We start from the raw sequence: 57671 nt of genomic DNA, 5'->3' as shown, positions 1-57671 counted from the left end.
CGGTCGGTAGCCGGGGTCCCGCTCCCGGCGCAGCCGGACGCTCCAGTGGAGTACCGCCTCGGGAGGTACGGGACGTGCGCGCCGGCCCACGAGGATCCACGCCGGGCCGTTGTGGTGCACGGGGGCGTCGGCGAAGGCCTCGGTCAGCGCGGTCGCCGTACCGTAGGCACCCGGCCGGAAGTCCAGGTCGTCCGAGACACCGTCGGTGATCCACTTGAGGGGGATGGTGGAGAGCAGGGGTGCGTCCGGGGCGTGGTCGAAGGTGCCGCCGACATCGGAGTGCACCCCGGCGAACCACACCTCCTCCGCCGTGCTCATGTCCGTGTCCGGGCCGGGGCTGCGCGGCTTGACGAGGAACTCCCGGTACGGGCGCCGCAGCTCGTCGAGGGACACGGCGTGCCGGATGCGGGCGGCGTTGGGCAGGGAGTGGGTGTACGGCCAGCGCAGATTGCCCAGGCGGAGGAGGCCGGCCGCCTTCACGGTGTCCCAGACGCCCAGGTAGGCCACCGGCAGGGCGTGGTGCGAGACCTGCCGGGGGTCGTTGCTCTTCACCTGCTCCCACAGCGGCTCGCCCTCGGTGCGCAGACAGAAGGCGTGCGAGAAGCGGGCGACCTCCTGCTCGCTCCTGTCGATCCCGACGGACTGATTGAATGCGTACTTCGCCACGGCGTACGGCACCAGGTTCTCCGCCCCGGGCCGCATCAGTCCCGGCTTGTTGAGCATCCCCACCAGCGCACGGGCCGTGTAGGCGCCACGGCTGAACCCGAAGACGTACACCGCGTCCCCCGGCTGCCAGTGCTGCATCAGGTACGTGTACGCCTCGGTGAGGTTGGCCTTCAGTCCCGTTCCGAAGGCGAGACCGCCGAGCCGGGAGAGCCGGCGGCCCACCGGTCCGCGCGCGGTGGCCGACGACATGGTGCCGACCCCTGGGTCGTAGTAGAGCAGCTGCCTCGACGGGTCGCCCGGTTCCAGCATCTCGTAGAACCTGACCACGTTCGTGGGGTTGCGGGCACCCACCTGGTTCCCCGAGCCGTCCAGGCAGACGACGATCCTGCGCGGCATGACCACGGCCCGCCTATCCCGCCCGGCGGGTGCTGCCGCGCGCGCCGCGGGAACGGGGCCGGGCGGCCGCGGTGCGCGCCCCGGGCGTGAGCTGCTGCTGGAACGCCTCGAGCGCCATCGGACTGTCGGCCGGGAGCACGGCCATGACGCGGCGCCGCTGCGCCTTGGCCAGGACGTCCCCGGCGGGTGTGCCGTGCCGGGCGTGGACGATGCGCACACGTCCGTCTCCGGAACCGCGGGGGGCCACGGGGGCGACGCCGGCGTGGGTGCCGTCGGGCAGGGTCACCCACAGGTTGAAGTCGTCGTACCGGATGTAGTCGGCGCCCTTGATCGGCCAGGGGTAGTGGTGCTCCCCGGCAGCCTTGGGCAGGACCCCCTGGTGGTTCCCGCGGGTCAGCGGCACGCACGCGTTGAACAGCGAGTCGGTCCAGGCCGCGACACCCTCGGGATCCGTGATCGGAGTCTGAAGCAGCTTGCGGGCCCGCTTGTAGCCGAGGGCCTCCAGCGCGGGAAGGGTCTCGGGGAACGCGGCGACGAGGTCGGCGGCCTCCTGCCGCAGCCGGTCGACCTTCGCGGGGTCGGCGCAGAACTGCATGCTCCACTCGATGCCGACCCGGGCCCGAAACATCCGCCAGCCGGCGTCCGTCTTCACCCAGAGACTGCCGCCGTGATGCATCTCGTACGGCCCCGGCCCGTACGGCCGCTCGGTCTTCCCCAACTCCTGAAGGATCTTGTTCACTGCCGTCTTCGCGGCGCGGAACTCCGCGGACTCGACGCGCACCTGGTGCTTGACGAGCTGTATCTCCCAGGGATGGTCCTCCCGTTCCGTCTTGCCGAAGGTGAGGGAGGGAGCGGACTTCGTCGCCGTCGCGGATCGGTCGTCGACCATGGCGGCCTCCTTCTGTCGACCTGTCGACACTCCTTTTCTCATCGTCCTCCCAGGGCTCATTTCTCGCTCTGCGTAACACCTGGGCCGTTCAACGATGTGACAGCTGACTGTTCGACGGAGCGCAGGACAGCCGCCCCGTGCTGACCGGAACGCTCGGCTCCCGACGTCCGCGGCGCACACTGGAGCCATGCGCCTACGCACACCCCCGGGCGCCGTCCGGTGGCACCGCGCCGCACGGACGCTCGCCCGCCGCCACCGCCCGGCCCCCGCCCGCCCCTCGCACCGGGTCCAGTTGCTCGCCCTGGTCGCCGTCCTGGACGAGGCGGTGGCCGCCCAGACACCGGCCGACGCGGCGGTGGCCGCCTGCGGCGAACCGGGTCCCGTCTCCCGCCGGACGGCCCGCATGTGCAGCCGCCAGAGCAGCACCCTGCACCGCCTGCGCACCCGGCTGCAGGACCTCGAACTCACCGAGCCGGACCTGCAGCGGGCGCAGGCCCACGCGGCACGGCTGCTCGCCTACGACCTCTGGATGCTGCGCGAGTCCCTCGACCTGGCCTTCACGCTCCGCCCCGGCCCCCGCACCGAGGCCGCCCGGCTGGGCCTCAACGGCCTGGGCCGCCACGCCGACGACCTGCGCCGCCTGCGCGACGGGCTGCGCGCGGAAGCGGGCCGATAACCGCCCTACCCGAGGACGGACGCGGTGGCCGAGGGGGGATCGGTCGGCCGCGGCGAGGTCGCCTCGCCGGAGTCGGCCTGGAGCACGAGAACGACCGCTATGACCGCCATGGTCACGGCCGTCAGCGTGACCAGCCACCACATCCTGATCGGTTTCGCATGCCCGGCCATGGCGCCCTCCTTGGGCGCGAGCGTACGCGCAATGGCACCACCGAGGCCCCCTCTTCACGGCACATCGACGGGTACGACACCGCGCCAACGCCCTGCCCCCTCCCGAGAAGGGATGGCCCCAAGAGATCGTGCGGCGCGCCCAGGACGCCCCCGCCGTCGCTGCGGCGCGCAAGACGTAACACCGCAGGGTGTGCGCCGCCGCGCAGGGGGATCAGTCGGTCAGCCGGTTGATGGCAGCGGCGGCGATGCCGGCCATGTAGCCGGCGTCGTCGCTGGGCTGACCGGTGAGTTCGACGATGCCGACCCGGAGACCGCTGCGGATCACCGCGACACCGCCGGCGACCTTGCCGTCACCACTGTGGGCCGGGTACCAACTGCCCTCGCCGGCCCTGACGGTGATCCCATGCGCCTTGCCGTAGTACCAGTGCCCCGCCGGCTCGTGCTGGCAGTTGCGCACCACCTTGTTGAGCTGCTCCTCGTACGAGGCCGCCGACGGGCCGGTGGAACCGGCGGCGACGGACTCGGTCAGCAAGGTGCCCTTGGTGTCGAAGGACCAGGCCACGTCGGCATAGGCGACACCCTTCCCCTTGGTCAGCGTTCGCATCGTCTCCTCGCCGGAGCACGCGGAGAGAGCCTGCTTCCCGCTCAGGCCCACCGTCGCGCCGACCGGGGACAGGCCCTGCTGGAAGAAGTCCTCGCTCTGCATCAGGGCGGCGGAGCCGAGGGCGGGCTCGGCGGAAGTGGCGGCAGGCGCGGCCGGCGACTGGTTCGGAGTGCTGGCGCCAACGCCCGCGGCAGCGGGATGCGTGCCGATGACGATCGCGATCAGAGCGGCGCCGGCGGAAGCGGCTGCTGCTGCCGTACGACCGCGACGCGAGGACCTCTTGCCGGCTGCGCGGTGGTCGAACATCTGGTTGAACATCTCATCTCCTGTCCGGTGGCGACGCGGTGGGCGTCGTACACCAGGGAGATGCCGCAGGTCCGCGAGATGTTGGATGGCAATCCGCGACGATTCCTGTGATCCAGGTCACCACTCAAACGCTCTCAGAGCCGTGTCACGGCCGCACGGACGATCCGCGTCATCGCAGCCGTGTCCAGGCAGGTGTCGACCTCCAGGACCCCGTAGTGAGAGCCGTTTCGGAGTACGGCGATGCCGCCACACGGCTCCTTGCCCCGTGGGGCGGTCCCCGCGGTGTTCAGGTCACCGTCGTAAGAGCCCATCCAGTTCGCGGCGATCCCCGGAGCGACACCGACCGTGTGCGTCGGCCCGTAGATCCAGTGGCCGGCCGGTTCCGTCTGGCACGGCACTTCCTCCAACAGCAGGCGCTCGGCGTAGTTCTGCGCCAACGTCGGGTTCCCGGCGTCGGCAGCGACCTCGCGTGCCACCTGATCCTTGATGTCAACCGCCAGCGTCGGGTCCTCCGCGTCCGTGTCCTCGGTCGTCACGAACCCACGGAAGTGCGCGCCGGGCCCTCCCAGGGTCTGGCCGAGGGTCTTCTCTCCGGCACAGGCCGCGTTGGCGTACCTGCCGTCCCCGACCCGATCCCGTACATGGACGGGCTTGGGGACCCCGGCCTTCCTGAACGCGTCCGCCGCCAGCAGGCTCCCCTCCGTCACGGGTCCGTCGGCGGGCTTCGCCGCCGGCGAGGGGTGGTCCGGAGCAGAGTGGCCGGGCAGGACGAACCGGCCCGTGAGCAGGCCGAGTCCGACGGCTGCCGTCAGGATGACGGCGATCGAACGGGTTCGCACGGCAGCACCTCCCGGCTCCGGGTCGGCTGAGACGGCTCGACGGTGCGGAGCCGGGACGCCTCAGCAGCCACTGCCGAGACGGTCCCGCATGAAGCGACGAGCCTGGTGGATACGGTCCTTGACGGTACCCAGGGGGGCGTCGGTGATCTCCGCGACCTGCACATAGGTCAGGTCTCCCAGATCGCGGAGCACGAACGATTCCACCAGGGCCGGATGCCGCTCCTCGAGTGCCGCCAGCGAGTCCATCAGGTCCAGGCGGGTCCCCGCGATGACGCTCGTCGTGCGGGGGTCGGCACCTTCGGGAAGGAACTCATGGCTGTCCTCCGCGCGTCGGCGCATCGAGCGGTACGTGGACCTGGCGGCGTTCGAGGCGATCACCGTCACCCACCCGAGGAACGAGCCTCGCCCGCTGTACTCGCGCAGATGGGTGCTGATGGACAGCAGAGCGTCCTGCGTGGCCTCTTCGGCGTCGGCGTGGTGCGGAAGGAACCTGGAGCAGCGGCGCATGACCGTGGGGCGAAGTCTGGCGAGCAGGCGTTCCAGGGACGCCCGGTCACCTGCCTGGGCGGACGCCACGAGCCGTGTCAGCTCATCTTCGTCGATCATCCTGCTCTCCCCCGTTCACGCGCGGCCTCGGAATCCACTGACCTGGACTCCACCTGGCCCCCTCGCAGTTCCCGGCTCCGGCGCCTCCGGCAGAATGTGGCCGCATGCGGAAGCTAGGTCGTTACCTCCTCGAGGACAGACTGGGAGCCGGCTCGTTCGCGACCGTCTGGAGAGCATACGATCCCGAACTCGACACGGATGTCGCGGTCAAGGTGCTGGCCGACAACTGGGCCGCGAACGCCGATGTCCGACAGCGGTTCCTGGCGGAGGCGAGGCTGCTCCGCAGGATCTCCAGCCCACGTGTCGTACGCGTTCACGACGTGGGTGTCCAGGACGATCGCCCCTTCTTCGTCATGGACTACGTCCGAGGCGGCACGCTGGCCGAAAAGGTCGGGCACTGCCGGCCCGCGGAGGCTCTCCATCTGGCTGCCGAGGCCGGGTACGCCGTCCAGGTGCTCCACGACGCGGGCGTCGTCCACCGTGACATCAAGCCGTCCAACCTCCTGCTCGACGTCAGCCGTACGCCCACTGCCGTACTCGTCGCGGATCTCGGCAGCGCGAAGCAACTGGCTGACGCGTCGGGGCTGACCGTGACCACGGGCACTCCCGCGTACATGGCACCCGAACAGGCCCTCCAGACCGGCGGGTTCGACGGCAGAGCCGACGTGTACGCCCTCGGTGTCGTCGCCTACGAACTGCTGACCGGGCGTAAGCCGTTCGGCCCGGGCGGTCGCGCGACCCTTGCCGCGGCGCAGACACCGCCGTCACCGTCGCCGACGCTTCCCGCAGAGCTGGGTACCCCGAAAGCCATCGACACCCTTCTACGCGCCGCCCTGTCCGTGGAACCCGAGAACCGGCCGCGAACCGCTCAGGCGTTCGCGGACGCGTTGTCGTCCCACGGGGAGGAGGAGCAGGTGCCGGCCACGCGCTCAAGGCCGACACCCCTGGTGGTCTGGCTCGCGGCGCTTGTCGTGTTCCTGGTGACAACGGCGCTGACCTGGTCGGTCCGCTGAACCTGGAGGGCAGCCGAGGGCGTCCTACCGGACCTGGCAGGTCAGAGGGGCAGCCGCCGACGCAACGGAGGTCAAATGCGATTCCTCGTGGTTGTCGCTCCTGCTCGGCAGACGCGTTCGCACGTGCCGACCTGCGACAACGGCGCCCGGACTCCACCCAGCCGGGGCCAGAACCGAGATTTTCAGGAGTCTTCCGCGCCACGTGGCCTGCCTTCCGTCAACCGACGCGGTTGATCGGCGGGCAGTGCCATCGCGCGTCGATGACCTCGGGCCGCGGGAGGTACATGCGCAGCGCGACATACCAGATGCCCTGCTGTGGCGTGGGCAGCCAGTTGGACTCCCGCTCGGGCCCGGGCGAGTCCGGCCGCAGGTACAGGGTCAAGCCTCCGTCGTCGTCCCTGACCAGCCCCCGGGTGCGGTCTCCGACGGAGTACCGGTTGATCGGATTCGCGATCAGGTTCCGGTCCTCGTCGTAGGCGGTCAGGGACCAGAACGCGTCGACCGGGGGCTGCGTCCCCGCCTCGAAGCGCAGTTCGTAGCGGCCGGTGGTCAACGTCTCACCGGCGCCGTCGGTGAAAGCCGCCAGGTAGACCGCTTCCTCGGGATCGTTGATGGCGATGCCCACCAGGGACTGCTCCCCAGCCCGCCTGAGGAAGTCGTCCCCGAAGTGCCCGATCTGCGGGGGAGGGTATCGCCAGCCGTTGATCAGCTCACCCCACTGGCCGCTGAGCACCTGCTGTTCGAGCATGGGCAAGGCGGTGGCGGCGGCCCGGATCAGGCCCTCCTTCACCGGCTCCGGTTGTGCCTCGACATCCAGCCCCGGGCCGATGCCGATCTCCGCGAACTGCCGGAGCAGGACATCGTGGTGCTTCGGCAGAGGGTTCTCGGCCAGCATCGCGTTGAGTGTCTTCCACGGAGCGAGCGGGTCCTCGGCGGGGTCGGCCGGTACCGGTACGTCGCGACGCTCCGGAAGCGTGGCGCCCTCTTCGCCGAACAGGTGAAGCGGCGTCAGCCGGTACTGCTGCTGCAGCGCGTGGACGGCCGGGAGGTCGTCCTCGCCCTCGACGAGGGTCCGCCCGACCACCAGAACCCACGGGGTGGGGGCATTCGCCGTGCGGCGCACCCCCTCCGGGAGGTCCCCGCTCCAGTCCGGGCCGATGAGGGCGAAGTCACCGGCCTCCGATCCGGTCGCCCGCATGCCCACGTAGTCGTAGTTGTCGGAGGTGAAGGCGACCAGTTCGAAGGTGAAGTAGCGGTCGCCCATGTCCGGGTGCGAGAGAATGAGGGGCTCCTCGCTCAGGTCCACCCACGCCCAGGAGTACAGCGTGTCGTTGTTGGGGGACACGCCCTCCTGATCCGAGGCGTCCCAGAGCCTGCTCGCATGCCAGAAGTGGTTGACGGCCATGTGCGGCGTCGTTTCCGACTCGGGCTTCTGGGTCACCCAACGGTGGCGGAGCTCGGCGTTGTAGACGTGGGGGAAGCCGTAGATGAAGGCCTGCTCTCCCAGCGTGTACGCGTACTCACGGCGCCAGTCGTCCAACCGCCCGGTCAGCGTCGGCTTCACCGAGTGCCATGCAAGGGGCAGGGCCCGCGTGACCTTCCTGGCGCGGTGGATGGTGTCCCCCGGGTGACGTACGGCCGCCGCGGTGGCCTTTCCGGTGGAAGCCGCCGCGTGGCCGATGCCGACTGCCGCCATGGCGAGATCGTGGCGCAGACCTCGTCTGGAATGGTTGCTGTTGCCTGAGGATGCCATCACACCGCGTTCCTCTCCTGAGGCCCAACAGCACGGCTCGCAGCCACCACGTGAACTCGAGTACGCGAACTGGGGAAACCGCGAGCGTCGGCGACGCACCCCGGCTCCTCCCGGTGCGCCACGCGGGGCGCTCTGCGCCATGCTTCGTGGGGTTACCGGGCCGGGTGCTCCAACACGCACCTACTCTCCGAGTAGATCACCGCGTCCGTGTCCCGGCAACCGGGCTCGCAGGTCACGACGGTCCCCATCCGTCACCCAGCGCGTTCACGGCGTCGGTCACCGTCGGGTGGAGGCGATCCGGGCTGGGGGTCGCGTGCAGGGGGTGCCTGGCCAGCGAGCGCGTGGGGCCGGCCCGGAGCCGGGCCAGATGCAGCTCGACTCCTTGATGGTCGAGGTCCGCAGCGAGGTCCGCCAGGGTGTCCAGGACGGGCAGGCCGAGCCGGTAGCTCGCCGTCAGGTCCACCACGACGGCGCGGGGCGGGCTGTCGGATGCCGCTGCCAGCTCCTTCACGGCCGTGCGGACGCGATTGACGTTGCCGAAGAAGAGCGCCCCGTCCGGGCGGGCCACGAGGACTCCCGGTGCGGCCACGGCTCGTGAGTGCTCCTGCAGGTCGCCCCACACGCCGGTGCCGGGCAGCAGCCCCAGGACCGCCACCCGCAGGGTGCTGGAATAGGCGATGAGCAGCAGCAGTGACATCAGTACCGCGAGCAGCAGCCCGGGTAGCAGATCGAAAGCCAGAACACCGATCAGTGCGGTCAGGGCGATCCAGAGGCTGGGCCGGTCGTGCGTGGCGTAGCGGCGCAGTTCCCCGACGCGCAGGAAACCCTTCACGGCCACGATCACGATCGCCCCGAGCACCGCCTCGGGCAGCGGGGTGAACAACGAGGTCAGGAAGGCTCCGGTGAACAGCACCAGCGCTGCCGCGACCAGGGAGACCATCGGGCTGCGGCCGCCCGCACCCTCGGCGGCGGCGCTGCGCGACGCGCTTCCGGAGACCGCAAAGCCGCGGAAGAAGCCAACCGCGAGGTTGACCGCGCCCACCGCGACCATCTCGCGGTCGGCCTTCACCTCGTCGCCGTGGAGGCGCGCGAAGCGGTCGGCGATGCTGTAGGACTCGGCGAAGGCGACCAGCGCCACCCCGAGGGAGCCGACGGCGAGTTCGGCCCAGTCGGCTGATGTGACACCGGGCAGGTGGGGGACCGGCACGGCCGCCGGGATCCTGCCCACTGTCTCCACGCCGTGGGCGTGCAGGTTCAGGGCCCGGGAGAGGATCAGGCCGGCGGCCAGCACGATCAGCGAGGCCGGCAGCCGCGGGCAGGAGGCGCTCCAGCAGCAGCAGCGAGACCACGGCGGCCACGCCGACGGTGATCGTGGTCCACGACCAGTCGCCCGCCTGGCTCAGCAGCTTCGCCAGGCGCTGGAAGAAGTCACCCTCCCCGCTGGAGACACCGAGGATCTTCCCCGTCTGGCGCACCGTGATCGTCAACGCCATGCCGAAGAGGAAGCCGACCAGGGCGGGCTCCGCCAGAAAGTTGGTCAGAAACCCCCGCCGGGCCGCTCCGGCTGCCACCAGCACCGCGCCCACGATCACCGCCAGCGCCGCCGACAGCCCGACGACGGCGCCCGGATCACTGCCGACACCGCTGACGGTGGACGCCGACAGCACGGCCGCGGCCGACGTCGCCCCCACGATCAGAAACCGCGAACCCCCCAGCAGCGCGTAGCCCGCGAGAGCGATCGGAGCAGCGTAGAACGCGTTCTGCGGAGGGACTCCGGCGATCTCCGCATACGCCACGGACTCCGGCACGATCAAGGCCCACACCGTCAGGCCGGCCAGTACGTCACCGCGCAGCAACTTCCGCCGGTAGCTGCGTACCCAGTCGGCCACCGGCAGGGCGGAGAACGGGCGTCGGTTGGTCAGCGGACGCGGCTGATCGGCGGGCACTGCCAGCGCGCGTCAATGACTTCGGAGTGTGGGAGGTACATGCGCAGCGCGACGAACCAGATGCCCTCCTGCGGTGTGGGCAACCAGTTGTTCTCCCGGTCGGAGCCCGGTGAGTCGGGCTGCAGATGGAGGGTCAGGCCGCCGTCCGGCTCGGTGAGCAGTCCGCGGGTGCGGTCTCCGATCGAGTAGCGGTCGATCGGGTTGGAGATCAGGTTCCTGTCCTCGTCGTAGGCGGTCAGGGACCAGAAGGCGTCGACAGGGGGCAGCGCCCCGGCGTCGAAGCGGATCTCGTAGCGGCCCGTCGACAGCTTCTCGCCCTCCGCGTCGTCGAAGGCGACGAGGTACACCGTCTCCTCCAGATCGTTCGCGGCGACACCGAACAGGGCCTGCTCAGCGGCCCGCTTGACGAAGTCGTCGCCGAAATGCCCCATCTCCCGCGGCGGGTAGCGCCAGCCGTTGATCAGTTTGGCCCAGTCCCCGCTGAGCAGTTGCTCCTGCAACATGGGCAGACCGGCAGCGGCTGCGGCGATCAGGCCCTGCCGGACGGATTCGGGCTGCTCCTGCACATCGAGGCCGGCGCCCACGCCGATCTCCGCGAACTGCCTGAGCAGGATCTCGTGACGCTCCGGAGGAGGGTTCTCGGCCAGCATCGCGTTCAGCGTCTTCCACGGCGCGAGCGGATCCCGCTCCGGATCGACGGGCACCAGCACGTCGCGGCGCTCCGGCACGGTGGCGCTCTGCTCTCCGTGCAGGTGGAGCAGCGTCAGCCGGAACCGGTCCTGCAGCGCGTGGACGGCGGGCAGGTCGTGGTCGCCGTCGACCAGGGTGCGGCCGAGCACCAGGATCCACGGGCTGGGGGCGGTCGCCGTACGACGCACTCCCGCGGGGAGTTCACCCTCCCATCCCGGGCCCACGAGAGCGAAGTCGCCGGCGTGCGGCCCCGTGGCGCGTCGGCCGACATAGCCGTAGTTGTCCGAGGTGATGCCGACGAGTTCGAAGGTGAAGTAGCGGTCCCCCATCTCCGGGTGCGAGAGGATGACGGGCTCTGTGCTCAGGTCGACCCAGGCGCACGAGTAGAGGGTGTCGTTGTTGGGCGCCAGACCTTCCTGGTCGGAGGCGTCGAAGAGCGTCCGGGCGTGCCAGAAGTGGTCGACAGCTGAGTGCATCCTCATCTTCGGGTCGGCCGGCTCGGTCACCCACCCGTGGCGCAGCTCGGCGTTGTAGATGTACGGGAAGCCGTAGACGAAGGCCTGCTCCCCCAGTGTGTAGGCGTATTCGCGATGCCAGTCGCTGACCGATTGCGGCGCGGGGCCCGTACCTGCGGAAGCCATCACCGCGCTCCTCTCCTGTGTCACGGCCCACGCGATACGGCCACCCTCGGGGCCGGGCCGCCGACGAGGCACCTCTGGCTCTGCGTGGGGACGGCCACTCTCACCCGCGTACCGCATCGGATACGAAGCAGGCCGTTCACGCGAGTTGGACCTGTTTCGAGTAGATCACCGCAGCCATGGCCCGGCAACAGCAGGTCATTGCGGTCGGATCTGTCCGGAAGCTTCGCGGCAGTCGGCTCGGCGGACCGGGCAGCGCGAGCAGGAGCCTTCGGTGATCCGGACCTCCTCGGCCCCGCTCGAACTCCTCTTGCTGCTCCGACAGTTCCGCGACGCGTCCCCGGTCGGCTTCGGCATGCGCGGCGATCTCACCCTCGCGCTCTTCCGGGTGCGCCGGCACCGCGCCCGGAGTCGGCTCGCCGCCGCTCGTTCGCCGCGTCGGGCAGGAGTGGAGGTGGCCCGTCAGCACCTGGGCCATCCCGGCGCTCATGGTCCCGTACACCCTCGCCTCCGCCGAGGCCGGCGGGCCTGCGCTCCTGGTCGCGTACGGCTGATCCTCCTGGCCCGAACAGGTGTCGAGCTGTGTGCGTCGGACCAGGGAGGACAGGCCGGAAGCGGTGGCCCGGTTACGGTCGGCGAGCGGTCGCCACCGGCCGCAGTACGGGAGGTGCTGCTGTGCCGACTGCGGAGCCGCGATCCGTTGTCGCGATCCTTCCGATCATCTCGGGACTCGCCCTCGCTTTCACGATCACGGCCATCGACCCGCTGGTCCTCAGCCTGAACATGCCGCAGGTCAGCCGGGCGCTCCACGTGCCGCCCGACGTCATCGGGTTCCTGGGAGGCGCGGCGACGCTGGTCATGGCCGCCGCCGTGCTCGCCGTGGGCAGTCTCGGGGACGCCTTCGGGCTCAAGCGGCTGTTGATGCTGGGGCTGGTCGGCGACATCGTCGTCAACCTGCTCTCCGCGATCTCCCCTCGCTACACGTTCCTGCTGGTGACGCGCCTTCTCGACGGCCTGGCGCTGGCCGCGGTCCTGGGCGTGTCGATGGCCCTGCTCAAGGTGTCGGTGCCGCCGGAGAGCCGGCCGGCGGCCATCGGCATCTTCATGGCCATCGACATGGTGCTGTGCGGGGTGACGCCCACGATCGGGGGCTGGGTGGTGGAGGCCGTCGGCTGGCGATGGCTGTTCCTGCTCGCCCCCCTGCTGTCACTGATCGCGCTCGGGCTGACGGCCCGGTACGTCGCCGAGGCCCCCGTCCTGAAGCGCCGCGGAGTCGACGGCGTCGGCGTCAGCCTTTTCGGCGTCGCTCTGCTGACCCTCGTCCACGGCGTCGCCGAGGCGGAGAACGGCATCTCCCAGCTCCAGGCCTGGCTGCCGCTGGTGATCAGTGCGGTCGCCGGCGTGCTGTTCGTGCTCCGTGAACGCCGCACACCGGAACCGGTCCTGGACCTGTCGCTGTTCCGCAGCGGACCGTTCGCCGTGGCCGCGCTGGCCAGCCTGACGCTCAACTTCCTCGTCGCGGGGTTCAGTTTCACCCTCGGGCAGTTCGGCAGTGTGATCCTCGCGCTGCCCCCTCGCACGATCGGTCTGCTGTTCCTGCCCGGCACACTCGTGATCGCGGTCGCCGTCATCCTCGCCGGACGCCTGATCGGGAAGTACACCCCCCGGCCGGTTCTCATCGCAGGCCTGCTGGTGATGGTCGCGGGCGGGCTGCTGATGGCGGCCACCGCCACACCCACGATGGCTTTGTGGATCGTCGTTCTGGCCACCTGGCTCACCAACCTCGGGTCGCTGGTGACCTCCTCTGCGGTGGCCGAGACCATCCTTTCGCACGCCCCGCCCGGAAAGTCCGGTGCCGTCGCCTCCGTCCAGCCTGCGTTCGGAATGACCGGCTACGCGCTCGGCCCCGCCGTCTATCTCCTGCTCTTCAACCTCTTCTTCCAACGGCAGTGGCTCAACGACGCCGACGCACGCGGCATTTCGGTGTCCCAGGCCGATCAGGCCGTGGACGCGACGCGAAGCGCGATGGCGCACAGTCCGGGCACCGCCGGATACGACCCGAACCTGCTCCGGCAGTCCGGACTGGACCTCGGGCTGGACTTCACCAACGGCCTGCGGCTCACCATGCTGGTCGTGAGCCTCCTGCCGCTCACCCTGGCTGTGGCGGCCTACCTGCTCATGCCCCGCCGGACCCGGACCGCACCGTAGGAGCCGTCCAGGTCGCCAGGCGCCGGATCCGGCCGCGGACGGGGACGGGAACGGGAACGCACCGTGCACCAGGGCATGCAGGGCTGCCGCCGTCTGCAACCTCCCCTGACAGCACAACCAGCCCGTCGCACGCAGAGATGCACGGTCGGACGCGGCGGGTCAGCATGGAAGGAGGGGATGTTCCCGAGTGGAGGCTCCCATGACTGACAACGAGACTTTCGTGCGCGATCTCTTCCGGGCGTGGAACGACCGGGACTACGACTCCATCGCCGGGTCCGTCGCTCCGGACTGCACCCTCATCGAGGAGGGCAGCGGGAGGACACTGCAGGGTCCGGAGGGCTTCACCCAACTCGCGAAGGCGATGTTCGACGCGATGCCGGACAGCGAGTTCACGCTCGACCACGTCACGTCCCAGGGGGACACGGTGGTCGTCGAGTACACGGGCAACGGGACCCAGACCGGGGACCTGGTCCTGCACGCGGGCACCGTGCCCGCCACGGGGCGTCACGTCACCGTGCACGCGTGCGACATTTACGAGGTCAAGGACAACAAGATCAAGGAGGGGCGCGTTTATCTGGACACCGGCGCCATCATGAGCCAACTGGGTCTGACCGAACAGCTGCAAGGCTGACGGGAAGAAGCCCGACGGCGGGCCACGGCCGAGGGCGACCGGGGGCAACCCGGCGGCGCACTCGGAGACCGTGGCCGCCGAACTCAACAGCCGCCCACGCAACGCTCGGCTGGGAAACCTCAGCCGAGCGTCTCGCTGAGCCACTGGACCTGGCCGACCGACCGGCATGAATTCGCCGGTGGCGGGGGCTTCGACCTTCTTCGAACCGGACTCACCCGACGTCTCTCGACCGGCGGGCCAGCAGCTTGCCCAGTTCCCATACGAGCAGCAGCGCGACGGCGGCCAGCAGCGCCCAGCCGTACTCTCGCGCGTTGATCTCGGTAGTCCCCAGTAGGCGGCGGAAGCCGTCCATCTGGGTGGTCAGCACCGAGAGCACCAGCTGGGTCAGGGCCACGCGGTTCATCTGCCTGCTGTCGAAGGAGGAGGCGGTCAGCACGGATTCCGTCTCGCTCCGGCACTCGAAAGCCGCCACGATCAGGCAGAGGGCGAAAGCGGTGAAGGCGATCGACTGACCGGTCGCGGTGCTGCCGAAGTGGGCCTGGCCGAGCTTGATCAGCCCGAGCAGGAGGACGGTGATCGCCAGCCCACCGGCACCGACCGTGACCAGCACGGGTCGGGTGAGCACCGACTCGCCGCGCGGACGCGGCCTGCGGCTCATCAGACCGGGGCTCTCCTGGTCGAAACCGAGTGCGAAGCCGAAGGAGGCGTTCACCACGAAGTGGACCCACAGCACCTGCGGAGGCGTGAACGGTTCACCCGCCGCGATGTTCAGGACCGTGGCCCCGAGGAATGTCAGGACGAAGGTGACCAGCAGGAGCAGCACGAACCGGATGTACTTGGTGAGGTTGTCGTAGATCGTCCGGCCCTGCTCCACGGCGTAGACGATGGTGGCGAAGTTGTCGTCGGAGAGGATCATGCGGCCGGCGTTCTTCGCCACGTCCGTGCCGCTGCCCATCGCGATGCCGATGTCGGCGGCCTTGATGGCGGGCGAGTCGTTGACGCCGTCCCCGGTCATCGCCACGACGTCGCCCTTCTTCTTGAGCGTGTCGGCGAGCAGCACCTTGTGCTCCGGCGCGACCCGTCCCACCACGCCGATGTCGTCGATGCGGGCCAGCCGTTCCGCCTCGCTGAGCGCCGCGAAGTCCGCGCCGAGGACGGCCTCGCCGGGGATGCCGATCTGCCGGGCGATCGCCGCTCCGGTCGTGATGTCGTCGCCCGTCACCAGGCGGACCCGGATGTGCGCCGCCCGGGCGTCCGCCACGGCGGCCTTCGACTCCTCGCGGGGCGGATCGACCATGGCGACGAGACTGGTCATCCGCAGTTCGGTGACGTACGCGAGCAGATCGCCGTCGGGATCGAAGCCGGCCGGGTCGAGATCCCGGGTGGCCGCGGCCATCACCCGGTGCCCCTCGCCGCCCATCCGCTCGATCTGCGCCTCGGCGCGGTGTCGCAGATCGGCGTCCCAGGGGACGGTCTCTTCGGCCGCGAGCGCGGTGGCGGCCCGCGCCATCACCGCCGGGGCCGCGCCCTTGGCGAAGCACCGGACGACCGGACGACCGGCAGCGTCGAGGGCCGAGTTGAAGGTGGCCATCAGTTTGTATTCCGGGTCGAACGGCAGAGTCGCAAGACGAGGGAGACGTTCCCTGGTGGCATCCGTGTCAAGCCCCGCCTTGTGGGCCAGCACCAGCAGCGCACCCTCCGTCGGGTCGCCCACCACCTCGCCGTCGACCAGCTTGGCGTCGCTGGCCACGACGTACGGCAGGATCGCGTCCTCGACGCCCGCGGAGGAGCCCGCGGCGTGGTGGACGCTCCCCTCCAGTCCGTAGCCCGTGCCCGAGACGGTGTACCTGTCGGTGGGACTGAGCACTTCGACGGCGGTCATCTGGTTCATCGTCAGGGTGCCGGTCTTGTCCGAATTGATTGCCGAGGTGAAGGCGAGGGTCTCGACGGACGGCAGTTCCTTGACGATGGCGCTCCGTTTCGCCAGCCTGAGGCTCCCGACGGAGAGGATCGCCTGGGTCACGGTCGGCAGGGCCTCGGGTATGGCGGCGATGGCCAGGGAGACCGAGCTGACGAACAGCGCGTCCCACGCCAGGCCCCGGCTGCGCCCCAGGGCGAACATCACGATCATGGTGAGTCCCGCCGCGCCCGTGATCCACAGGGTCAGTGTGTCGAGCTCCTTGGTGAGGGGCGGTACCTCCCTCTCGGTGGCCGACAGCATTCCGGAGATCTTGCCGAGTTCGGTGTCCGCGCCGATGGCGGTCACCACGACCGTGCCGCTGCCATGAGTGACCGGGGTGTTCATGAACGCCATGTTGGTCTGGTCCCCGGGCGGCAGCAGCCGCCCGCCCGCCAGCGCGCCGGTGTCCTTCGTGGCGGGGACGCTCTCGCCGGTGAGCGCCGACTCGTCGATCTGCAGCGCGCTGGCCTCGATGATGCGTCCGTCCGCCGGCACCTGGTCCCCGGCCGCGACGAGCACCGTGTCGCCTACGACGAGTTCCTCCGCCGGGATCTCCGCCTCGGTACCGTCCCTCCGCACCCGCGCCGTGGCCTTCATCATCGACTTCAGCGCGTTCATCGCGCTCTCGGCCTTGCCTTCCTGGCGCAGGCCCACGACCGCGTTCAGCAGGGTCAGCACGAGGAGCAGGATCCCGGTCGTCCACTCCTTGATGAGCAGCGAGACCGCAGCCGCGGCCACCAGGACGATCTGCATGTAGCTGCGGTACTGCGCCAGGAACCGGCGCCAGGCCGGGACACGGCCCTCCTCCGGCAGGGCGTTGGGGCCGTGCGCGGCCCGCAGCTGGGCGGCCCGTGCCGCACTGAGCCCGACCGCGGGATCGACACCGAGGGCCGTCACCACCTCCGCGGGGGAATGCGCGTACCAGCCGTCCGGCGAGACCTGCGGCTGTCTGCCCACGAAATCCGGCTCTACCGTCATCGGCTGCCTCCGATCCTGCCCGGTCGCCTCCCCTTGTTGCCGGACCAGGGCCGGTTGCGAAAGTCCCGCCGCGGATGGTGGCCCCACTCGCACGCACCGGACGCCGTGGGGCCCAGCCCTCCGGGCGGACGACGGGACTTTCGCAACCGGCCCTAGCCGCGCTTCTTCTTCCCGGCGCGCCGCCCGGACGTCCGAGCCTCTTGCCCCGTAGGGTGCCGGGCCGCGTACGGATCGGCCGGCATACCGGTGGGTGCCTCCCGCTCCAGGCCCCGCTTGGCGACGAGCAACTCCTTCCGGGCCGCCTCCGGCATCTGCGGGTACTGGGGGTCGATGTCCATCAGCGTGTGCGCGAGGATCGCCGCCGTACAAAGCCGCGCGAACCACTTCCGGTCCGCCGGGACCACGTACCAGGGCGCCCACTCCGTACTCGTGGCCGACAGCATCTTGGAGAACGCACGCTGGTATTCGGCCCAGTGCCGACGCTCCCGGACGTCGGCCGCGGAGAACTTCCAGTTCTTCTCCGGCAGGTCGATCCGCTTCAGGAAGCGGGTGCGCTGCTCCTCCTTCGACAGGTTCAGGAAGATCTTCACCACCTTGAACCCGTTGTCCACGAGATAACGCTCCCAGTCGTTGATCTCCCGGTACCGCCGCTTCCACACGCCCGACCCGCGCGCGCTGTCGGGCAGCTTCTGCCGGACGAGGTTCTCGGTGTGCACGCGTACGACGAGAACCTCTTCGTAGTGCGAGCGGTTGAAGATGGCGATCTCGCCGCGCGCGGGCAGCCGCCCCGCGTAACGCCACAGGTAGTCGTGGTCCAGCTCCTCGCTGGAGGGCACCTTGAAGCTGCTCACCCGCACGCCCTGTGGATTGACGCCGCTCATCACATGGCGGATCGTTCCGTCCTTGCCTCCGGCGTCGAGTGCCTGCAGGCACAGCAGCACGCCGTACGTGTCCTGGGCGGCCAGCCGCGACTGGTACTCCGCCAGCAGCTCCACCCCGGTCCGCAGCAGATCCGCCGCCTTGCGCTTCTTCAAACCGGCCTTGTCGCGAGGATCGAAGTCACGTTCCAGACGGACCGTCGAGCCCGGTGCCACCCGCAACGGCTCGATGAACTCTGCGATGCGTTCGGCTCTGTCGTCCGACATCACTCATCAGTTCCTCTCCGTCGCCGTCCGCCCGGCCACCGCGCCGAGTGCTCTGCGGGCCCGGCGTTCGGCCAGGATCGGAAGGCAGGTTCTGACTCTCGCGCGGCGGAACGAGCCGCGTCGCCATGTCGCGGATGGCCCCGGCCTCGAGGGGGAGGCAACGCTCCGACCGGGGGAAACTGTTCGTCCACCGTCATGGCCGTTCACGGAACATCGCACGGTATCTGCACGGCGACCTCCAGGCCCCCCGTTGCCCCGTGTTGCGTGCACCGTGACGTGACGCCCCGTGGCGGGCACGGTGCCCGCATACAGGACCAGGGCGACCACCGTGTCCCCCTGGGACGTGAGGTGTCGAGGGCGATGGATTCGTGGTCCCGGTCGTTCCACGCCCGGAAGAGATCGCGGACGAAAGTCTCGTTGCCAGCCAAGCGAACCTCCACCGGGGAACTCCCCTTCCTCCCATGCTGAACCGCTGCCTCCGAGCGTGCATCCCGACGGGCCCCTGGTCCGGCAGACCCTCGCGTCCGGCCCGCACTTCGGGCATGCGCAGCCGAGTGTCGACGACGAAGCGGTAACCACCGCGGCTGCGGCCGGAGATGGCAGCGGTGCCGCCGTACGGCGCGGCCCTGATTCCGGTCCGGTGATCCCGTCGGACGGGCCGGCCTCCGGGGTTACGGACCGGAAGCCCGTCATGACGTGGCGTAGTTCCGGTCCGTGTTCGTCGCGCGTACGGCCGCGGCGACGCTGCCGCGGTCCACTACGCCTCGGAATCGGGGAGTCCGTGTCCGAGAGCGCGTGGACCGGTGAGGTCGGCGGGGAAAAGGGGCTCCGCAGGCGGGCACCACTGCGCCGGCGGTTCAACGAGCGGTACTGGCCGCCGGACCGCGGCTGGTACGCGCCGCAACCAGCCGAAGGACGCGCTCGCCGGCAACCCGGGCCATTGTCTGGGCGGGTATCGTCGACGACGCACACGCCGAACAGCTCATCGTCCACCTCGGCAGCCACGCCATGGACAGCGGGGTCCGGCCTCACGACACGGCCCTGGTCCTACCCTGCCGGCTGCTCACCCCAGGCATGGGCGAGCGGAGCACCCCTGCTGCGCTCCGCGCCTTCCTCGGCCGCGGGTTCGGGGGCCGTGAATCTCGACGGCCTGCGGCTCGGCCCGGCGCACCTGCCGCTGTCCTGAGCGCCGCCGCAACCGTCCTGACGGACCATCTGATCGACTACGTACCGGCTCCCGGGGCACCGGCTCCCGGGGCATCGGAAGCGCAGCTCCTTGAACAAGCGATCCGGCTGGATCCCGGCGTACGGCACGTACCGGATCCAGCAGAGCACCTGTCGGGTCCTGAATCCGCACCCCAGCTGAGACGTTTCCGCAGGTCACAGGGGTGCACGGTGGGGCGGGTGGGACTCGAACCCACGGCCGACGGATTATGAGTCCTTTGAGGATCTTGGCGACCCTTGTCGATCAATGCCCATCTTGGACGTTTTCCCAGGTCAGACGAGGTTTGGCGCCTCAGTCCTTCTCGGCCCTTGTCAGTCTTTTCCGGTCCTTGTGTCCAACCTGCGTCCAGAACGCGCGAGGCCCGCCGGAACCTGCGGGAGCCGTGCGAGGCGACTGCCCTCACCGAGGGAACGGTCCCCTTCGCGCTCGCCGATCCGTTGCGGGTGATCCCGGCCTCCATGGCGGGCGGCGCCGTCACCGGTGCCCTGGTCATGACGTTCGGCGCCACCATCAGCTACCCCTTCGGCGGAATCTTCGCCGCCGACCTGATCGGCAAGCCGCTGCTGTTCGCCGTCGCCGTCGGGGCCGGTGTGCTCACCACCATGCTGATCACCCCGGGGCTCGAGAGCCTGCGCCGCGCCGAGCCGGCCACCGAGACCAAGCGGGCCGTCGGCACCCGCCGGAAGGCCGTGGCGCCTGCCGAGCCTGACCGTGGCACCCGCTCGGTACGCGAACCCGCCCCACGGCCCGTCGGAAACGGGAAGACACCGGCCCCCGGGAAGGCCCAGTTGCCGGTTCACGGCTGGGTCCGCTCTGCTCGCTCGCTCATCCCGAGGCGTACGGGTCAGGATCCGGCTCCGGCTCCGGCTCCGGCTCCGGCTCCGGCTCCGGCTCCGGCCCGATCATCGGCCGCCCTCGGCGGACAGCTGGTTCTCCGCCCACCAGGCCGCGATCTGGGCGCGACAGCCGAAGCCGAGCTTGGAGAGGATGTTCGCGACATGGGTGTCCGCGGTGCGCGGCGAGAGGCCGAGTAACCCGGCCGGCGGCCGGTTCGTCATCCCCTTGGCGACCAGAGCGGCGACTTCCCGCTCTCGACGGCTCAGCGGATCCGCGGCGGGCGGCCCGGTGGCCTCGACGTCACTCGCAGTGCTCTCGGCTGTGGTGCCCAGGGCGAAGGCGATGGCACGCGCGGGACTGTCGAAGTCGCCACCTCGCGCGAGGGCCTTCTCGTACTTCGAGGTTCCCAGGGCGCCCGCGACGGTTTCCTCGCACTGCTTGTGGCGCGGACCGAGGGTACTGGTGCACATGCCGGTCGCTCGATACAGCGCCCGTACCGCACCCAGCAGCACCGCCGCGCGCTCGTGCTCACCGCGGATCACCTCGCTCTGGATGGGCACCCCCAGCGCCATGACGGTTCCGGTGTCGTCGTTGAAACCCTGAAGGATCTCCAACACGCTCCGCGTACGCGCGCCAGGGCCCCCTCCTCGTCGCCGTGGGCCCAGAGCGCGAAGCCCAGCGCGGACAGGGCGTATGAACGGTAGAGCTGTTCCCCGTGCCGCTCCGCGATCTCCACCGCTCGCGCGCTGGTCACCAAGGCATCGGGATGGCCCAGCCGGACCTGGACGATGGCCTTCTGGAACAGCCAGAAGAGCTGTTCCGGTCCGTCTCCCGTCAACCGGTGCATGGCCGGGGCCGCGTCAAACAGATGCAGAGCCCCCGCCTCCCGCCGGAAAGAAGCGCGTTCGGTGCGCCGAAGCTGTCGGCCTCGCGCAGTGACCACAGACTGCCGTGCCATCGGCGCGTCCGGGCCGATGGTGCGCAGGAACACCTCGCGGAACGCTGACGGCCGCCGGCCGTGCCGCAGTCAGTCGGCCGACGCGGCGCCGACATCCGCGGGCAGCGGCATCCGGCCGACCCGTCCGCCCTTGCCCCGGCCCACCACCTCGCCGCCGCGCCGGTCCAGGTCCTCCGCGCACAGCCGCGGCACGTCGACCGCCCGCAGACCCGACCGTGCCATCAGCAGCAGAACCGCGAGCTGGTCGGCCGTCCCGGGGTAGTGGCGGGCCCCATCAAGATGGTGAGGTCGCGGTGATGTCGTTGATGCTGGTCGAGGTGATCACCTCGTGCTCGTTTCGGGTGGGGGCACGGCGGACGGCCTCGCGGCCGCTTTCGTCCAAGACGCCGACCAGGCGAACCAGATGGGGGCGTCCACAGCGGTGGACGGCGGAGACGAACGGTTGCGGCCGGCCTGTCCCCAAGGGGACGGACCGGCCGCGAAGGGGTCTACGGGGTCACGGTCACCCCGGGCGCCATTTCGGCGGTCCCGTTGGTGAGCTTCCCGGAGCCGATGGCGCCTTCGGAGCTGACGAAGCGCAGCTCGTGGTTGGTGCCCCCCGCATTGCAGACGGCGAGGAGGAGCGTGGACTGACCTGCCGTGTAGGCGTTCTGGACGAAGGAGGTGATGTCGACGGTGATGTCGCGGCCGTCGACGGGGTTGGTCTGGTGGTTCCCGCCGCCCTCCGCGACGACGGTCGAACCGAGGTTGAAGGTGGCCGACTTCGCGACGGACGAGGTCGTGGCGGTGAAGCTCGGCCGGTTCTGCCAGGTCATCGTGTTGACCGGGCAGGACGTGCCGCCGCCGGTGCAGGTGGTGTCGGTGACGGGTTGTACGAGGAGTTGGTCGGTGTCAGTCGACGGGACCGTCGAATAGCGGTGGCCGACGTAGGTGAGATGGAGTGTCGCCTGGCTCGGTGCCCTGGTGAGGCTGCTGAGGGGGAACTGGATGTAGGAGATCTTCCCGTCTCCGGATCCCGTGGTGTACTGCTCGCCCATCAGGCCGACGCCGGTGTTGCGGGTGATGAGGGTCAGGTCCGCGGAGTTGTTCTTGGTCTGGTCACCGGTCCACGCACCCACCCAGGTGTCGCCGTTGGTGAGGGCGCCGGCCTTGACGTTCTGGGTCTGGCCGTTCGCGTCCGTGTAGGTGGTGGTCAGGGTGCCGATCCCGCTCGGCGCCAGCGGGAACTGGCTGGTGTATTCGACGGGTTGGTTCGCGACGCTGAGGTTGTTCAGCGTCACGTTCGTGGTGCCGTTCAACGTGCTGCTGTTCGTCTTCTGCTGCGAGAACCACACGTTGTCGAGTTGGAAGGTGCTGATCGGGGTCTTGGTGTACGTGTAGGTGGTGCCCGAACCGTCGGGGTTGGGGGCGAGACCGTAGTTCGCCTGGTCGTCGGCGGTGATGGTCTGGGTGGATCCGTTGCCGCCGTTGAGCCTGATCGGTCCCGACGTGTACCGGGAGGTGTCGAACGAGCTGTTCTTGATCACGAAGCTCGAGATGCGCGGGTACGGCTTGGGGCTGTTCTGCGTGAAGATGCCGCCGGCCGGCGCCGATATGGAGTTGAAGTTGTCGAACGTGTAGTTGTTGAGCTTGTATCCCCACGAACTCCATCCGATGCGGATCGAGTTGCCGGCACCGACGGACCAGTTCAGCGTGTTGCTGACCGAGATGTTCTTCGAGTCCGCCTTGTCCCAGTGGTAGGAGTCGAACCCGAGCATGTCGGCCACGGTGTCGTGGGCGCCCACCGCGTTGACGTAACCCTGGATGTCGGGGGTGGAGGTGCCGAGCGCGAAGTTGCCCCACACACCGGTGGCCAGCGGGGTGAATCCGTCGCTGGGGTTGTAGTGGCCGGAGGCGAACGCGTCGTCGTTGCCGAGGGTGAAGACGCCGTTGGCGGTGATGTCCTGGCCGCTGGCGAAGTCCGTCCCGTCGATCCATGGCTGGTTGTACGGGGTGAGTGCCTTGATGTTGTTGAACGTCACGTTGCTGGCAGTGTGGGTCTCGAAGTTCCACTGCTTCGCGTTGCGCACGTAGGTGTCGTTGAACGTGATGGCCGACGAGTGCATGACCATGACGCCGCCCTGGTGCACGCTGCGGTAGGCGTCGTGCGAGTCGGCGCGGTAGTTCGCCACGCCCTGACCGTCGATCATGCCGCGGCCGTCGATCTCGATGTTGCTCGAGTTGATGATCCCGACCGCCGGCTCGAACGCCTCCATGTACGCCTGGATGCGGTTCTTCAGCAGGGCCCCTTCATCGGTGTAGATCTTCAGCTTGCCGCCCTTGAGCTTGCTGCCGTCCACACCGTTGACCAGGAGACCGGACCACGTGTACGTGCCGTTCGGGAAGTAGAGCGTGTTGAGCGCCGTGGGGTTGGCCTCGATGGTGTCGATGGCGGCCTTCAGGGCGAACGTGAGGTCGTCGGCGGCCATCACCCGCACACTCGGGTACCGCACATTGGTGCTGCTCGCGCTCACCAGGGTCCCGGCCGAGGTTTTCTGACCGGCGGGGATGGCGGTGCCGTCGACGGTCTTGCCGGCCATGGAACTCGTCGTCGCCGCGGGAGCCGTCTGAGCCGTGCTGTTCGGGTGCGCCGCCAGGTACTTCGCGGCGAACTGCTGGAAGTTGAGGACACCGGTCTGCAGGTTGACGCCGGAACCGTCCGCCGCGCTCGTGGTGTCCGGGCGCTGCGCCGGGTTTTCCAGAGGGTCGTTGACGACCGCCAGGTAGGGCTGTCCCGCGACGTTGGTCGAGTCGCCGTTGACCATCACGATCGCTTGGTTCAACCCGGCGGCGGCCGACATCTGGAACGTCAGGGTGTGCTGGTCCGCGCTCACCGAGATGCTGCTGGACGGGTAGTAGCGTTCCGGGTAGACGTGCACCGTGTTGATCGTGGTGCTGGGCAGCGTGACCGTGATCGTCGGGGTCCGGGAGTCGGACGCGAAGCGGGCGATGTCGAAGTTGTGACCGTTCGCGGTGTACTGGACAGCCTGGACGGGCGTACCGGCGACTTGCACCTGGTACTTGGTGGCTGCCACGTCCGGGGACGTCGTCGTACCGCCTCCCACGCCCGTCGGTGCGTACGTGTGGACGGTGGTGGCGGCTTGAGCGGGGACGGCGCCGGCGAGCATGAGGCTCGCCGTCGCGATGGTGGCGCTCGCAGCGGCCGCGATGAGGCGTTTCACGAGCGAACCGCGGCGCGCCGGGGCGGGGTTCGGGTCGGCGTCGCCGCCGGCTGGTCTGGTCATGTCTGTCTCTCCTAGGACGAGACCTCTCCAGGTCTGTTCAGGCGCTGGCCGCCTGCTGAAGGGGGCGCGGAGCATGCGCGATGCCGCGGCCGGAGCGCGGCCGTGGCCGTCGCGACCGAGAGGACCACCCCGACGCATCGAGCGCGGGAGCGCGAGGTGACATCGAGTGTTGTTGCGCGGTGGGCCAGGGGGACCCCACTTCGTGGACCGATCCACGGAAGTGGCGTGGCGGGGACGTTACTGCCGCATTTCCGAAACCGTCAATGCTCCGTACACGCCAAGTCCCGGAAACCGTCCCTACCCACTGATCATGGCCTCGCCATGCTCTGTAACGGCTGGATCACGGCCACTACGCAAGGCCTTGCCCTGCCGGGACAGTCGCCCTACAGTGACGCCACTTTCGTGGATCGATAAAAGTTTTGGGAGTCGACGTGGTGACGATGGCGGATGTGGCCGCGAGGGCGGGAGTCACCAAGCAGACCGTCTCCAACGTGGTGTCCGGCAAGAAGGTACGGCCGGAGACCCTGGCGAGGGTGAACGCGGCGATAGCGGAGCTCGGGTACAAGCCGAACCTGGTGGCGCGCTCACTGAGGACCGGCAGCACCTCGACCGTGGGCCTGTTCGTGCCGCGGGTGGCCAACGCGTTCTATTCGGAAGTGGTCGAGGAGGTGGAGAACGTGCTGGTCGGCCATGGGTACAACCTGCTGCTCGCCACGACCCGCGACGACCCCGACTACACCCGGGCCCACCTGGAGAACCTCGCCGCGCGTTCGGTGGACGCACTGCTGGTCGCCGGGGACAACGCCGTCGAACAGCAGTTGCCGATGCTCCTCGAGGCCGCCTTCCCGGTCGCGCTGTGCGCCTGGGAGGGAGACGCGCCCACCACGCTGCCCGTGGTGTCCATCGACTACGAGCACGCCGGGTTACTGGCCGGACGCTACCTGCGGGATCTCGGCCACCGGAACGTCGCGGTGATCGCCGATCTCCCCGCGCACTCGCCGCGCGTACGCGGGTTGCGCCGGGCGTTCGCCGACGACGGGCTGACCATCGACGACCGCCAGGTGTTCGCCTGCACCAGAGACGACGCGGCAGGCGGATTCGCCGCGAGCTCCGCGGCGCTCGAGGCGGACCCGGACGTCACGGCGATCTTCGCCACGCACGACATCCTGGCCGTCGGCGCCATAGAGGCCGTCGTCCGGTCAGGACGGCGGGTCCCCGACGACGTCAGCATCGTCGGCTTCGACGACATCGCCCAGGTCGGACAGATCAAGCCGGCGCTGACCACGGTCACCTTCCCGAAGCGGGAGATGGCGCAGCAGGCCGTCGAACTGCTGCTGCGCGCCGTCGACTCCGGCCGGCCGCCCACCAACGTACTGACGCTGCTCCGCCCGACCCTGACCGTCCGGGACAGCAGCGCCCCACCACCGGCGCGCGGGTAGCAAGCGGCCCCGCCGGACCTGCACACCAGCCCCTGTGAGGCGACGGCCGATCCTGCCTCGCCCCCCGGCCGTCCCCGTTACGAGTTCCGAGAGAAAGCACCTCCACTGATGAAAGACCTCGACCCCGACGCCTACGTCGAAGACCGGTCGCCGGGCACCGGACGGCTGCGGCCGCGCGCCGCATTCGCCACCGACCTGCCCACGATCGCGCTCGACGGCGACTGGAGATTCCGACTGGCGTCAGGGCTCGACGACCTCACCGGGGACTTCGCCGCGCCGGACTTCGACGACACCGCCTGGGACCTGCTCGCCGTACCGTCCTGCTGGCAGATGACCGGCCTGCCCGGCGAGCCGCGTTACGGTGCCCCGGCCTACACCAACATCCTGTACCCGTTCCCGGTCGACCCGCCGCGGGTGCCCCGGGAGAACCCGACCGGCGAGTACCGCCGCGCGTTCGACGTACCGGACGGGTTCCCGGCATCGGCCGCGGTGCTCCGGTTCGAGGGCGTCGACTCCGCGTTCGCGGTGTGGCTCAACGGGATCCGGCTCGGCGACGGCAAGGGCAGCCGGCTGACCACCGAGTTCGACGTCTGTGCCGCTCTGCGGCCCGGCCGGAACGTCCTCGCGGTGCGCGTGCACCAGTGGTCGTCCGGCAGCTACCTGGAGGACCAGGACATGTGGTGGCTGTCCGGGATCTTCCGGTCGGTGTCCGTGGCCGCCCGCGGCGTCGAGGACTTCTTCGTCCACACCTCCTACGACCACACGACCGGGCAGGGCACCCTGGCCGTCGACGTCACCGCCCCCACCCGGGTGTCCCTGTCGGTGCCCGAGCTCGGCATATCCGCCGCCGATCCGGCCGGCCCGCACATGATCGACGGCGTCGAGCCCTGGTCGGACGAGCAGCCGCGCCTCTATGCGGGGGAACTCATCTCCGAAGCCGGGGAGCGGATACCGCTGCGCATCGGCTTCCGCACCGTGGCCGTCGTGGACGGCGTCCTGACCGCGAACGGCCGGCCGATCTCCCTGCGGGGCGTCAACCGCCACGAATGGCATCCGCTGACCGGGCGGACCCTGACCGAGGACACCATGCTGACCGACGTGCTGCTCATGAAGCAGCACAACATCAACGCGGTGCGCACCGCCCACTACCCGCCCGACCACCGCTTCCTGGACCTGTGCGACGAGCACGGCCTGTGGGTGTTCTGCGAGGGCGACCTGGAGACGCACGGCTTCGAACCCGGCGGCTGGCGGCGCAACCCCAGCGACGACCCCGCCTGGCGCGAGGCCTACCTGGACCGGGCCGCGCGGCTGGTGGAACGCGACAAGAACCACCCCTGCGTCATCGTCTGGTCACTGGGCAACGAGTCCGGCACCGGAACCAACCTGGCCGCCGCGGCCGCATGGATCCGACAGCGCGACGACAGCCGCCTGATCCACTACGAGGGCGACTGGGCGAGCTGCGCGTACGTCGACCTGTACTCCCGCATGTACATCGGCGTGGACGAGCTGTCCGCCGTGGGACGCGGCCAGGAGGCACCGACGGCTGATCCGGCCGACGACGCACACCGCCGCGCCCTGCCGGCCGTGCTGTGCGAGTACGGACACGCCATGGGCACCGGCCCCGGCGGGCTGTCCGAGTACCAGCAGGTCGTCGAGGCGCATCCGCGCCTGGCCGGTGGCTTCATCTGGGAGTGGATCGACCACGGGATCGCCCGGCTCACCGGGCAGGAGGACCCCCGCTCGTTCTACGCCTACGGCGGCGACTTCGGCGAAGAGGTCCACGACGGCAATTTCGTCGCCGACGGGCTGCTCCTCCCCGACCGCACGCCGTCCCCGGGCCTGGTCGAGTACAAGAAGGTCGTCGAACCGGTCCGGATCCGCATCCACCCGGCGACTCGGCAGATCGACGTGCACAACCTGCACCACGTCCGCGACAGCGGCTACCTGGACTTCCGTTGGACCGTCGAGGACGGCGGCGAGCCGACGGGTTCCGGCGGCCTCACCGTGCCCGCGACCGCTCCGGGTACGACGACCACCGTCGCCTGGCCCGCCGACGTCACCGCCGCGCTCGACGCGGCACGCAAGAACGACTCCGGCCACGAGGTGTGGCTGACCGTGACCGCGGTGCTCGCCGCCGACGAGACCTGGGCCGGGGCCGGCCACGAGATCGCCTGGGCCCAGGGGCTGGTCGTGGCTCCGGCCGCCGCGCCCGTCCCGTTCACGCCGGCACCGGCGGTCGCCCGCGACGGGTACATCGCACTGGGTCCCGCGCGGTTCGACGCCCGCACCGGGGTGCTGACACGGCTCGGCGACCTGGAGCTCGACGGACCGAGGCTGGACATCTGGCGGGCCCCGGTCGACAACGACCTGCTCAGCGCCTTCGGCGAGCCGCAGGCCGATGCCTGGTTCGCCGCCGGACTGCACCGGATGCGCCACGACGTCCTGAGTGTCGAGCCCGACGTGTCGGGACTCACGGTCATCGCCCGCCTCGCCGCCGCGGGGTCCTCGGCCGGCCTCGGCGTGGTCTACCACTGGGCAGCCTGCGACACACCGCATGCGGGCCAGGCCCGGCTCCGGCTGGAAACCGTCGTCACCCCCGACGGCCCGTGGCCGGTGCCGCTGCCCCGGCTGGGTGTCGCGATGTCGCTGCCCGGCACCGACGCCGACGTCGAGTGGTTCGGCCCCGGTCCCGGTGAGGCGTACCGCGACTCCCGCGCCGCGGCCCGCGTCGGCCGCCACCGGTCGACCGTCTCGGCGATGCAGATCCCTCAGGTCCGCCCGCAGGAGAACGGCAACCGCCACCAAGTCCGCCGCGCCAGGATCACCACCCCGGACGGCACCCTGCTCATCGCCGGCGACCCGGTCATCGACCTGACCGTTCGCCCCTGGAGCACCGAAGCCCTGGCTGCCGCGGCCCACCAGCACGACCTGGTCCGCGACGGTCGACTCCATCTGCACCTCGACCACGCGCACCACGGTCTGGGCAGCGCGGCCTGCGGTCCGGGCCCGTCCGCACCGGACGTCCTGGCCGCGGTCACCACCGCGTTCGGCGTGGAGTTCGGCACCTGCCGGTAGGCGGGCCTTGCCCGCCCGCCCACCGGCCATCCAGCAAGTCCGCCCCTGTCACAGAAGGTTCCTCACATGAACAGCACCACCATACGCACCCGCAGACTCCTGACGATCACCACCGCGGCGCTCCTCGTGGCCGGCCTCGGCGCGTGCAGCAGCACCAAGGGCACCTCCGACAACTCCGAGAAGAGCCAGGCCGGGCCGGTGAAGATGGAGTTCTGGGGCTGGGCCGGCTACGAGAAGATCGTCGACCAGTGGAACGCCTCCCACCCGAACGCCAAGGTCACCTTCAAGAAGATCCCGTCGGGCGGCACGGGCGGCTACACCCAGATCAGCAACGCGATCACCGCCGGCCAGGGCCCGTGCCTGGCCCAGATCGAGTACCAGGCCATCCCGTCCATGCTCGTGAAGAACACGGTCATGGACATCACGAAGTACGCGAGCGCCGACATGGCCAAGTACGCCCCGTCGGCGGTCTCCGCCTCCAGCGTCGGCGGCAAGATCTACGGAATCCCGGTGGACGTCGGCCCGATGGTCCTCTACTACCGCAAGGACCTGTTCGCCAAGTACGGCATCACCAAGCCGCCGGCCACCTGGGCCGAGTACAAGGCCGACGCCGAGAAGGTCGCCGCCGCCGATCCGAGCGTGAAGTTCGGCAACGCGCCCAGCGAGGGCAACGACCTGGCGGCCTACACCCTGCAGACCGGCCAGTCCTGGTACTCGGTCAAGGGCGACAGCTGGACCGTCAGCATCGACAACCCCGGCACCCGCAAGGTCGCCGAATTCTGGGAGGGCCTGAAGGACAAGGGTCTGGTGCAGAAGTCCGGCAACGCCTGGGACCCGAAGTTCGACAAGGCCGCCACCGCCGGCAAGGTGCTGACGTTCGTCAACGCGTCCTGGGCCGCCGGCGGCCTGAAGTCGGACCTGAAGGCGTTGTCCGGCAAGTGGCGGGTCGCCCCGATGCCGACCTGGGAGGCGGGCGACGGCAAGAGCTCCAGCAACGGCGGCTCGGCCACCTCGGTGATGAGCGGGTGCAAGACGCCCCGCGAAGCCGCGCAGTTCGCCGACTTCCTGTCCAGTGACCCGCAGGCCGTGAAGACGGGCATCGAAAGCGGGCTGTACCCGGCGTCGAAGGCCGGGCAGGAAGACCCGTCGCTCACGGGCGGTGACCCGTACTTCGGCGGTCAGAAGGTCGGTGACGTGTACAAGGCCTCCGCCGCGCAGGTGCCCAGCACCTGGACCAACGGCCCGACCTATCAGCAGGTCCAGACGGACCTCACCGGCGCCATGGGCAAGGGCACCCTGCCGGACGCGGTCACCAAGGTCCAGGCCTCGACGGTCGCCGCGATCAAGAAGCTCGGTCTGTCGGTGACCAACGGCTGAGTCAGCGGGACTCCCACCGCCCCGAGGGATCCCCGCGGCGCCCGTACCGGCGCCGCGGGGACCCGCTCCCTGACGACGAACCGCCCAGCGAGGTTTTCCATGAGCAGTCCCAGCAGCACCCGGGCCGCGTCACCGCCGCGACCGGTGCCCGCGGGCAACCCCCGGGTCTCCGCCCCCCGCCGGCCCCGGCGCGCCGGCCGCCGTACCGCGTTGACCGCGTCGGCCTTCCTGGCGCCGTTCGCGGTGCTCTTCCTGACCATGATGGTCGCGCCGATCTGTTACGCGGTCTACCAGAGCTTCTTCACCGTCCACCGCAGCGGGCTGTTCGGCGGTGCGCAGTCCACGCAGTTCGCGGGACTGTCCAACTACACCGCCGCCTTCAGCGACCACGACTTCACCGCGTCGATCGTCCGGGTCGTGCTGCTGGGCTGCGTCCAGGTCCCGGTCATGCTCGGCCTGGCCCTCCTGCTCGCGCTCCTGCTCGACTCCCGCTCGGCCCGGCTGCGGAAGACCTACCGGCTCACGTTCTTCCTGCCCTACGCGCTGCCGGGTGCAATCGCCGCGTTGATGTGGTCCTTCCTCCTGGCGAAAGACCTCTCGCCGTTCACCGGACCGCTGTCCCACCTCGGGATCGACGTCGACTTCCTGTCGCCGTCGTGGGTCCCGTTCTCGATCGGGAACATGATCACGTGGGGCTGGACCGGCTACAACATGCTGATCATCTACTCCGCGCTGCAGACGATCCCGGCGGAGGTGATGGAGGCCGCCGCACTCGACGGCTGCACCGGGTGGCGCCTGGCGTGGGCGGTGAAGATCCCGCTGGTGCGTCCCGCGCTGGTGCTGACCACGATCTTCTCCATCATCGGGACGGCGCAGCTGTACACCGAGCCGGCGGTGCTGGTCAGCGCGCGCATCCCGGGCGTCGACCCGAAGTTCTCCCCGATCATGAACGCGACCCTGGGCATGGACGTGGGCGGCCAGAACCTGGCCGCCGCCGAGTCCGTCGTGCTCGCGCTGATCACCCTCGTGCTCTCGTTCAGCTTTCTCAAGTACAACCAGCGCAAGGGAGCGATGGCATGAGCGTGATCTCGGCCGACCGCCCGACCCGACCGGCCCGCCGCGGCACCGACATGGCGAGCAAGGTCGTCGTCAACGGCATGCTGGGCCTGATGGCCCTGTACACGCTGATCCCGCTGTGGTGGCTGTTCGTCTCCGCGACCAAAGCCTCGGGCTACCTCTATACCGGTACGCCGCTGTGGTTCTCCCACTTCGGCCTGGTCACCAACATCAAGGACGTGTTCAGCTTCGAGGGCGGCATCTTCTCCACCTGGCTCGCCAACAGCGCGCTCTACAGTTTCGTCGGCGCCACCGTCGGCACCCTGCTGTCCGCGATGGCCGGCTACGCGCTCTCCAAGTTCAGCTTTCGCGGCCGGGAAAGCGTGTTCAACGTCGTCCTGGCCTCGGTTCTCATCCCGGCGCCGATGTTCGCCCTGCCGTTGTTCCTGCTCATGGCCAAGCTCGACATCACCAACTCCTACTGGTCGGTGCTGCTGCCCAGCTGTGTCAGCCCGTTCGGCGTCTACCTGTGCCGGATCTTCGCCGCGGCCTCCGTCCCGGACGAACTCCTTGAGGCCGCACGGCTCGACGGAGCAGGCGAACAGCGCACCTTCTTCCGGATCGCCCTGCCGCTGATGTCCCCGGCACTGGTGACCGTCTTCCTGTTCCAGTTCGTCGGCATCTGGAACAACTACCTCCTGCCCTCGCTCATGCTCAACACCCCCTCACTGCAGCCCGTCACGGTGGGCCTGGTGCAGTGGCGCGCGGAGTTCGCCAGCGGAGTGCCGGCGTTGCTGCCGATCACCGGTGCGTTCCTGTCGCTGATCCCCCTGCTCGTCGCCTTCGTCAGTCTCCAGCGGTTCTGGCGCAAGGGCCTGACCGCGGGCGCCGTCAAATAGTCCGCTTCCCACCCCCGTCCCGCACTGCAAAGGACTACCGCATTGCCCCGCGCCCACATCGAACTCGACAGGCGGGCCGTCATCGCCCCCGTCCGTCGCCGCACCTTCGGCTCCTTCGTCGAACACCTCGGCCGCTGCGTGTACACCGGGCTCTACGAGCCGGAACACCCGAGCGCGAACGACGAGGGGTTCCGTATGGACGTCGTCGCGCTCGTCAGGGAGCTCGGAAGCACGACCATCCGCTACCCGGGCGGCAACTTCGTCTCCGGGTTCCGCTGGGAGGACTCGGTCGGCCCGCGTGACAAGCGTCCGGTGCGCCGCGACCTCGCCTGGCACTCGCTGGAGTCGAACCAGGTCGGCCTGGACGAGTTCGCCCGCTGGCTCAAGCTCACCGACTCCGAACTGATGCTCGCGGTGAACCTCGGCACGCGGGGCATCCAGCCCGCCCTGGACCTGCTCGAGTACGCCAACCATCCCTCGGGTACAGCCCTGTCGGACCTGCGTGTCGCCAACGGCACGCCCAAGCCGCACAACGTGCGCATGTGGTGCCTCGGCAACGAGATGGACGGGCCGTGGCAGACCGGCTTCATGACGGCCGACGACTACGGCAAGATCGCCGCCCGTACCGCCGCCGCGATGAAGATGGCCGACAAGGACCTCGAACTCGTCGCCTGCGGCTCGTCCGGGTCCGGCATGCCGACCTTCGGCGACTGGGAACGCACGGTGCTGGAGCACACCTACGACTACGTCGACTACGTGTCCTGCCACGCCTACTACCAGGAGCACGACAGCGACCTCGGCTCCTTCCTCGCCTCGGCGACCGACATGGACTACTTCATCGACACCGTCGTCGCGTCCGCCGACCACGTGGGGTACAAGAAACGCTCCAAGAAGAAGATCAGCATCTCGTTCGACGAGTGGAACGTCTGGTACCAGAAGGAGCACCAGGAGTCCGACGAGGTCAACGACGAGTGGCGGCACACCCCCCGGCAGTTGGAGGACGTCTACTCGGTGGCGGACGCCGTCGTCGTCGGGAACCTGCTGATGACGCTCCTCAAGCACAGCGACCGCGTCACCTCCGCATCGCTCGCGCAACTCGTCAACGTGATCGCGCCGATCATGACCGAGCCCGGCGGCCCCGCCTGGCGGCAGACCACCTTCCACCCGTTCTCGATCACGAGCCGGCTCGCCTCGGGCGAGGTGATCCGGCCCCTGATCCAGGCACCGGTGTACGACACCGCAGGCCACGGTGAGGCATCCGTCATCGACGCCGTCGCGACCGCCGACGAGGACCGGGCCGCGGTCTTCCTCGTCAACCGTGATCTGCACGAGCCCGCGCAGGTCACGATCGATGTCCGGAGCCTCGGCTCGACGCACGTCACGGAGGCGGTCACGCTCGCCGACGCCGACGTGTACGCCAAGAACACGCTCACGGAGCAGAACCGCGTGACCCCGGCCCCGAACACGACCCCGAAGCTCGCCGACGGCGTGCTCACCGTCGAACTGCCACCGGTGTCGTGGACCGCCATCGCGCTTGGCTGAGTACCGCCACCGTTGACGGCGTCCACGGACTGTCCCCTGACGGCTCTGGGGCATGCGTGGGTGGCGCGCCCTGCCCCGGGCCGGCCTCAGGGACGACGGGATCACGGATCCAGTGCTGCACCAACGCTCCCGTGTGGCCGACCGGTTGGGCGCGTTCACCGAGTTCGTCGTGCACACCCCTCAAGGGTCAGGTGATCCGGTGCCGGCCGAGGTGTTGCTGGAGCCGGCGGTTGCCTGCCGTCTCCGCAACCGGCTGCAGTTGAGGTACCGCGACACGGCGGGGCGCCGCAGCAGCCGTGCGGCCGATCCCCACCGGCTCGTCCGCACCCGTAACCGCTGGTATCCGGTCGCGCTCGACGTCGAGCGCGGGCAGTGGCGTACCTTCCGGTGGACCGGGTGGTGGAAGCTCGGCCCACGGGGCAGCCGGTGCGGATCGAGAATCCACCGGACGCCGCGCCCATGGTGGCCGACATGCTGACCAGTGTGACCGGCCAGTGCGGGGTCGGCCGCCACGTCGGCTGTCGCGCGGAAGAACTTCGGCGAGCACCCTCGGCGCGGTGGCGGCCCGCTCGGCAACTCCATGGTGCGATCTGGGACCGTTTTCAGTACGGGCCATTTCTCCCCCAAGCCGACCAACTACGTCGGTAACGGCACGATCCGGACGAGCCCAGTTGCCACCACACGGCGCCCACTCCGGCCACGCCCCCCGACAGAGGGGATGGCTCTGCACCGGAGTACTCCCTTCCGGTTTCCTCGCGTCCAGCCAACGTCCAGAATTTTCAGCCCAGCCAGCCGCAGGAGCCATGTTCCGCAACTTCAACCGCTGCGAACTGGAACATCTGCGCAGGTCAGGGGCGCCCGCACGCCCGACACCGGCAACGAGGCCGAACTCGCGCGCAGCGGATTCAGTCCGTTCAGGCGAAGTTGACGCTCCAACAGGACAAAATGAACGTTTCATCAGGTCAGAGACCTGCACAAGTGGCCCGAAATCGAGGACCTCCCCGAGGCCGTACGCCAGGACCCCGTCTGGGAACGCTCCGGCCACACCAACCCCGGCCGCGACGGCTGCCGCGTTCCCATCCCCTGGTCCGGGCAGAGCACACCCTTCGGCTTCAGTCCCGAGAACGCCTCCGCTGCACCCTGGCTACCGCAGCCATCGAAATGGGGCGAGCGGAGCGTGGAGGCACAGACCGGCGACGAGACATCCATGCTGGAGCTGTACCGCACCGCCCTACAGCTCCGACGCGAGCACCCCGCCCTCGGCGCCGCACCATGACCTGGCTCGACACCCCGTCAGGAGTCCTCGCCTTCCACCGCGACCCCGGTCTCGTGTGTGTCGTCAACCTCTCGACCAAGACATTCCAGCTACCCGACCACACCACGATCCTGCTGGCCAGCGGTCCCTTCCAGGACAGCCGACTGGAACCCGACCACGCGGTCTGGACCAAGAAATAGCAGCCTCCATCGGGAGCACCCCTCAATCCGCCAGGGCCTGTCCGGTGTCCACTCCCCGCCGATCGGCCAGGCCCTGGCCCACACGAACGGTTGCGATCCCGCGCCTTTCACGACGATGCCGCCAGGCAGGGGAGGCGATCTCACCCTCAGGCTCGCCACACAGCTCCGCGACCGCCAACAAATGGAATATACAAAAGATCTTGTATCTTGATATACTCTGCTCGATACACTCAAGCGGAGGAGGCCACCATGAGCCGTACGGTCATCGATCTCGACGACGAGGCGCTGGAAGAGGCAGCCAGAGAGCTCGGCACCTCCACCAAGCGCGACACCATCAACACGGCGCTGCGGGAAGTCACGGCCCGCTACCGGCGCCTGCGGGCACTCGACGAAGCTCGCGAACTGGTGGCCGAGGGCGCTCTGGACGTCAACCTCCTGATGGACAAGCGCGCATACCGCCCCACGAGCGCAGACGCGGCACGCGATGACCGCGACGCCGGAGCGGACGCATGACCGTCGCCGACTACCTCATCGACACCTCCGCCCTCGCCCGCGTCCTCCTCCGCCAGAACACGGCCGAATGGGACGACAGGATCGGCGCCGGCCTCGTCGCGATCTGCGACCTCACCGAACTGGAAGTCCTCTACTCGGCCCGTTCCGCCACGGACCGCACCCGCTTGAAAGCAGCCCTCGACGCCCACTACGCCTGGTGCCCCATGCCCGACGGCGTCTACCGCCGCTCCCGCGTCATCCAGGAACAGCTGACCGCCAAGGGGGAACACCGCAGCGCGGGCCCCGTGGACCTCCTGGTGGCCGCAGCAGCGGAAGAAGCGGGACTCACCCTGCTCCACTACGACCGCGACTTCGAAACCATCGCTCGCACGACAGGTCAGCCGGTCCGCACGATCGACCTCAGGCAGTAGAACTCGCGCGACACCGACGGGCACGGAGCTTCTCCCGACCGGCCGACCGGCGGTCATATCGCGGCGGACTGGGCCGCTTCCGTGCGGGCCGTCCGCCGGCACCCAAGGACACTGGGCAGCACCTGCGGATCCTCGTGTCCAGCCAGCGTCCAGAATTCGACGTCCAGACGCCCGCACAGCCCACCCAAGACGCCGCCCTCCAGCCGTAGGCCCTTACGTCTACGCAGGCCAGAGCGATCCCAACGCACGCTGACGGCAACGGGGTTGAACGCACGAGCAGCGGATTCAGCTCCGTGGAGCAACTTCCTGAATCCGCACACCAGGCGAGACGTTTCCTCAGGTCACAGACCTGCATGGTGGGGCGGGTGGGACTCGAACCCACGGCCGACGGATTATGAGTCCGCTGCTCTAACCGGCTGAGCTACCGCCCCACGGCGGCGTGTCGCGCACATTTGTGCGCGCCGTCTGCCGCAGCATAGCCGCTCATACGATCTCCTGCTTCGGATGGTCGGCTACGCACGCCCATGGAGACTGCACCGCCGCCTGCGCGGTTCCCGCCCACATGAAAAAGGACCCCAAGGGGGTCCTCTTCTGTGCTCCCCCGACTGGACTCGAACCAGTAACCTGCCGGTTAACAGCCGGCTGCTCTGCCAATTGAGCTACGGAGGACCGAGCTCCCCCGACTGGACTCGAACCAGTAACCTGCCGGTTAACAGCCGGCTGCTCTGCCAATTGAGCTACGGAGGAATGCCTCGTTGCATCGAACGTACCTGCCTGGGTATTCGCCAGGGGGCGGGCGCTCGCTGCGACACATACATTAGCGCAAGCAGGGGGGTGCTCCGCCAATCGGTACTCCCCAGGGACGGAAGGGTGGCTCCGCCATGCGCTACAAGCTCACGTTCGTCGTCGGACTGGCTCTGGGTTACGTCCTCGGCACACGTGCCGGTCGCGAGCGCTACGAGCAGCTGAAGAAGTCAGCACGTCAGGTCGCGCAGAACCCGGCCGTCCGCAACACCGCGGAGTCGGCCGCGCAGCAGGGCCGCGAGTTCGCCGGCAAGGCGTACCACGCGGTGAGCGACAAGGTCGGCGACCGCGTCCCCGACTCGGTGGCCCAGCGCGTCCGCTCACTGCGGGAGCGCAACACCAACGGCGCAGCAGAGGACGACTGGGGCACCGGCAACACGTAGAAGCTCACCTGCCACGACGCGCCCGCCCCGGGCGAAGCGCACACACCCCTGTGGCGCAGGACCCATAGAATTTTCGCCATGGGGATAGTCGCCGGGTTGGACAGTGCACCCGATTTCACTCGCATCGTCGTCTGCGACACGGACACGGGCACCGTGCTCAGGCAGGGCTATGCCCCGCATCCGGTGGACGGCGACCGCCCCGCCGACGTCGACCCGCAGGCCTGGCTGCTGTCCCTCGGTGAAGCGGCCGGCGGCGGGCTTCTCGAAGGCGTGCAGGCCATCGGCGTGTCGGCGCAGCAGAACGCGCTCGTGCCGCTGGATGCGCAGGGCGGCACGGTGCGCCCGGCACTGGTCGGCGGCGACAAGCGTGCGCAGGTCGCGGCGGCCGATCTCATCGACGCGCTCGGCGGCCGGGAGGCCTGGGCGCAGGCGGTGGGCTGTGTGCCGCAGGCCGCACAGCCGGTGACCAAGCTGCGCTGGCTCGCCAAGAACGAACCCGATGCAGCCCTGCGCACCGCGATGTTGATGCAGGCCCACGACTGGCTGGTGTGGCAGCTGCTGGGCAGACCGGTCAGGAGGACCACCGACCGGGGCGGCGCCTCCGGGACCGGCTACTGGTCGGCGGCGACCGGCAGCTACCGTTCCGATCTCGTCGAGCTGGCGCTCGGCCACCAGGCGATGCTCCCGGAGGTGATCGGCCCTGCGGACGCCGCCGGTACGACCCCCGAGGGGCTGCTGATCTCCGCCGGGACCGGGGAGACCATGTCCGCCGCCTTCGGCCTTGGCATCGGGCTCGGTGATGCGGTGGTCTCGCTCGGCGCCTCCGGTTCCGTCATGGCCGTACACCCCGAGGCCCTGGTCGACAGCACCGGCATGATCACGTCCCTCGCCGACGCGACCGGCATGCATCTGCCGGTCGTCACCACTCTGAACGCCGTGCGGACCCTGCGCGGGACCGCCGAGCTGCTCGGGCTGCCCGATCTGGAGAGCCTGTCCGAGCTGGCGATGAAGTCGACCCCGGGCGCCCACGGGCTGGTGCTCCTGCCCTATCTGGAGGGTGAGCGGACGCCGAATCTGCCGCACACGGCGGGGTCGATCGCCGGGCTGCGGCGGGAGTCGATGAAGGGCGAGCATCTGGCGCGGGCGGCGTTCGAGGGCATGCTGTGCGGGCTCGCGGACGCGCTGGACGTGCTGCGCGGCCGGGGTGTCGAGGTGCGGCGGATCTTCCTGCTGGGGGCGGCCGCCGAACTGCCCGCCGTGCAGGCGGCGGCGCCCATGCTCTTCGGGGCGCAGGTCGTCGTGCCGCAGCCCGCGGACTATGCGGCGATCGGTGCGGCCCGGCAGGCCGCCTGGGCGCTCGGGGTCTCGCAGGGCACGCTCGATCCGCGCAACCCGCCCGTCTGGCAGGGCGCGAGCGGACAGGTGCTGGAGCCCGGCGACGAGCTGGCGGTGGGGCAGGCGGTACGGCAGCAGTTCGTTTCGGTCAGGGAACAGACACACCCCGGCGCTTTCCGCCCATAAGGCGGTACGGAGCACTGCTGTCGGCTTAATCGGTTGAGGTAACACGGGTGGAGTGTCCGACGATAGGAGCCTGGGGCATCAAGCCCGCCCCGCCTCCGACTCCGAGAGACGTAGCGTGCTCATACGACTTCTGCGGACCTACCTCAGGCCCTACAAGAAACCCATAGCCCTGTTGGTGCTGCTGCAGTTCCTGCAGACCTGCGCCACCCTCTACCTGCCCACGCTGAACGCTCACATCATCGACAACGGTGTCGTCAAGGGTGACACCGGCTACATCCTCTCCTTCGGCGCCCTGATGATCGGCATCTCGCTGGCGCAGGTCGTCTGCAACATCGGCGCCGTGTACCACGGCGCCAAGACCGCCTCCGCGGTCGGCCGGGACCTCCGGGCGGCGGTGTTCGACCGAGTGCAGTCCTTCTCGGCGCGGGAGGTCGGGCAGTTCGGGGCGCCCTCCCTGATCACCCGTACGACCAACGACGTACAGCAGGTCCAGATGCTGGCCCTGATGACGTTCACGCTGATGGCGTCGGCGCCCATCATGTGCGTGGGCGGGATCGTGCTGGCGCTCGGCCTGGACGTGCCGCTGTCCGGGGTGCTGGTCGCCGTGGTGCCCACGCTGGGCATCTGCGTGACGCTGATCGTACGGCGGCTGCGGCCGCTGTTCCGGGCCATGCAGGTGCGGCTCGACACGGTGAACCGGGTGCTGCGGGAGCAGATCACCGGCAACCGCGTGATCCGGGCGTTCGTGCGGGACGATTACGAGAAGGATCGTTTCCGTAAGGCGAACACCGACCTCACCGAGATGCAGCTGGCCACCGGCAACATGCTCGCGCTGATGTTCCCGATCGTGATGACGGTGGTGAACCTGTCCTCGATCGCGGTGGTGTGGTTCGGCGCGCACCGCATCGACAGCGGTGGGATGGCGATCGGTGATCTGACCGCGTTCCTCGCCTATCTGATGCAGATCGTCATGTCCGTGATGATGGCCACCTTCATGTTCATGATGGTGCCGCGCGCGGAGGTGTGCGCCGAGCGGATCGAGGAGGTCCTCGGGACCTCGTCGAGCGTGGTGCCGCCCGTCGCGCCGGTCACGGAGCTGCGCCGGCACGGGCACCTGGAGATCCGGGGCGCCGGGTTCCGCTATCCGGGCGCCGAGGAGCCCGTGCTCAAGGGCATCGACATGGTGGCGCGGCCCGGCGAGGTGACCGCCGTCATCGGTTCGACCGGCAGCGGCAAGTCCACGCTGCTCGGGCTGGTCCCGCGGCTGTTCGACGCGACCGACGGCGAGGTGCTCGTCGACGGCACGAACGTGGCGACGCTCGACCCGAAGCTGCTCGCCAGGACGGTCAGCCTGGTGCCGCAGAAGCCGTACCTGTTCGCCGGGACGGTCGCGACCAATCTGCGCTACGGCAATCCGGACGCCACCGACGAGGAGCTGTGGCACGCGCTGGAGGTGGCGCAGGCCAAGGACTTCGTCGAGCGGCTGGAGAACGGCCTCGACTCCCCCATCGCACAGGGCGGCACGAACGTCTCCGGCGGTCAGCGGCAACGGCTCTCCATCGCCCGGACGCTGGTGCAGCGCCCGGAGATCTACCTCTTCGACGACTCCTTCTCCGCTCTCGACTACGCGACCGACGCGGCGCTGCGGGCGGCGCTCGCGCAGGAGACCGCGGAGGCGACCGTCGTGATCGTCGCCCAACGGGTGGCGACCATCCGGGACGCGGACCGGATCGTCGTACTCGACGAAGGACGTGTCGTCGGGACCGGCCGGCATCACGAGCTGATGGCGGGCAACGAGACCTATCGGGAGATCGTGCTCTCCCAGCTGACGGAAGCGGAGGCTGCCTGATGGCCGGGCCGATGGCACGGATGATGGGTCAGGGCGGGGGCCCCGACAGCCGTTCTATGGACTTCAAGGTGTCGGGCAAACGCCTGATCTCCCAGTTCAAGCCGGAGCGGCTGACCATCTACGTACTGCTGCTCTGTGTGGTCGTGAGCGTGGGTCTGAACGTGGTCGGGCCGAAGATCCTGGGCAAGGCCACCGACCTGGTCTTCGCCGGCATCATCGGGCGGCAGATGCCGTCCGGGGCCACGAAGGACGAGGTCCTCGCGTCCATGCGGCAGCGGGGGCAGGGCCAGATCGCCGACATGCTCCGCAGCACCGACTTCACCCCGGGCAAGGGCATCGACTTCGGCGCGGTGGGCGACGTACTGCTGATCGCGCTGGGCACGTTCTTCGTCGCCGGTCTGCTGATGGCGGTGGCGACACGGCTGGTGAACCGGGCCGTGAACCGGACCATGTACCGGCTGCGCGAGGACGTGCAGGCGAAGCTGTCGCGGCTGCCGCTGTCGTACTTCGACAAGCGGCAGCGCGGCGAGGTGCTGTCCCGGGCGACCAACGACATCGACAACATCGGGCAGACGCTGCAGCAGTCGATGGGCCAGCTCATCAACTCGCTGCTGACGATCATCGGTGTGCTGGCGATGATGTTCTGGGTGTCGTGGCTGCTCGCGCTGGTGGCGCTGGTCACCGTGCCGCTGTCGTTCGTGGTCGCCACGCGGGTCGGCAAGCGGTCGCAGCCGCACTTCGTGCAGCAGTGGCGCTCCACCGGCAAGCTCAACGCCCACATCGAGGAGATGTACACCGGCCACACGCTGGTGAAGGTGTTCGGGCGGCAGGAGGAGTCGGCGAAGCAGTTCGCCGAGCAGAACGACGCGCTGTACGAGGCCGGGTTCAAGGCGCAGTTCAACAGCGGGGTCATGCAGCCGCTGATGATGTTCGTGTCGAACCTCAACTATGTGCTGGTGGCGGTCGTCGGCGGGCTGCGGGTCGCCTCGGGCGCGCTGTCGATCGGTGACGTCCAGGCCTTCATCCAGTACTCGCGGCAGTTCTCGATGCCGCTGACGCAGGTCGCGTCGATGGCGAACCTGGTGCAGTCGGGTGTCGCCTCGGCCGAGCGGATCTTCGAACTCCTGGACGCGGAGGAGCAGGAGGCGGATCCGGCGCGCGGGGAGCGGCCCGAGGAGCTGCGCGGGCGGGTGGAGCTGGAGAACATCTCCTTCCGCTACGACCCCGAGAAGCCGCTGATCGAGGACCTGTCGCTGAAGGCGGAGCCCGGGCACACGGTCGCGATCGTAGGCCCGACGGGAGCGGGCAAGACCACCCTGGTCAACCTGCTCATGCGGTTCTACGAGGTCTCCGGCGGGCGGATCACCCTCGACGGCGTCGACATCGCGACGATGTCCCGGGACGAACTGCGGGCCGGGATCGGCATGGTGCTGCAGGACACCTGGCTGTTCGGCGGCACGATCGCGGAGAACATCGCGTACGGCGCCTCGCGGGACGTCACGCGCGGCGAGATCGAGGAGGCGGCGCGGGCGGCCCACGCGGACCGGTTCATCCGGACGCTTCCCGACGGCTACGACACCGTGATCGACGACGAGGGCACGGGGGTCAGCGCCGGTGAGAAGCAGCTCATCACCATCGCGCGGGCGTTCCTGTCGGACCCGACGATCCTGGTGCTGGACGAGGCGACCTCGTCGGTCGACACCCGGACCGAGGTGCTGATCCAGAAGGCGATGGCAAAGCTGGCGCACGGGCGTACGTCGTTCGTGATCGCGCACCGGCTGTCGACGATCCGGGACGCGGACACGATCCTGGTGATGGAGAACGGGGCGATCGTGGAGCAGGGCGCGCATGCGGAGCTGCTTGCCGCGGACGGTGCCTATGCCCGGTTGTACAAGGCGCAGTTCGCGCAGGCGGTGGCCGAGGTGGACTGAGCGGGTCGCCCGACGTCGGGGTGCCGCTCTCTTTGGGACGGGTGCCGCCCCAGCGGCACCCTGCGCTCAGCTGCGCGCCCGAAGGGGCGCGGGGAACTGCGCGACCAGCCCCCACCGGCCCGCGGACGGCGTCAGTCCAGATAGCCCCTCAGCTGGTCCGCGAATGCGTGATCCCGCAGCTTGTTCAGGGTCTTCGACTCGATCTGCCTTATCCGTTCCCTCGTGACACCGAAGATGCGGCCGATTTCCTCCAACGTGCGGGGGCGGCCGTCCGCGAGGCCGTAGCGCAGCTGGACGACCTTTCGTTCGCGCTCGCCGAGCGTGGACAGCACCGCCTCCAGATGCTCGCGCAGGAGCAGGAACGCCGCCGACTCCACCGGCGAGGTGGCGTCGCCGTCCTCGATGAGGTCGCCGAGGGCCACGTCGTCCTCCTCGCCCACCGGGGCGTGCAGGGAGACCGGCTCCTGGGCGAGGCGGAGGACCTCGCTGACCCGCTCGGGGGGCAGGTCGAGCTGGTCGGCGACCTCTTCCGGCGTCGGCTCGTAGCCGCGTTCCTGCAGCATGCGGCGCTGAACGCGGACGACCCGGTTGATCAGCTCGACCACGTGGACCGGGACCCGTATGGTGCGGGCCTGGTCGGCGAGAGCCCGGGACATGGCCTGGCGGATCCACCAGGTCGCGTACGTCGAGAACTTGTACCCGCGGGCGTAGTCGAACTTCTCAACGGCCCTGATCAGGCCCAGGTTTCCCTCCTGGACCAGGTCGAGCATGGTCAGCCCGCGGCCGACGTACCGCTTGGCCACGGACACGACGAGCCGCAGATTCGCCTCGATGAGGCGGCGCTTGGCCATCCGGCCCATGACGACCAGGCGGTCCAGATCCAGGGCGAGCTGGCTGTCCAGGTCGGGTGCGGTGCTGAGCCTCTCCTCGGCGAACAGGCCGGCCTCGACACGGCGGGCGAGCTCGACCTCCTCGGCCGCGGTCAGCAGGGGGATACGGCCGATCTCACGCAGATACTGGCGGAACAGGTCCGAGGACGGGCCGCCGGTGTCGGCGGAGCGGGCACGCGGCGGCGCCACCGGCTCGGGGTCCTCCGCGGCCTCCAGCGCCGCTGCGAGCGGTTCGGCCGGCTCGGGCGGGCTCTCGGGCTCCGCCTCGGGGTGGTGCGCGACACGGGTCTGCGGGGGGACGGCGACGAGAACGTCGGTCGCGGCGTCCGGCTCCGTGCCGTCCGTACTTGTGTCGGTCTGGGTGAGGGTCTGGGTCTGCACGGGGGCGACCTCCAGGATGATCGCTGCTGAGGTGTGCGGCAGCGCTGCTTCGGGAGCGGAGTCGACGGCCTCGCCGCTGTCCGTCCCGTACGCGATGAGCGGAACCGCGGGGTTGTGCGACCCGTGGGGGACGGGTCCGCCGCGCTCCGAGGACTCAGGCACCGGACCCAGTGTGGAGTACGACACATCGCCGCCACGAGGGGCGTGCGGTGACTTTTTGCAATCGGGCCGTGACCGGGCGGTTACCGCGGCGTACGCGAAGAGGTCAGAGGGCCGCGGCTCCGTGCTCGCGCAGCGCCTGGTCGTACTGCTGGAGCACCCACAACTCGTTCTGTACGGCGGCCAGTTGCGCCGGGTCCCCGTGGGTGCCGAGGCGGGTGAGGGTGCTCTGGATGTCGCGGATGCGGCGCTCCACGGCCCGGCGGCGGACGGTCACGAGCTGTTCGCCCGCATAGTTCTCGTCGACCGTGCGGCGCATGATCGCCTCCACGGCCAGCTCCGTGACCATGGCGCGGACCGTGTCGTCGGGTGCGGCTTCGCGGACGCGGACGAGGTAGTCCTGTGCGTCCTGGACGCCGTACTCCGCGCCGCCCGCCTCCATGATCGCCTGGCGTACGGCGGCGTAGGGCGCGGCGGTGAACTCGTCGATGCCGTAGGCGTCGAAGGCCGGGGAGACCAATTCGGGGCGCTGGAGGGTCAGTTTGAGGAGTTCGCGTTCCGTGGCGTAGACCGGGTTGCGGAGGTTGAGTGCCGGGCCGGACGGGCCCGAGGAGCGGGGCGCGGCCTCGTACGACTGTGGGCCGCGCGCCGGGGCCGGGCCCTTGCCGCCGCGGTCACGGGCCCAACGGGCCAGCTGGGCCACCCGCTTGACCACGAACTGGGTGTCGAGGATGCCGAGCATGCCGGCGAGCTGGACGGCGACCTCGTGCTGGGCGCCGCTGTTCTTGATGCGGGCGACGATGGGGGCCGCCTCGTCCAGGGCGGCGGCCCGGCCGGCGGGGGTGTCGAGGTCGTAGCGGACGACGATCTGGCGCAGGGCGAACTCGAAGAGCGGCGTGCGGGGTTCGACGAGGTCGGCGACCGCCTCGTCGCCCTTCGCCAGGCGCAGTTCGCAGGGGTCCATGCCGTCCGGGGCGACGGCGATGTAGGTCTCGGCGGCGAACTTCTGGTCGTCCTCGAAGGCGCGCAGGGCCGCCTTCTGGCCGGCCGCGTCGCCGTCGAAGGTGAAGATGACACGTGCGCTGCCGTTGTCCATCAGCAGGCGGCGCAGGATCTTGATGTGGTCGCCGCCGAAGGCCGTGCCGCAGGTCGCGATCGCGGTGGTGACGCCGGCCAGGTGGCAGGCCATCACGTCGGTGTAGCCCTCGACCACCACCGCGCGGCTGGCCTTGGCGATGTCCTTCTTGGCCAGGTCGATGCCGTACAGGACCTGGGACTTCTTGTAGATCGCCGTGTCGGGGGTGTTGAGGTACTTGGGGCCGTTGTCCGCCTCGTAGAGCTTGCGGGCGCCGAAGCCGACGACGTCTCCGCCGATGTCGCGGATCGGCCACATCAGGCGGCCGCGGAAGCGGTCGATGGGGCCGCGGCGGCCCTCCTGGGAGAGGCCGGAGAGCAGGAGCTCCTTGTCGGTGAAGCCCTTGCCGCGCAGATAGCGGGTGAGGTGGTCCCAGCCCTGGGGGCTGTAGCCGACGGAGAAGTGCTCGGCGGCGGACTGGTCGAAGCCGCGCTCGGCGAGGAACTTGCGGCCGGTGTCGGCCTCCGGGCTGGTCGCGAGCTGTTCGACGTACCACTGTGCGGCGATCTTGTGGGCCTCGACCAGACGGATGCGCTCGCCGCGCTGGTGGGACGGGTTGTACCCGCCCTCCTCGTAGCGCAGGGTGATGCCGGCCTGGCCGGCCAGGCGCTCGACCGCCTCGGAGAAAGAGAGGTGGTCGACCTTCATCACGAACGTGATGGTGTCGCCGCCCTCCTGGCAGCCGAAGCAGTGGAAGAGCCCCTTGCTCGGGCTGACCTGGAAGGACGGCGACTTCTCGTCGTGGAACGGACACAGGCCCTTGAGGTTGCCACCGCCCGCGTTGCGCAGCTGGAGGTACTCGGACACCACGGCGTCGATCGGGACCGCGTCCCGTACCGCCTTCACGTCCTCGTCGTTGATCCGTCCTGCCACGTGGTGATTCTACGGGGACGGACCGACAGCCTCGGTTCTCAGGAGACGAGGCTGTCGAGCGGAACGTGCGGGTCCGCCAGGGCCTCCGTGTTCACCTGTGTCTTCGAACGGATCAGTTTCTGGATGGGGTCTGTGACGTCCCACACGTTCACGTTCATCCCGGCCAGCACCCTGCCGTCCTTGATCCAGAAGGAGATGAACTGACGCTTGCCCGCGTCCCCTCGGATCACCACTTCGTCGTACGACCCCGCGGGCGCCCACCCGCTGTACTCCATCCCCAAGTCGTACTGGTCGGAGAAGAAATAGGGCACACGGTCGTAGGTGACGTCCCGGCCGAGCATGGCGCGGGCCGCCGCCGGGCCGCCGTTGAGCGCGTTGGCCCAGTGCTCCACGCGGAGGTGGGTGCCGAAGAGGGTGTGCGGGAAGGACGCCACGTCACCGGCCGCGTAGATGTCGGGGTCGGAGGTGCGCAGACGGTCGTCGACCACCACGCCGCCGCCGTGTGCACGGTCGGCGATCTCCAGTCCGGCGGCTTCCGCGAGGCCGATGCGGGGGGCCGCGCCGATCGCCGCGAGGACGTCGTGCGCGGGATGCTCCTCGCCGTCGTCGGTGCGGGCCGCGAGGACCATGCCGTCCTGGCCGACGATCTCCGTCAGCTGCGCGCCGAAGTGGAAGCGGACGCCGTGCTCGCGGTGCAGCTCGGCGAAGAGGTTGCCGAGCTCGGGGCCGAGGACCGCATACAGCGGGGTCTGCGCGGCTTCGACGACGGTGACCTCGGCGCCGTACTCGCGGGCCGCCGCCGCGACCTCCAGACCGATCCAGCCGGCGCCGGCGATCACGATGTGCCCGTTGTCCCGGCCGAGGGCGGTCAGCACGTGCTTGAGCCGCTCGGCGTGCGCGAGACGGCGCAGGTGGTGGACGCCGGCCAGGTCGGTCCCGGGGATGTCGAGGCGGCGCGGCTCCGCACCCGTCGCCAGCAGGAGCTTGTCGTAACGGACGAGGGTGCCGTCCTCGCCGAAGCGGACGGTCTTCGCCTCGCGGTCGATGGCGTCGACGGTCTCGCCGAGGTGCAGCTCGATGTCGTTCTGCGCATACCAGGCCGGCTCGTGGACGAAGACGCTGTCGCGCTCCTCCTTGCCGAGCAGATAGCCCTTGGAGAGGGGAGGGCGCTCGTACGGGTGGTCGCGTTCGTCGCAGATCAGTATCACGCGCCCGGTGAAGCCCTCCGCTCGGAGCGTCTCGGCCGCTTTCGCGCCGGCGAGACCGCCTCCGACGATGACGAATGTCTGATCCGCGTCGACCACTTGATGCCTCCTACCGGGGGGGTCTGGGGGGTATCACCCCAGAGAAACACAGCACACAGCGGGTGCCGCCACATGCGAGCGTCCCGCACGGAGCGTGAGGGGGGAAGAGGGAGTGGCCCGATCAGGCCACGGAGGGTCACATTCGGGCTCGTTCGGAGTCCCCCGTGTCCCGTCAGTCTCACAGATGCCCGGTCAGACGCGCGTGAAGCGAACGGGCCGAAGCGTCGGTGAGGGAGGCGATCTGGTCGACGATCACCCGCTTGCGGGCGCGGTCGTCGGCCGCCCGGTCGAACAGGGCGCGGAACTGGGGGTCCAGGCCGTCCGGGGCGCGGGCGGTGAGCGCCTCGGCCAGCTCGGCGACCACGATCCGCTGATCGGCCCGCAACAGCTCCTGTTCGGCGCGCTGCATGACGTACCGGTCGGCCACGGCCTTGAGGACCGCGCATTCCAGCCGCGTCTCGTGCGGTACGACGAGTTCGGCGCCGTAGCGGGTGAGGCGGCCGGTGCCGTACGCCGCGCGCGTGGCGGTCTCGGCGGCGAGGCAGAAACGGCCGATGAGCTGGCTGGTGGCGTCCTTGAGGCGGGCCTGGGCGACCGCGGAGCCGTCATAGCCGTGCGGCCACCACTCCTGGTCCTGGAGGCGGTCCAGGGCGGCGGCGAGTTCGGCCGGGTCGGTGCCGGCGGGGACGTAGCGTCCGACGGCGACCGCGAAGACCGCCTGGCGTTCGGGCTCCGCGTGCAGGCAGTTGGGGTCGATGTGACCGGCGTGCAGGCCGTCCTCCACGTCGTGCACCGAGTACGCCACGTCGTCGGACCAGTCCATGACCTGGGCCTCGAAGGTGGTGCGGACGCCCGGGGCGTCCTTGCGGACCCAGTCGAAGACGGGCCGGTCGTCCTCGTAGACGCCGAACTTGCGGGATGCCGGGTCGGTGGGGTGGGCGCCTCGGGGCCAGGGGTATTTCGTGGCGGCGTCCAGGGCGGCGCGGGTGAGGTTGAGGCCGACGGAGCCTTCAGGGGTGAACCGCTTGGGTTCGATGCGGGTGAGGAGTCTGAGGGATTGCGCGTTGCCTTCGAAGCCGCCGCAGTCCTCGGCGAATTCGTTGAGCGCCTGTTCGCCGTTGTGGCCGAAGGGGGGGTGGCCGAGGTCGTGGGAGAGGCAGGCGGCTTCCACCAGGTCTGGGTCGCAGCCGAGGGCTGCGCCCAGCTCGCGCCCTACCTGGGCGCACTCCAGGGAGTGGGTGAGGCGGGTTCTGGGGCTGGCGTCCCATGCCTGGCTGCGGGTTCCTGGGGTGACGACCTGGGTTTTGCCTGCCAGGCGGCGGAGCGCTGAGCTGTGCAGGATGCGGGCGCGGTCGCGTTGGAACGCGGTGCGGCCGGGACGTTTGTCAGGTTCTGGGGCCCAACGTTCGGTTGACGACAGGTCGTACGGCATGTCTCGACAGTAAGGGCAAGGACTGACAATCCGCGTATTCGTCTGCCGAGATCTGTTGACGGGCGGCTGCGGATCGTTTGTGGCTGGTCGCGCCCACGCGGCGGAGCCGCAAATCGATACAGCCCCGCGCCCCTAAAAGACTGCCGTCACCCGGCGGTTCAAGCCGACGCCAGTTCCGTTGCCGTACTGATCGGTGTCGCGAGTGCCTGGTCGTAGCGGTGGAGTACGAGCTTCGCCATCGCCGGGTGTGTGCCCAGCGGGGCCGAGGCGATCCAGGGGGCTGCTTCCGCGGACTCCGTGGCGAAGCGGCCGGGAGCTGTGAAGTACGAAGCCACCGCCACCCGGTGTCGGCCGCTCGCGGTCAGGGCGCGGACGGCGTCCGGGACCGTCGGGGCGGCCGTGGTGGCGTAGGCCGGGACGACCGGGACTCCCAGGCGTTCCGAGAGCAGCTGGGCCGTGCGGTTGGTGTCGATCTTGGACTCCGGGTCGCGGGAGCCTGCCGCCGCGAGGACGACCGCGCTGGTGCGGCGGGCGGCCTCGTCCATGCGGGTGCGCCAGCCGGCCTCGACCAGGCGGTCGTGCAGGGTCTCCACCAGGAGGGGGTGCGGGCCGAGGGCGCCGGCCACGCGCGTGCGTACCTGCGATTCGGCGGCCATCTCGGGGATGTCCCGCTTGATGTGGTAGCCGCGGCTGAGGAGGAGGGGGACGAGGACGGCCTCGCGGGTGCCGAGAGTCGCGAGGGTGTCGGGGAGCAGCGGGTCGTTCAGCTCGATGTGGCCGAGGTGGACCGGGAGGCCGGGGCGCTGCTCGCGGATGCGGTCCAGGAGCGTACGGACGGTGCTCAGGGCGCGCGGGTCGCGGCTGCCGTGCGCGACGACGACCAGCGCGGGCGGGGCCGGGCGTCGCCTGCCGTTCAGGGAGACGAGGCTGAGCTGGCTGGCGAGCTGGCTGCTGATCCGGTTCATGAGGTGCGCCGTACTGTCGAGGTGGGCGGTCCGGGACTCGTCGCGAGGAGGGTTCGACGCCGTCATGGACCGATGGTGGCGGCCGGAGGTTGCCGCCCCGTTGCATGAGAATGACGGGTGTTTTCCGGCGGTTCACGGTGGGGTGCATGGGGTGTGTGAGGGGACCTGACCTGCGGTTTCCTGCCTCGGAGTGAACCTGGTCACGTATCGTGTGCCGAACCGCGGGGCCTGACAGGACGTCTCTGACTGTCGAAAGGCAGGCCGGAAAGCAGGCCGGAGAAGGGGGACCGATGCGCAGACCACGCCTGCCACGCACGCGTGCCGGGCAGCGGAGGCTGGTGCAGGCCGTGATGGCCGGGTGTGTGCTGGCGCTGCTGCCGGTGACCTGGTTGTACGTCACGACGGGTGACCGGCTGCGGACGACCGCCGACGCGCCCCGCACCGAGGTCGCCGTGGTCTTCGGCGCGGGGCTGTGGAACGGCGAGCCCTCCCCGTACCTCGCGAACCGTCTGAAGGCGGCAGCCGAGCTGTACCGCGAGCACCGCGTCGATGTCGTTCTCGTCACCGGCGACAACAGCCGCAAGGACTACGACGAGCCGGACGCCATGCGCACGTATCTGAAGAAGCACGGTGTCCCGGACCGGCGGATCGTCAGCGACTACGCGGGCTTCGACACCTGGGACTCCTGCGTCCGCGCCAAGAGGATCTTCGGCGTCGACAGGGCCGTGCTCATCAGCCAGGGCTTCCACATCCGGCGGGCGGTCGCCCTGTGCGAGGCGGCGGGTGTCGACTCGTACGGCGTCGGGGTCGCCGCCAAGCACGACGTGACCTGGTACTACGGCGGTACCCGTGAGATCTTCGCGGCCGGCAAGGCGGCTCTGGACGCCGTGTTCCACCCGGACCCGCAGTTCCTCGGGCCGAAGGAGACCGGGGTTGCGAAGGCGCTCGCCGACGCCCGGTGAAGGGCGCCTCACCGCCGCTCCCGGCCGGGCGGGAGGCCGCCGTGCCGCCCGTGTAACAAGGAGCCGTCCCGCACGTAACACAGCCGAAGCACGCTGAGTGGCATGGAGATCTCCGCGACGCCCACGCACTGCCCGTACTGCGCCCTGCAGTGCGGGATGAACCTGACGCCCGCGCCGGACGGCACGGTCGAGGTGAGCGAGCGCGCGGACTTCCCGGTGAACCGGGGTGCACTGTGCGGCAAGGGCCGTACCGCGCCGGCCGTGCTCTCGTCCCGCGTGCGCCTGACCTCCCCGTTGGTGCGCTCCGAGGGCACGCTGGTGCCCGCCACCTGGGACGAGGCACTGGACCGTGTCGCCGAGGGACTGCGCCGGACGCGTACGGAACATGGCCCGGACGCGGTCGGCGTCTTCGGCGGCGGCGGCCTCACCAACGAGAAGGCGTACACGCTCGGCAAGTTCGCCCGGGTGGTGCTCGCCACCTCGCAGATCGACTACAACGGGCGCTTCTGCATGTCGTCGGCCGCGGCGGCCGGCACCAAGGCGTTCGGCCTGGACCGGGGGCTGCCCTTCCCGCTGGAGGACATCCCGAAGACGGGCTGCGTGATCCTGGTCGGCTCGAACCTCGCGGAGACCATGCCGCCCGCTCTGCGGTTCTTCAACGAGCTGAAGGAGAACGGCGGCACGCTGATCGTCGTCGACCCGCGCCGCACGAAGACCGCCGAGCAGGCCGACCTGCATCTGGCGCCGAGGCCCGGTACGGATCTCGCGCTGGCCCTCGGTCTGCTGCATCTGGTCGTGGCCGAGGGGCGGGTCGACGAGGCGTACGTCCAGGAGCGCACGGCCGGCTGGGAGGACGCCCGGGCGGCGGCGATGGCGCACTGGCCGGAGTACGTGGAACGGATCACGGGGGTGTCCGTCCCCCAACTCCGGGAAGCCGTACAGCTGTTCTGCGAGCCGGAGAACGCGATGGTGCTGACCGCGCGCGGGCCCGAGCAGCAGTCCAAGGGCACGGACACGGTCGGCGCGTGGATCAACCTGTGCCTGGCGACCGGCCGCGCGGGCCGCCCGCTGTCCGGGTACGGCTGTCTGACCGGGCAGGGCAACGGACAGGGCGGACGTGAACACGGCCAGAAGGCCGACCAGTTGCCCGGCTACCGCAAGCTGGACGACCCGGCGGCGCGGCGGCACGTGGCCGAGGTGTGGGGCGTGGACCCGGACTCGCTTCCCGGGCCGGGGCGCAGTGCGTACGAGCTGCTGGACGCCCTGGGCACGGACATCAGGTCCCTGCTGCTGATGGGGTCCAACCCGGTCGTCTCGGCGCCGCGTGCCGCGCACATAGAGGAGCGCATCAAGTCGCTGGACTTCCTGGCCGTCTGTGATGTCGTCCTGTCGGAGACGGCGGCGCTGGCCGACGTCGTGCTCCCGGTGACGCAGTGGGCGGAGGAGACCGGCACGACGACCAACCTGGAGGGCAGGGTGCTGCTGCGGCGGCGCGCGATCACTGCTCCCGACGGTGTCCGCAGCGATCTGGAGGTCATGCACGAACTGGCCCGCCGGCTCGGTGTGGAGAAGGGCTTCCCGACCGACCCGGAGGAGGTCTTCGAGGAGCTGCGGCGGGCCTGCGCGGGCGGGCCGGCCGACTACTCGGGGATCACCTACCGCAGGCTGGCCGAGGAGAACGGGGTGTTCTGGCCGTGTCCTGCGGGCCCGGAGGACGGCGAGGACACCTCCGCTGCCCAGAAGGTCTCCGCGGACGCCCACCCCCACCCCGGCACCCCGCGCCTCTTCCTCGACCGTTTCGCCACCCCGGACGGCCGGGCCCGCTTCGTGCCCGTCTCGCACCGGGCGTCCGCCGAGGAACCGGACGACGAGTATCCGGTGCTGCTGACGACCGGCCGGGTCGTCGCGCAGTACCAGTCCGGCGCCCAGACCCGCCGCGTGGACGAGCTGAACGCCGCGGCGCCGGGACCGTTCGTGGAGCTGCACCCGCGGCTCGCTGCGCGGCTCGGGGCGGCGGAGGGCGACCCGTTGGCGGTGGTCTCCCGCCGGGGACGGGCCGTCGCACCGGCCCGCATCACCACCTCGATCCGCCCGGACACGGTCTTCATGCCCTTCCACTGGCCGGGCGAGGGCCGCGCCAACACGCTCACCAACCCGGCCCTCGACCCCACCTCGCGCATGCCGGAGTTCAAGACGTGTGCGGTGCGGCTGGAGACGGTTCAGTCGTAGCCGGGGCAGGCGGACTCATCTGACCCGCCAGTCGCCGCTCTCGATCAGCTTCCCGCGGGCCCGCAGGCGTGCGGCGACGGCCGGGGCGGCGACGTACACCCAGGCGCGTACGGCCGTGTCCTCGCCCTCGCGGATCACCTCGCGTTCGACGCGCTCGTAGAGGTTGCGCGGATCCCCGGGGGCGTACTCCTCCAGCCGGTCGAGGACGACGAGCAACTCCTCGCACATCTCCGGCATTGCGGTCACGAGTTCCCCGTACACCACTCCGCCGCGCTCCTCGACGGCGTACGGATAGCCGGGCCCGTCGTACAGGACCGCGCCGTTCAGCCGCGCCGGCTCCTCGGCCTCGGTGCAACCGCGCAGAAACAGGTCGTGGTTGACCTCGCCGGGGAGGAGGGTGCCGTAGACGAAGAACGGGAGTCTCACAAAAACGATTCTCTCTCCTCACACACCCCCTCCCATACCTCCCGGTACGCGCTATGGACCTCGCCCTGTCATGGCCCCTTGAATCGTCGTCATCACCTGCGCGCTCCCCCCACGCCCTCCGCACGCCCCCACGCGCCCGTTGGCGCCTTCTCGAGGAGATCGATGAGCCGGATACGTATCGACGTCCGAGGTTCCCGTCGGCTCGCCGCCCTCGGCGTGGCCGCCACCACCGCCAGTCTGCTGGCAGCGGCCCTCTCCCCCGCCGCGGTGGCCGACGAACAACCGACCAGGGCGGGCGCGATCGCGAACGCTGCATCGGCGCTCCTGGCGCACGCCGCGAGCCTCGGGCTCACCTCCGAAGAGGGCACGAAGGTGCGGGACGTGATCGTCGACAAGGACGGCACCCAGCATGTGCGCTACGACCGGACATACCGCCAACTCCCGGTACTCGGCGGCGACTTCGTGGTCCACTTGGCCTCGAACGGGACGTACCGCAGCACCGACCGGGCGACGCGGAGCCAGATATCCCTCGCCTCGATCGTCCCCTCCATATCGGCCCCGAAGGCCGCCGACCTCGCGGCGAACGCCCTGCGCGCGGTCAACCTCGGCCAGACCCTGAGGAAGCTGACGGCCAGGCCGGAGCTGGTCGTCGACGCCCTGCACGGAACGCCGAAGCTGGCGTGGCGGACGAAGGTCGCGGCCAAGGACTCCCTGGGCAACCCGGTCTCCCGCACCGTCCTCACGGACGCCCGCACGGGCCATCAGATCGACGCCTGGGACGACATCGAGACGGCGACGGGCGACGGCAAGTCGCTGTACAGCGGGACGGTGCCGCTGGAGACGACGCTGTCGGGATCGACGTACCAGCTCAAGGACGCGACGCGCGGCGGGACGTACACGGGTGACGCGGCGAACCAGACGGACCTGTGTTTCCTGACCAGCATCTGCGTCAGCCGCGCCCCGTCGACCGTGTTCACGGACACGGACAACCACTGGGGGACGGGGACGGACGCCGACCGCGCCTCCGCGGCCGTGGACGCCCAGTACGGCACCGACATGACCTGGGACTTCTACAAGAACTCCTTCGGCCGCAACGGCATCGCGAACGACGGCAAGGGCTCCTACAACCGCGTCCACTACGGCAACAAGTACAACAACGCCTTCTGGGACGACAGCTGCTTCTGCATGACGTACGGCGACGGTGACGGCACCACCCTCGGCCCGCTGGTCGGCCTGGACGTGGCCGGCCACGAGATGACGCACGGCGTCACCTCCAAGACCGCGGCCCTGACGTACTCGGGCGAGTCCGGCGGCCTCAACGAGGCGACGTCCGACATCCTCGGCACGCTGGTGGAGTGGTACGCCAACAACCCGTCGGACCCCGGGGACTACCTGATCGGCGAGAAGATCGTGCGGTCGGGATTCGGCCAGGCCGCCCTGCGCTACATGGACAAGCCCTCCAGGGACGGCAAGTCGGCCGACTACTGGAGCTCGTCGGTGGGCAACCTCGACGTCCACTACTCCTCGGGGGTCGCCAACCACTTCGCCTACCTCCTGGCGGAGGGCAGCGGCGCGAAGACCATCAACGGCGTCAGCTACGACTCCCCGACGTACAACGGCAAAACGGTGACGGGGATCGGCCGGGACAAGCTCGGCCAGATCTGGTACCGGGCGCTGACGGTCTACATGACGTCCTCGACGAACTACGCGGGAGCGCGTACGGCGACGCTCAGCGCGGCCAAGGACCTGTACGGCGCCGGGAGTGCGGAGTACAACGCGGTGGGGGCGGCCTGGAGTGCGGTCAACGTCAACTGATCGACCGTTCAGTGAGCGCGCGGACGGCCGCCTCGGTGATCGACCGGGGCGGCCGTCCGGCCGTTCTCGTCACCAGGGCCGGTCGCCCGCAGGCTGTATGCGTCTCATGCCCCGTACGGCCGCTTCTCCCGCGCCTCCCGCAACGCCCTCCCCCACCACACCAACTGATCCAGCATCACCTTCGCCGCCGCCTGAGGGCCGGACGGATCCTTGAGGCGTCCCTCCTCGAAGGACGCCCCCGCGTTGTGGAAGGACACCGTGTCGCGGAGGGTGACCGCGTGGAGTTCGGCGAAGACCTGGCGGAGGTGTTCGACCGCGCGCAGGCCGCCCGAGACACCGCCGTACGAGACGAGGGCGACGGGCTTGGCCTGCCATTCGGTGAAGTGCCAGTCGATGAGGTTCTTGAGGCCGGCCGGGTACGAGTGGTTGTACTCGGGGGTGAGCACGACGAAGGCGTCGGCGGCCGCGAGTTTCGGGGTGACAGAGGAGCGGGCCGCGGTCGCCTCTGAGGTAGGGGCGAAGGTCGTGGGCAGGTCCGCGTCGGCCACGTCGACGACCTCGGGGAGCAGGTCGTCGCGGTCGCGCATGCGGTCCAGGAGCCAGTCGGCCACGACAGGGCCGAAGCGGCCGATGGGGGTCCCCCCGCTCGAGCGAAGCCGAGAGTGGGGGAGGTTGCTGCCGACGACAAGGGTGACGGCGAGAGGGGCTTCGGTTTCGAGGGTCGCATCTGTGGTCTGCATGCGCCCCAGCCTCGTACCTCAACCTTTCTTGAGGTCAAGAACGGCCTTCCTTGAGGCCGCGTGCGCGCCGCGATCACCGGGGTCACCCGTTCACACGCGCGCCCTGCGCCCATCGGGTGCTGTTCCGCCGAGCCTCCGTCATACGCCGGTGACCTGCTGAAAGTCGGCCCGAGCGAACCGCGCCGCGCACGGATCTGACACCCATTCACCGCATTTCTGACGGACCTTCAGGAAGCGGTCTCGCGCAGCTGGCACTTACCTCGGAAGGGCAGGGGACACCGAAGAGAGCTCGGAGGAGCATCGATGCGACGTACCGCCCGTCTGCTGACCGGTACCGCCCTCGCCGTCGCAGCCGCGGGCTTCGTGGCCGCGCCCGCGTACGCCGCCGACGACGACGGCGGCGGCGGCGGCGGTCTGGAGGTGTTCCCCTCCCAGGCCGTGCCTGGCACCCAGATCACGGTGAACACCGCGGAGTGCGGCACGGAGGGCACGGCGGCCGGCGACGCCGGAGCGGTGGGGGCTGGTGTCTTCACCCTGGCGCCGAGTGCGCACGACGGCGAGGCGGTCGGACAGTTCCGGGTGCCACCGAGCGCCCAGCCGGGGACGTACGAGATCGTCGCGCAGTGCGCGGAGGGCGACCGGCAGGTCACGGGCGACCTGGTGGTGACCCTGACGGCGGTCCACGGGCAGGAGCCCCGCGGAAGTGTGAAGACGGGGGTCGGCGGCGCCCTGGGCCCCGATCCCGTGCAGACCGCGGCCGGCGTGACGGCTCTCGCCGTTGCCGCCGCGGGCGGTACCTGGCTCCTGCATCGCCGGGCGAGAGGCGACGGGATCTGACGGACGCCCTCCGCTGTCCGTCCGCCGGTACCGCATGTCCCTCCCCCTCCGGGTCCGACGCCCCTCGCGGCTCGGAGGGGGCCGGGTACGACCGCTCGAGTCAGGTAGGAGGCTCGCGTGCGCAGAGTCAGCAACGGCGCGATAGGGACCGCCACCGTGGTCGCCCTGTGCTCCGGCGCGTGGCTGCTCGGGGGCGGAGTCGGGATGCACGCCCCGCCGCAGCCGTCCGCCGCGCAGGCGGCCCGCACCGGCCACGGCGGCCAGCCGCGCGGCGCGCCCGCGCTGCCGCCCTCGCCGCCCGACCGCATCCGCATCCCGTCGATCCACGTCGACGCGCCCCTCATGGGCCTCGCGCTCACCCCGTCGGGCAGCCTCGGTGTGCCGCCCGCCGCGAAGCGGAACCTCGCGGGCTGGTACGAGGCCGGCACCACCCCCGGGGAGAAGGGCACCGCCGTCGTCGCGGGCCATGTCGACAACGCCGACGGCCCCGCCGTCTTCTACGACCTCGGCGCCCTGAAGAAGGGCAGCCGCATCGAGGTGGACCGGCGGGACGGCAGCACGGCGCTCTTCTCGGTGGACGCGGTCGAGGTGTACGACGCCGAGCACTTCCCCGACGAGAAGGTGTACGGCGCCTCGGACCGCCCCGAGCTGCGCGTGATCACCTGCGGCGGGGGTTATTCACGGTCGACCGGCTACGAGGGCAACGTCGTCGTCTTCGCGCACCTCACCGCGAGCCACTGAGAACAGCCATCGCGGACGCTGAGCACCCCCGCCGCGATGATCCGCCCGCACGGCACCGACTCCCTATACGCGGTGTCCACCCCAACGCCGCACCACTCGCGCTCGACCGG

At 69.9% G+C, this 57671-nt stretch carries 45 protein-coding genes, 3 tRNA genes and 3 pseudogenes (1 of these 51 only partly in view); 24 read left to right on the top strand and 27 right to left on the bottom strand.

Features of this window, described 5'->3' with window-relative positions; all coding sequences use genetic code 11:
* Both AB0N07_RS05435 and AB0N07_RS05430 read right to left on the bottom strand, forming a co-directional pair.
* A protein-coding gene (locus AB0N07_RS05435) for a DUF2235 domain-containing protein (protein WP_365832299.1) crosses the window boundary here: on the bottom strand, window positions 1-1062 show its 5' portion. 60 nt of this gene lie to the left of the window's left edge; the window shows 1062 of its 1122 coding nt (coding positions 1-1062); the start codon lies at window positions 1060-1062; its stop codon lies beyond the left edge, outside the window.
* Window positions 1063-1075: 13 nt separating this feature from the next.
* A complete protein-coding gene (locus AB0N07_RS05430) occupies window positions 1076-1951 on the bottom strand; it encodes a DUF6424 family protein (protein ID WP_365832297.1) in 876 nt (291 codons plus the stop codon).
* Between the two features lie 187 nt (window positions 1952-2138).
* On the opposite strand from AB0N07_RS05430, the gene AB0N07_RS05425 reads away from it, so the two are divergent.
* Window positions 2139-2627 carry a hypothetical protein gene (locus AB0N07_RS05425; protein ID WP_365832295.1) on the top strand — a complete coding sequence of 163 codons (489 nt, stop codon included), beginning with the start codon at window positions 2139-2141 and terminating at the stop codon, window positions 2625-2627.
* A gap of 5 nt (window positions 2628-2632) precedes the next feature.
* On the opposite strand, the gene AB0N07_RS05420 is transcribed toward AB0N07_RS05425, so the two are convergent.
* From AB0N07_RS05420 to AB0N07_RS05405, 4 genes are all read right to left on the bottom strand, one after another.
* On the bottom strand, window positions 2633-2797 hold the full coding sequence (locus tag AB0N07_RS05420) for a hypothetical protein (RefSeq protein ID WP_365832293.1): 165 nt from the start codon (window positions 2795-2797) through the stop codon (window positions 2633-2635).
* 211 nt (window positions 2798-3008) lie between these two features.
* Window positions 3009-3719: a hypothetical protein gene (locus AB0N07_RS05415; RefSeq protein WP_365832291.1), complete on the bottom strand. Its 711-nt coding sequence runs from the start codon at window positions 3717-3719 to the stop codon at window positions 3009-3011.
* Between the two features lie 122 nt (window positions 3720-3841).
* Window positions 3842-4546, bottom strand: coding sequence for a hypothetical protein (locus tag AB0N07_RS05410; protein ID WP_365832289.1), 705 nt, complete (start codon window positions 4544-4546; stop codon window positions 3842-3844).
* Window positions 4547-4606: 60 nt separating this feature from the next.
* On the bottom strand, window positions 4607-5152 hold the full coding sequence (locus AB0N07_RS05405) for an RNA polymerase sigma factor (RefSeq protein ID WP_365832287.1): 546 nt from the start codon (window positions 5150-5152) through the stop codon (window positions 4607-4609).
* 104 nt (window positions 5153-5256) lie between these two features.
* Between AB0N07_RS05405 and AB0N07_RS05400 the strand changes: the two genes are divergently transcribed.
* Window positions 5257-6165, top strand: coding sequence for a serine/threonine-protein kinase (locus tag AB0N07_RS05400; RefSeq protein ID WP_365832285.1), 909 nt, complete (start codon window positions 5257-5259; stop codon window positions 6163-6165).
* Between the two features lie 217 nt (window positions 6166-6382).
* On the opposite strand, the gene AB0N07_RS05395 is transcribed toward AB0N07_RS05400, so the two are convergent.
* From AB0N07_RS05395 to AB0N07_RS05375, 5 genes and pseudogenes are all read right to left on the bottom strand, one after another.
* Entirely contained in the window at window positions 6383-7861 is a 1479-nt protein-coding gene (locus tag AB0N07_RS05395; RefSeq protein ID WP_365832283.1) for a DUF1254 domain-containing protein, read from the bottom strand.
* A gap of 289 nt (window positions 7862-8150) precedes the next feature.
* Window positions 8151-8615 carry a sodium-independent anion transporter gene (locus tag AB0N07_RS05390; RefSeq protein WP_365832368.1) on the bottom strand — a complete coding sequence of 155 codons (465 nt, stop codon included), beginning with the start codon at window positions 8613-8615 and terminating at the stop codon, window positions 8151-8153.
* 153 nt (window positions 8616-8768) lie between these two features.
* Window positions 8769-9714: pseudogene (locus AB0N07_RS05385) on the bottom strand (SulP family inorganic anion transporter); the annotation flags it as partial.
* Window positions 9715-9836: 122 nt separating this feature from the next.
* Window positions 9837-11195 carry a DUF1254 domain-containing protein gene (locus AB0N07_RS05380; RefSeq protein ID WP_365832281.1) on the bottom strand — a complete coding sequence of 453 codons (1359 nt, stop codon included), beginning with the start codon at window positions 11193-11195 and terminating at the stop codon, window positions 9837-9839.
* A 136-nt stretch (window positions 11196-11331) separates the two neighbouring features.
* On the bottom strand, window positions 11332-11670 hold the full coding sequence (locus AB0N07_RS05375; RefSeq protein WP_365832279.1) for a hypothetical protein: 339 nt from the start codon (window positions 11668-11670) through the stop codon (window positions 11332-11334).
* A gap of 197 nt (window positions 11671-11867) precedes the next feature.
* Here AB0N07_RS05375 and AB0N07_RS05370 point away from each other — a divergent pair, with 197 nt between their 5' ends.
* Both AB0N07_RS05370 and AB0N07_RS05365 read left to right on the top strand, forming a co-directional pair.
* Entirely contained in the window at window positions 11868-13400 is a 1533-nt protein-coding gene (locus AB0N07_RS05370; RefSeq protein WP_365832277.1) for an MFS transporter, read from the top strand.
* A 199-nt stretch (window positions 13401-13599) separates the two neighbouring features.
* Window positions 13600-14031, top strand: coding sequence for an ester cyclase (locus AB0N07_RS05365; protein WP_365832275.1), 432 nt, complete (start codon window positions 13600-13602; stop codon window positions 14029-14031).
* A 211-nt stretch (window positions 14032-14242) separates the two neighbouring features.
* Here AB0N07_RS05365 and AB0N07_RS05360 read toward each other — a convergent pair whose 3' ends face one another.
* Window positions 14243-16969 (bottom strand): HAD-IC family P-type ATPase, encoded by a 2727-nt coding sequence (locus AB0N07_RS05360; RefSeq protein WP_365832273.1) that lies wholly within the window; start codon window positions 16967-16969, stop codon window positions 14243-14245.
* A gap of 152 nt (window positions 16970-17121) precedes the next feature.
* Window positions 17122-18114, bottom strand: a complete 993-nt coding sequence (locus AB0N07_RS05355; protein ID WP_365832271.1) for a polyphosphate kinase 2 family protein — start codon at window positions 18112-18114, stop codon at window positions 17122-17124.
* Between the two features lie 1614 nt (window positions 18115-19728).
* Between AB0N07_RS05355 and AB0N07_RS05350 the strand changes: the two are divergent.
* Window positions 19729-19932 (top strand): annotated as a pseudogene (locus AB0N07_RS05350) (PTS lactose transporter subunit IIC); the annotation flags it as partial.
* A 309-nt stretch (window positions 19933-20241) separates the two neighbouring features.
* Here the strand turns inward: AB0N07_RS05350 and AB0N07_RS05345 are convergent.
* The 4 genes and pseudogenes from AB0N07_RS05345 to AB0N07_RS05330 form a co-directional block, all read right to left on the bottom strand.
* Window positions 20242-20790: a helix-turn-helix transcriptional regulator gene (locus AB0N07_RS05345; protein WP_365832269.1), complete on the bottom strand. Its 549-nt coding sequence runs from the start codon at window positions 20788-20790 to the stop codon at window positions 20242-20244.
* Between the two features lie 413 nt (window positions 20791-21203).
* Window positions 21204-21356: a hypothetical protein gene (locus AB0N07_RS05340; RefSeq protein ID WP_365832267.1), complete on the bottom strand. Its 153-nt coding sequence runs from the start codon at window positions 21354-21356 to the stop codon at window positions 21204-21206.
* Window positions 21356-21548 (bottom strand): annotated as a pseudogene (locus AB0N07_RS05335) (hypothetical protein); the annotation flags it as partial. The gene AB0N07_RS05340 and the pseudogene AB0N07_RS05335, both read right to left, overlap by 1 nt.
* Window positions 21549-21622: 74 nt before the next feature.
* Entirely contained in the window at window positions 21623-24418 is a 2796-nt protein-coding gene (locus AB0N07_RS05330; protein WP_365832265.1) for a DNRLRE domain-containing protein, read from the bottom strand.
* A 440-nt stretch (window positions 24419-24858) separates the two neighbouring features.
* Between AB0N07_RS05330 and AB0N07_RS05325 the strand changes: the two genes are divergently transcribed.
* The 10 genes from AB0N07_RS05325 to AB0N07_RS05280 all read left to right on the top strand — a co-directional run bounded on the left by AB0N07_RS05325 (window position 24859) and on the right by AB0N07_RS05280 (window position 36184).
* Window positions 24859-25857 (top strand): LacI family DNA-binding transcriptional regulator, encoded by a 999-nt coding sequence (locus AB0N07_RS05325; RefSeq protein WP_365832366.1) that lies wholly within the window; start codon window positions 24859-24861, stop codon window positions 25855-25857.
* 108 nt (window positions 25858-25965) lie between these two features.
* On the top strand, window positions 25966-28932 hold the full coding sequence (locus tag AB0N07_RS05320) for a glycoside hydrolase family 2 TIM barrel-domain containing protein (protein WP_365832263.1): 2967 nt from the start codon (window positions 25966-25968) through the stop codon (window positions 28930-28932).
* Window positions 28933-28998: 66 nt separating this feature from the next.
* A complete protein-coding gene (locus AB0N07_RS05315; RefSeq protein WP_365832261.1) occupies window positions 28999-30309 on the top strand; it encodes a sugar ABC transporter substrate-binding protein in 1311 nt (436 codons plus the stop codon).
* Window positions 30310-30408: 99 nt separating this feature from the next.
* Window positions 30409-31389, top strand: a complete 981-nt coding sequence (locus AB0N07_RS05310; RefSeq protein WP_365832259.1) for a sugar ABC transporter permease — start codon at window positions 30409-30411, stop codon at window positions 31387-31389.
* Window positions 31386-32264 carry a carbohydrate ABC transporter permease gene (locus AB0N07_RS05305; protein ID WP_365832257.1) on the top strand — a complete coding sequence of 293 codons (879 nt, stop codon included), beginning with the start codon at window positions 31386-31388 and terminating at the stop codon, window positions 32262-32264. The genes AB0N07_RS05310 and AB0N07_RS05305 overlap by 4 nt, the downstream gene beginning before the upstream one ends.
* A 42-nt stretch (window positions 32265-32306) precedes the next feature.
* Window positions 32307-33806: an alpha-L-arabinofuranosidase C-terminal domain-containing protein gene (locus AB0N07_RS05300; RefSeq protein WP_365832256.1), complete on the top strand. Its 1500-nt coding sequence runs from the start codon at window positions 32307-32309 to the stop codon at window positions 33804-33806.
* Between the two features lie 52 nt (window positions 33807-33858).
* The gene (locus AB0N07_RS05295; protein WP_365832255.1) at window positions 33859-34284 is read left to right on the top strand and encodes a WYL domain-containing protein; all 426 of its coding nucleotides are present in this window, start codon (window positions 33859-33861) and stop codon (window positions 34282-34284) included.
* A 794-nt stretch (window positions 34285-35078) separates the two neighbouring features.
* Window positions 35079-35261 (top strand): DUF3459 domain-containing protein, encoded by a 183-nt coding sequence (locus AB0N07_RS05290; RefSeq protein ID WP_365832253.1) that lies wholly within the window; start codon window positions 35079-35081, stop codon window positions 35259-35261.
* Window positions 35262-35510: 249 nt separating this feature from the next.
* Window positions 35511-35774: a type II toxin-antitoxin system VapB family antitoxin gene (locus tag AB0N07_RS05285; RefSeq protein WP_365832251.1), complete on the top strand. Its 264-nt coding sequence runs from the start codon at window positions 35511-35513 to the stop codon at window positions 35772-35774.
* Window positions 35771-36184, top strand: coding sequence for a PIN domain nuclease (locus tag AB0N07_RS05280; RefSeq protein WP_365832249.1), 414 nt, complete (start codon window positions 35771-35773; stop codon window positions 36182-36184). The genes AB0N07_RS05285 and AB0N07_RS05280 overlap by 4 nt, the downstream gene beginning before the upstream one ends.
* 354 nt (window positions 36185-36538) lie before the next feature.
* Here the strand turns inward: AB0N07_RS05280 and AB0N07_RS05275 are convergent.
* From AB0N07_RS05275 to AB0N07_RS05265, 3 genes are all read right to left on the bottom strand, one after another.
* Window positions 36539-36615: transfer RNA gene (locus tag AB0N07_RS05275), tRNA-Ile, on the bottom strand.
* Between the two features lie 165 nt (window positions 36616-36780).
* Window positions 36781-36853: transfer RNA gene (locus tag AB0N07_RS05270), tRNA-Asn, on the bottom strand.
* A gap of 5 nt (window positions 36854-36858) precedes the next feature.
* Window positions 36859-36931, bottom strand: a tRNA-Asn gene (locus AB0N07_RS05265).
* Between the two features lie 134 nt (window positions 36932-37065).
* Between AB0N07_RS05265 and AB0N07_RS05260 the strand changes: the two genes are divergently transcribed.
* The 4 genes from AB0N07_RS05260 to AB0N07_RS05245 all read left to right on the top strand — a co-directional run bounded on the left by AB0N07_RS05260 (window position 37066) and on the right by AB0N07_RS05245 (window position 42672).
* Window positions 37066-37371 (top strand): YtxH domain-containing protein, encoded by a 306-nt coding sequence (locus AB0N07_RS05260; RefSeq protein WP_365832247.1) that lies wholly within the window; start codon window positions 37066-37068, stop codon window positions 37369-37371.
* Between the two features lie 78 nt (window positions 37372-37449).
* Window positions 37450-38892 (top strand): FGGY family carbohydrate kinase, encoded by a 1443-nt coding sequence (locus tag AB0N07_RS05255; RefSeq protein ID WP_365832245.1) that lies wholly within the window; start codon window positions 37450-37452, stop codon window positions 38890-38892.
* 115 nt (window positions 38893-39007) lie between these two features.
* Window positions 39008-40741, top strand: coding sequence for an ABC transporter ATP-binding protein (locus AB0N07_RS05250; protein WP_365832243.1), 1734 nt, complete (start codon window positions 39008-39010; stop codon window positions 40739-40741).
* Window positions 40741-42672 (top strand): ABC transporter ATP-binding protein, encoded by a 1932-nt coding sequence (locus AB0N07_RS05245; RefSeq protein WP_365832241.1) that lies wholly within the window; start codon window positions 40741-40743, stop codon window positions 42670-42672. The genes AB0N07_RS05250 and AB0N07_RS05245 overlap by 1 nt, the downstream gene beginning before the upstream one ends.
* Before the next feature lie 131 nt (window positions 42673-42803).
* On the opposite strand, the gene AB0N07_RS05240 is transcribed toward AB0N07_RS05245, so the two are convergent.
* The 5 genes from AB0N07_RS05240 to AB0N07_RS05220 form a co-directional block, all read right to left on the bottom strand.
* Complete coding sequence (locus AB0N07_RS05240; protein ID WP_365832239.1) at window positions 42804-44105, bottom strand: RNA polymerase sigma factor; 1302 nt, start codon at window positions 44103-44105, stop codon at window positions 42804-42806.
* A gap of 103 nt (window positions 44106-44208) precedes the next feature.
* The gene (gene dnaG, locus AB0N07_RS05235; RefSeq protein WP_365832237.1) at window positions 44209-46110 is read right to left on the bottom strand and encodes a DNA primase; all 1902 of its coding nucleotides are present in this window, start codon (window positions 46108-46110) and stop codon (window positions 44209-44211) included.
* Between the two features lie 38 nt (window positions 46111-46148).
* Entirely contained in the window at window positions 46149-47414 is a 1266-nt protein-coding gene (locus tag AB0N07_RS05230) for an FAD-dependent oxidoreductase (protein WP_365832235.1), read from the bottom strand.
* A gap of 178 nt (window positions 47415-47592) precedes the next feature.
* Entirely contained in the window at window positions 47593-48846 is a 1254-nt protein-coding gene (locus AB0N07_RS05225) for a deoxyguanosinetriphosphate triphosphohydrolase (protein WP_365832233.1), read from the bottom strand.
* A gap of 158 nt (window positions 48847-49004) precedes the next feature.
* The gene (locus tag AB0N07_RS05220) at window positions 49005-49877 is read right to left on the bottom strand and encodes a sirohydrochlorin chelatase (protein ID WP_365832231.1); all 873 of its coding nucleotides are present in this window, start codon (window positions 49875-49877) and stop codon (window positions 49005-49007) included.
* Between the two features lie 224 nt (window positions 49878-50101).
* On the opposite strand from AB0N07_RS05220, the gene AB0N07_RS05215 reads away from it, so the two are divergent.
* Together AB0N07_RS05215 and AB0N07_RS05210 are read left to right on the top strand one after the other, a co-directional pair.
* Window positions 50102-50773, top strand: a complete 672-nt coding sequence (locus AB0N07_RS05215; protein WP_365832229.1) for an ElyC/SanA/YdcF family protein — start codon at window positions 50102-50104, stop codon at window positions 50771-50773.
* A gap of 102 nt (window positions 50774-50875) precedes the next feature.
* Window positions 50876-53002 carry a molybdopterin oxidoreductase family protein gene (locus tag AB0N07_RS05210; protein WP_365832227.1) on the top strand — a complete coding sequence of 709 codons (2127 nt, stop codon included), beginning with the start codon at window positions 50876-50878 and terminating at the stop codon, window positions 53000-53002.
* 15 nt (window positions 53003-53017) lie between these two features.
* On the opposite strand, the gene AB0N07_RS05205 is transcribed toward AB0N07_RS05210, so the two are convergent.
* Entirely contained in the window at window positions 53018-53428 is a 411-nt protein-coding gene (locus AB0N07_RS05205; protein ID WP_365832225.1) for a gamma-glutamylcyclotransferase family protein, read from the bottom strand.
* 162 nt (window positions 53429-53590) lie between these two features.
* Between AB0N07_RS05205 and AB0N07_RS05200 the strand changes: the two genes are divergently transcribed.
* Entirely contained in the window at window positions 53591-55243 is a 1653-nt protein-coding gene (locus AB0N07_RS05200; RefSeq protein ID WP_365832223.1) for a M4 family metallopeptidase, read from the top strand.
* A gap of 104 nt (window positions 55244-55347) precedes the next feature.
* Here AB0N07_RS05200 and AB0N07_RS05195 read toward each other — a convergent pair whose 3' ends face one another.
* Window positions 55348-55983, bottom strand: a complete 636-nt coding sequence (locus AB0N07_RS05195) for an NAD(P)H-dependent oxidoreductase (protein WP_365832221.1) — start codon at window positions 55981-55983, stop codon at window positions 55348-55350.
* 303 nt (window positions 55984-56286) lie between these two features.
* Between AB0N07_RS05195 and AB0N07_RS05190 the strand changes: the two genes are divergently transcribed.
* Window positions 56287-56820 carry a hypothetical protein gene (locus tag AB0N07_RS05190; RefSeq protein ID WP_365832219.1) on the top strand — a complete coding sequence of 178 codons (534 nt, stop codon included), beginning with the start codon at window positions 56287-56289 and terminating at the stop codon, window positions 56818-56820.
* Window positions 56821-56937: 117 nt separating this feature from the next.
* On the top strand, window positions 56938-57561 hold the full coding sequence (locus AB0N07_RS05185; protein ID WP_365832217.1) for a class F sortase: 624 nt from the start codon (window positions 56938-56940) through the stop codon (window positions 57559-57561).
* Window positions 57562-57671 lie beyond the last annotated feature (110 nt).

It is taken from the genome of Streptomyces sp. NPDC051172, assembly GCF_040682555.1.
Lineage (GTDB): Bacteria > Actinomycetota > Actinomycetes > Streptomycetales > Streptomycetaceae > Streptomyces.
This window is presented reverse-complemented; position numbering and strand designations above follow the sequence as displayed.

Bases quoted from the DNA above. Each gene is read 5' to 3' on its own strand.
- AB0N07_RS05405 (WP_365832287.1), bottom strand. From the start codon at position 5,152: ATGATCGACGAAGATGAGCTGACACGGCTCGTGGCGTCCGCCCAGGCA.
- AB0N07_RS05285 (WP_365832251.1), top strand. From the start codon at position 35,511: ATGAGCCGTACGGTCATCGATCTCGACGACGAGGCGCTGGAAGAGGCA.
- AB0N07_RS05315 (WP_365832261.1), top strand. From the start codon at position 28,999: ATGAACAGCACCACCATACGCACCCGCAGACTCCTGACGATCACCACC.
- AB0N07_RS05375 (WP_365832279.1), bottom strand. From the start codon at position 11,670: ATGGCCCAGGTGCTGACGGGCCACCTCCACTCCTGCCCGACGCGGCGA.
- AB0N07_RS05340 (WP_365832267.1), bottom strand. From the start codon at position 21,356: ATGGCACGGTCGGGTCTGCGGGCGGTCGACGTGCCGCGGCTGTGCGCG.
- AB0N07_RS05395 (WP_365832283.1), bottom strand. From the start codon at position 7,861: ATGGCGGCAGTCGGCATCGGCCACGCGGCGGCTTCCACCGGAAAGGCC.
- AB0N07_RS05280 (WP_365832249.1), top strand. From the start codon at position 35,771: ATGACCGTCGCCGACTACCTCATCGACACCTCCGCCCTCGCCCGCGTC.
- AB0N07_RS05255 (WP_365832245.1), top strand. From the start codon at position 37,450: ATGGGGATAGTCGCCGGGTTGGACAGTGCACCCGATTTCACTCGCATC.
- AB0N07_RS05290 (WP_365832253.1), top strand. From the start codon at position 35,079: ATGACCTGGCTCGACACCCCGTCAGGAGTCCTCGCCTTCCACCGCGAC.
- AB0N07_RS05420 (WP_365832293.1), bottom strand. From the start codon at position 2,797: ATGGCCGGGCATGCGAAACCGATCAGGATGTGGTGGCTGGTCACGCTG.
- AB0N07_RS05310 (WP_365832259.1), top strand. From the start codon at position 30,409: ATGAGCAGTCCCAGCAGCACCCGGGCCGCGTCACCGCCGCGACCGGTG.
- AB0N07_RS05320 (WP_365832263.1), top strand. From the start codon at position 25,966: ATGAAAGACCTCGACCCCGACGCCTACGTCGAAGACCGGTCGCCGGGC.
- AB0N07_RS05325 (WP_365832366.1), top strand. From the start codon at position 24,859: ATGGCGGATGTGGCCGCGAGGGCGGGAGTCACCAAGCAGACCGTCTCC.
- AB0N07_RS05220 (WP_365832231.1), bottom strand. From the start codon at position 49,877: ATGACGGCGTCGAACCCTCCTCGCGACGAGTCCCGGACCGCCCACCTC.
- AB0N07_RS05215 (WP_365832229.1), top strand. From the start codon at position 50,102: ATGCGCAGACCACGCCTGCCACGCACGCGTGCCGGGCAGCGGAGGCTG.
- AB0N07_RS05225 (WP_365832233.1), bottom strand. From the start codon at position 48,846: ATGCCGTACGACCTGTCGTCAACCGAACGTTGGGCCCCAGAACCTGAC.
- AB0N07_RS05200 (WP_365832223.1), top strand. From the start codon at position 53,591: ATGAGCCGGATACGTATCGACGTCCGAGGTTCCCGTCGGCTCGCCGCC.
- AB0N07_RS05330 (WP_365832265.1), bottom strand. From the start codon at position 24,418: ATGACCAGACCAGCCGGCGGCGACGCCGACCCGAACCCCGCCCCGGCG.
- AB0N07_RS05430 (WP_365832297.1), bottom strand. From the start codon at position 1,951: ATGGTCGACGACCGATCCGCGACGGCGACGAAGTCCGCTCCCTCCCTC.
- AB0N07_RS05360 (WP_365832273.1), bottom strand. From the start codon at position 16,969: ATGACGGTAGAGCCGGATTTCGTGGGCAGACAGCCGCAGGTCTCGCCG.
- AB0N07_RS05365 (WP_365832275.1), top strand. From the start codon at position 13,600: ATGACTGACAACGAGACTTTCGTGCGCGATCTCTTCCGGGCGTGGAAC.
- AB0N07_RS05260 (WP_365832247.1), top strand. From the start codon at position 37,066: ATGCGCTACAAGCTCACGTTCGTCGTCGGACTGGCTCTGGGTTACGTC.
- AB0N07_RS05390 (WP_365832368.1), bottom strand. From the start codon at position 8,615: ATGTCACTGCTGCTGCTCATCGCCTATTCCAGCACCCTGCGGGTGGCG.
- AB0N07_RS05400 (WP_365832285.1), top strand. From the start codon at position 5,257: ATGCGGAAGCTAGGTCGTTACCTCCTCGAGGACAGACTGGGAGCCGGC.
- AB0N07_RS05245 (WP_365832241.1), top strand. From the start codon at position 40,741: ATGGCCGGGCCGATGGCACGGATGATGGGTCAGGGCGGGGGCCCCGAC.
- AB0N07_RS05210 (WP_365832227.1), top strand. From the start codon at position 50,876: ATGGAGATCTCCGCGACGCCCACGCACTGCCCGTACTGCGCCCTGCAG.
- AB0N07_RS05190 (WP_365832219.1), top strand. From the start codon at position 56,287: ATGCGACGTACCGCCCGTCTGCTGACCGGTACCGCCCTCGCCGTCGCA.
- AB0N07_RS05425 (WP_365832295.1), top strand. From the start codon at position 2,139: ATGCGCCTACGCACACCCCCGGGCGCCGTCCGGTGGCACCGCGCCGCA.
- AB0N07_RS05195 (WP_365832221.1), bottom strand. From the start codon at position 55,983: ATGCAGACCACAGATGCGACCCTCGAAACCGAAGCCCCTCTCGCCGTC.
- AB0N07_RS05305 (WP_365832257.1), top strand. From the start codon at position 31,386: ATGAGCGTGATCTCGGCCGACCGCCCGACCCGACCGGCCCGCCGCGGC.
- AB0N07_RS05415 (WP_365832291.1), bottom strand. From the start codon at position 3,719: ATGTTCAACCAGATGTTCGACCACCGCGCAGCCGGCAAGAGGTCCTCG.
- AB0N07_RS05380 (WP_365832281.1), bottom strand. From the start codon at position 11,195: ATGGCTTCCGCAGGTACGGGCCCCGCGCCGCAATCGGTCAGCGACTGG.
- AB0N07_RS05355 (WP_365832271.1), bottom strand. From the start codon at position 18,114: ATGTCGGACGACAGAGCCGAACGCATCGCAGAGTTCATCGAGCCGTTG.
- AB0N07_RS05295 (WP_365832255.1), top strand. From the start codon at position 33,859: ATGCGTGGGTGGCGCGCCCTGCCCCGGGCCGGCCTCAGGGACGACGGG.